This window comes from Mycobacterium sp. KBS0706 (genome assembly GCF_005938675.2).
Lineage (GTDB): Bacteria > Pseudomonadota > Alphaproteobacteria > DSM-16000 > Inquilinaceae > Inquilinus.
Window position 1 is genome coordinate 1 of record NZ_VCCH02000016.1, and the last position, 55,939, is coordinate 55,939.

The following is a 55,939-nucleotide window of genomic DNA, read 5'->3' on the forward strand; positions in this document are numbered from 1 at the left end:
CTTGCGGGAGGGGGGACTCCGTTGTATGGGTGGAGGGAGCGATCCCGAAACCCGCACCGCTGGAAGAGGACAGGCCCTCACCCCGCAGCATGGTACGGGATGACGTATGGCCCTTCCGGGATGATCGCCACGGCCGGGTCGTTCGAGCGCGCCACGCTGGCGGCGATGGCGGCGTCGAGGTCGTCGACCAGCCCCGTGCCGGTGATCCCCCGCTCGGCCGCGCCGAGGCCGGTGGTGTAGAGCTCGACCCGGCCGAGGCGCAGCGACTTCAGCTGCATCTCGGTCTGCCATTCGTCGATCTCGGCCAGCGACTTCGCCGTCAGCGTCGCCAGGAACCGCTCCGGCCCCAGCTCGACCAGCCGGGTCTGGGCGTCGCGGAACTCCGGCGAGCCGAAGCCCTCCGAGCATTCCGAGGCGATGATCAGGGTGCCGCCCGGCGCCAGGATGTCGAGCGGCGTCACCATGCCCTTGATCGTCTGGTAATAGGTCTTGTCCAGCGGGTAGCCGGCCGAGGAGGTCACCACCGTGCTGAACTTGCGCGGCAGGGGCACCCGGGTGGAGCTGCTGACGAAATCGACCGCCGCGGCGTGGCTGGCGATGATCTCGCCGAAGGTGACGCAGACCAGGTCGCGATCCTCGTCCAGCACCGTGTTCAGGCCGTAGACCTCGCCCAGCATGCCGACGATCTGCAGCTGCTCCTCATGCAGCGGGTTGCCGACCAGGTTGCACTGGACCGCCAGCGGATCCTCCATGAAGCGCGCCGAATGGAAGGTGCGGATGGTCTCGTGATGGGCGACGCCGGGGGCGATCACCTTGCGGCCGCCGGACCAGCCGGCCATGAAATGCGGCTCGACCAGCCCGGTGGCGATGCGCAGGTCGGCCTCGACGAACTGCCGGTCGATCTTCACCGGCGTGCCGCGCGTCGCGGTGCGGCCGAAATCGACATGGGCGGCCTCGTCGCGGGCGTCGTGGTTGTCGACCCGGACATGCTCCAGCACCCAGGGGTCGCCGACCAGCTCGGCCAGCTCCTCGCCCAGATTGGGCCGGTGCAGGCCGGTGGCGACCAGGATGCTGATGCGGTCGAGCGGGATGCCGGACGCCACCATGGTCTCGACCATCGGCCGCAGGAACAGCCGGTTCGGCACCGGCCGGGTGATGTCGCAGATCAGGATGCAGGCGCTGCGCCGGCCGCGCGCCAGCTCGGCCAGCGACGGCGCGCCGATCGGCTGGGCCAGGACCTGGCGGATGGCAGCCGCGGGGTCGGCGATCTTCGGCAAGGGCTGCTTGCGCACCACCGTCGCCTGCGCCCCCGCCGGCAGGCGGATCGGCAGATGGCCGCGGCCATAGGAGAGGGTCAGTGTGGTCACGGCGCTGCTCCGCTTCGGCTTCAGGCGGAGGCCGCTGGCGCTCCGCCGAGATAGAGGTCCCGCATCAGATCCGCGTTCCTCAGCTCGGCGATCGGTCCCGAGGCGACGACGCGGCCCTGTTGCATCAGATATCCATGCGTGGCGACGCCCAAGGCAAGCCCCGCATTCTGCTCGACCAGCAGGATCGAGGCCCCGAACCGCTCGCCGATCGCCAGGATGATGGCCTTGATCTCCTTCACCATCAATGGCGACAGGCCCAGCGACGGCTCGTCCAGCAGCAGCACGCGCGGCCGCGCCATCAGGCCGCGGGCGATCGCCAGCATCTGCTGCTGCCCGCCGCTGAGCGACCCACCCTTGTCCCGCCGCTTGGCGGCGAGGATCGGGAAGAATTCCTCCATCAGCTTCACATCGGCGTCGACAGCGGCCTGGTCGCGCCGGGCATAGGCGCCGAGGCGGAGATTCTCCTCCACGCTCATGTCGGCGAAGATCCGCCGCCCCTCCGGCACCAGCACCACGCCGCGCTTGGCCATGGCGTCCGGCGGCTGGCCGGTGACGTCGCGGCCGTCGAAGACGACGCTGCCGCCGCGCGGCTTGACCAGCCCGGCGATCATGCGCAGCAGCGTGGTCTTGCCGGCGCCGTTGGGGCCGAGGATGGTGGCGATCTCACCCGCACCGAGCGCCAGCGAGACGTTGCGGTTGACCGTGGTCGGGCCGTAGCCGGTGGTGACGCCGGAAACCTGCAGCAAGGTCACAGCGCCCCTCCCAGATACACATCGAGCACCTTCGGGTCGGCCAGCACCTCGGCGGTCGGCCCGTCGGCGATCTTGCTGCCGAAATCCAGCACCACCAGGCGGCGGCAGAGGCGCTGCATCAGGCTCATGTCGTGGTCGATGACGCAGACGCTGATGCCGTGGCCGGGCAGCTGCCGCACCAGGTCGACCAGGGCCGTCGTCTCCTTGTCGTTCAGCCCGGCCGCCGGCTCGTCCAGCAGCAGCAGCGCCGGCCGCGTCGCCAGCGCCAAAGCGATGCCGAGCAGGCGCAGGCTGCCGAAGGGCAGCACGCCGGCTGTCTCGTGCCGCAGCGCCTGCAGGCCGACGAAGCCGATCAGGTCGTCCGGCGTCGGCCACGGGAACGGCCCCTCCCCCGCCGACCGGCAATGCTCGGTGGCGATCTGGACGTTCTCGAACACGCTGAGGCCGGGGAAGGCCATGGCCTGCTGGAACGTGTGGGCGATGCCGGCATGCGACACGGCATGGGCCGGCACGCCGGTCATGTCGCGGCCGCGCCAGGTCACGGTGCCGGCGGTCGGCTTGTGCACGCCGGTGATGACGTTGAACAGCGTGGTCTTGCCCGACCCGTTCGGGCCGACGATGCCGAGGATCTCGCCCTCGACGATGGTCAGGTCGACCCCGGCCAGGGCGGCGACGCCGCCGAATTGCTTGCGCAGGCCGCGGATCTCGAGCGCGCCCATGCTCAGCCCTCCCGCCCGGCGCGGGCCGGGCTGCTGGCCGTGGTCCGCTCCGCCGGGTCGCGCTGCGGCACCAGCCGGCGCCACAGGTCGAGCAGCCCGCCGATCACGCCGTTCGGCAGCAGCAGGATCACCGCGATCAGGCAGATGCCGTAGAGGATGCGCGACTGCACCGGGTCGAGCGCGAACAGCTCCGGCAGGAACGCCACCAGGATGCCGCCGGCCAGGGGCCCCAGCAGCAGCCGGGCGCCGCCGATCATCACCATGAGCGCCAGGTAGATGCTGGGGAAGGAGGCGAACTGGCTGGGCGAGATATGGCGCAGGAAATAGGCCAGCAGCACGCCGGAGATGCCGGCGAAGACGCCGCTGACGACGAAGGCGCCGATCTTGTGCCGCCCGACATTGATGCCGAGCGAGGCGGCCAGCTTCTCGTTCTCGCGGATCGCCCGCAGCGTGCGGCCATAGCGGGAATGGACGATCGCCCAGCTGGCCACCGCCGCCAGCGCCACGAAGCCGAGCGTCAGCAGGTAGAATTGCGGCAGCGGGTCGAGGCCCAGGCCGAACAGCGCCACCGGCTGCCCCAGGTCGAGTCCGGTGGCCCAGCCGGTGAAGTCGCCGCCATTGGTCAGCACGATGGTCAGCAGCTGGCCGAAGGCGAAGGTCAGGATCACGAAATGATGGCCGCTGACCCTGAGCGACGGGAAGCCGACCACCGCCGCCAGCAGCGCCGTGGTCGCCGCGGCGCAGGGCAGCGCCGCCCAGAAATCGAGGCCGAGGTCGCGGGCCAGGATGGCGGCGGTGTAGGCGCCGACGCCGACCAGCGCCGCATGGCCCATCGACAGGATGCCGGTCTGGCCGAACAGCACGGAGAGGCCGTACAGCGCCACGATGTTGATGCCGGCGGTGATGGCCAGCGACAGCAGCCGGTTGCTGGGGCCGAGCGCCGGCACCAGCGCCAGCAGCGCGAACAGGACCAGCACCAGCGCCAGTCCCCTGAGGGGCGATCGAGAATCCGTCATGTCACTCGGGGGCCGGAGGTGCCGCCGAACAGGCCGTGCGGCCTGACCAGGAGCACGATGATCATCAGGGCGAAGGAATAGGCGTCGGTCCATTCCGACAGGCCGTAGCCGGCGCTGAAGCCCTCGACCAGACCGAGGATCAGCCCGGCGACGACGGCGCCGGTGAGGTTGCCCAGGCCGCCGATCAGCGCCACGGCGAAGCCCTTCATCACGATGGTGCCGCCGGTGAAGGGGGTGATCGGGAACAGCGCGATCAAGAGGGCGCCGCCGAGGCCGGCCAGGGCGCTGCCGAAGACGAAGACGCCGGTGATGTAGCGCCGCACCGGAATGCCCATCAACGCCGCGGTGTCGCGGTCCTCGACGCTGGCGCGCAGGGCCCGGCCGTAGCGGCTGCGGGTGATCATGAAGAAGGTCAGCGCCACCACCGCGGCGGTCACCGCGATCACCATCACCCGCACCGCGGCGATGCGCACGCCGCCGACGTCCCAGATCGCGTTCAAGGGCCGCGGAATGCTCTTCTGGTTGGCGTTCCAGAACAGGATGACGACGTGCTGCAGCAGCACGATCAGGCCCAGCGACACGATGAAGCCGTTGGTCGGCCGGTCGAGGGTGAAGCGGAACAGCCCGCGCTCCAGCACCAGCCCGAGAAGCGCGACGGTGACAATGCCGGCGACCAGCGCCAGCGGGAAGCCCCAGCCGGCGCCGACCGCCAGCCAGGTGACGATGCTGCCGACCATCAGGAACTCGCCATGGGCGAAGTTGATGATGCCGGTCAGGCCGAAGATCAGCGTGACGCCGACCGCGATCAGCGTGATCACGCTGGCGATCGACAGCCCGTTCAGGATCTGCTGCAGGAGGATGTCCAAGGCGGGTCCCGGTGCGAGAGGGTCGGCCTGCCGGAAGGCGTCGGGTGGGGAGGACCCCTCCGGCAGGCCGATGCCGGCGACGCTGGGAGACGCCGCCGGAACGGGTCACATCGGCGCGTCGGCCGGCGGCTGCTGCATGGCGCAGGAGATCTTGCCCTCGGTGTCGGCGACGCAGACCTCGGTGGCGTGCGTCACCTGGTGATGGGCGTTAAAGCTGAGGTCATCCGAGACCACGCCCTGGTGGTGCAGCACCAGGAGAGCGTCGACCACCTTGTCGGGATCGAAGCTGCCGGCCTTGGTCCAGGCCTCCGCCAGCATGTGGACGTAGTCGTAGTAGAGCAGCGAGACCGAGGAGGTGACGCCCTTCGGCGCGCCGGCCGCGAAATACGCGTCGAAATAGGCCTTGGCCTTGGCGTTGGAGGATTCGCCCCAGCACACCGGCACGCAGCTCATCGCCACCGGCACGTCGGCCGACAGCCCCCGCTCCTTCCAGATGCCGGGGTCGACGCCGAACAGGAAGTAGCTCGGCGCCACCGCCAGCTCCAGCGCCTGCGGCAGCGCCGTCAGCGTCGAGTCGCCGTTGTACCAGAAGTGCACCACATCCGGATTCAGGCTCTTGGCCCGGGTCAGGATCGGCGAGAAGTCGGTGGTGTCGGGCGGGTAGAAGATGATGTCCGGCACCTCCTGCCCTTCCGCCTTCAGCGCCTTGATGTAGTAGGAGGACAGGAACTGCCCGGTGGCGTCGTTGCCGGCGATGATCACCGACTTCTTGATCGGGTGGTCGACCAACGGTTGCAGCAGGCTCAGCACGCCGCGGGCGGTGCTGCCGCTGCGCTGGAACTCGCGCGGCTCGGACTGGAACAGGTAGTGGGCGTCGCCGCCCGGGGCGACCGCCGCGTCGGTCAGGATCGTGTCGAGCGTGCTGTTGCCGGCGAAGTGCAGGATCTTGGCCGGCTGGGTGATCTTGGCCATGGCCAGGGTGAAGTCGTGCGATTCCGACCCGAAGATCGCCTTCACCCCGACGTCGCGCACAAGCTCCTGCGTCGCCGCCACCGCGGTGCCGATGTCGGTGCGGTCGTCGCGGCGCACCAAGTCGATCTTGTACGTCTTGTCGCCGACCTTCACCCCGCCAGCGTCGTTGATCTCCTTCACCGCCAGGCTGACGCTGGCCGGCAGGGTGTGGCCGGCCGAGACGAAGGAGCCGGATTCCGCCGCCACCACCCCGATTTTGACCGTGTCCTCGGCCGCCATGGCGGGCCCGGCCAGCGCACAGGCGGCCAAAGCGAGAAGCAGATGTCCTCTGGAGAATGTCGTCATCGAGCGGAGCCTCCCTGAAGCGGTCTGTTGATTACATGGTTATCATACAACCATACGACCTGATTTGTCCGATCTGTCAAGAGCTGCATCGGAGAGCAGGGAACGATCTATGCAGGTCCGCCGGTGACAGGGCGGAGCGCGTTCAGCCTGCGCCGGCCGATCCGGAGAAGTCCCTTGCCAGAACATGGACGGTTGTATGATAACCCTGCGACCTGATGGAATCAAGGCAACGGACCCGGGCAGAGAGGAAGGCGAGGATGCGCAGCAGGGACTTCGGACGGACCGGCCGCAAGGTCAGCGAGATCGGCTTCGGCGCCTGGGCCATCGGCGCCAGCTGGGGCCATGTCGACGAATCCGACGCGCTGGCGGCGCTGCACCAGACGCTGGATGCCGGGGTCACCTTCCTCGACACCGCCGATGTCTATGGCGACGGCCGGTCGGAGCAGCTGATCGCCCGGGTGCTGAAGGAGCGCGGCGGCGACCGCCCCTTCGTCGCCACCAAGACCGGGCGCCGCCTGCCGAAGCAGGAGGTGGCGGGCTACAGCCTGGAGACGATGTCCGGCTTCATCGACCGCAGCCTGCAGAACCTGCAGGTCGACACGCTGGACCTGGTGCAGCTGCACTGCCCGCCGACCGACCTGTACTACCACCCCGAGGTGTTCGGCTTCCTCGACCGGCTGGTCGAGCGGGGCAAGATCCGCCACTACGGCGTCAGCGTCGAGCGGGTCGAGGAGGCGCTGAAGGCGATCGAGTATCCGGGCGTTCAGAGCATCCAGATCATCTTCAACATCTTCCGCCAGCGCCCGGCGGAGCGGCTGTTCGCCCTGGCGCAGGAGAAGCAGGTCGCGATCATCGCCCGGGTGCCGCTGGCCAGCGGCCTGCTATCCGGCAAGTTCCGCTCCGACACCAGGTTCGAATCCACCGATCACCGCCAGTTCAACCGCAACGGCGAGGCCTTCGACGTCGGCGAGACCTTCTCCGGCGTGCCCTATGAGACGGGGCTGGCGGCGGTGGAGCGGGTGCGACCGCTGGTCGGCGGCGACACCACCATGGCCAGGTTCGCGCTGCGCTGGATCCTGATGTTCGACGCCGTCACGGTCGCCATCCCCGGCGCCCGCAACGGGGCCCAGGCCAAGTCGAACGCCGAGGCCGCCGCCCTGCCCGCTTTGCCGGCAGCGACGATGGCCGAGCTGCGCGCGATCTACGACCAGGACATCAAGCCCTTCGTGCATCAGCGCTGGTGAGGGGAGCCCGGCCATGGCCAGCCCGATCGTCATCGACTCGCACCAGCATTTCTGGGACCCGGACAAGGGCGACTATGGCTGGCTGAGCGGCCCGTTCGCCCCGATCCGCCGGGTGTTCACGCCGACCGACCTGCGGCCGGCGCTGCAGGCCAACGGCGTCTCCGGCACCGTGCTGGTGCAGACCTGGAACGACCTGGGCGAGACCTGGGACTTCATCCGCACCGCGGCGGCGACGGATGTCGTCGCCGGGGTGGTCGGCTGGGTCGACCTGACCGATCCGGAGGTCGGGCAGGTGCTGGCCGAGCTGAAGGCGGCGCCGGAGGGGCGCTGGCTGGTCGGCATCCGCCACCTGATCCATGAGGAGGCGGACCCGAACTGGCTGCTGCGCGACGATGTGCGCCGCGGCCTGCGCGCGGTGGCCGATGCCGGGCTGGTCTACGACCTGGTGCCGAAGCTGCCGCACCTGCCGGCGGTGCTGCGCACGGTGGCGGATTTCCCCGACCTGCGCTTCGTGCTCGACCACATCGCCAAGCCGGACATCAAGGGCGGCGGCTTCGAGCCCTGGGCGGCGCCGATGCGCGGCTTCGCCATCCATCGCGACCACGTCTGGTGCAAGCTGTCGGGCATGGTCACCGAGGCCGACTGGGAGCATTGGTCGCCGGACGACCTGAAGCCGTATGTCGCCGAGGCGTTGCGGATCTTCGGCGTCGACCGCTGCCTATTCGGCACCGACTGGCCGGTCTGCCTGGTCGCCGGCAGCTACGACCGGGTGGTCCGGGCGCTGCGGTTGTGCCTGGAGCACCTGAGCGATGCCGAGCGCGAGCAGATCTTCGGCCGCTCGGCGATCGAGGCCTACCGGCTGCCGAGCCTGTACGACTGAGAGATCGTTTGGAAATGCTACTGGTGCGGCCGTCTGACGGCGGTTTCTGCGCTTCCGGTGCTCACGGACTTAAACGTCCGCTGCGCGCCGGTTCTCGAAACCACCGCCAGCCGACTCACACCAGCGCATTTCGAAACGGTCTCTGCGCCCCCTCCAACCGCTACAGCGTCTTCAGCATCCCGCCATCGACGAAATAGGTCGACCCGACGCTGTAGCTGGCCTTGTCGGAGCACAGGAAGACGAAGAAATGCGCCAGCTCCTGCGGCGTGCCGAAGCGCTTGATCGCCGCGTGCTCATCGGCCACGCCCTGCAGGTAGCCTTCCCAGTCGCCGCCGCTGTCCGCGGTCAGCTGCCTGGCGGTCTTGATCCAGTCCGGCGTCAGGATCAGGCCGGGATTGATGCAGTTCACGCGGATGTTGTCCTTCACCACCTCGGTGGCGAGGGTCTTGGAGAACATCATCAGCGCCGATTTGGTGACGTTGTAGATCGGCTCGTACCACAAGGGCTGCACCGCGCAGATCGAGGCGTTGTGCAGGATCACCCCGCCGCCGCGCCGCTTCATGCCGGGCACCAGGCCGCGGGCCAGCCGCACCGCCGCCATCACATGGAGGTCCCAATAGGCCTGCCACTTCTCGTCCGGCGCCTCAAGGATCGTCTCGTTCGACCCTGTGCCGGCATTGTTGATCAGGATATCGGCGCCGCCGAACTCTTTCTCCGCCGCGGCGACGAGCGCATCCGTGCCGGCGCCGGTGGCGACGTCGCAGGCCACCGCCAGGGTGCGCACGCCGTGCCGGTCCGCCAGCGCCTTGGCCTCGGCCTCCAGCCTTTCGGCCTGGCGGGCCGCCAGCACGATATGGGCGCCCTCGGCCGCCAGCCCGTCAACGACGGCGAGGCCGATGCCGACGCTGGCGCCGGTGATGACGGCGACCTTGCCGCCCAATCCGAGATCCATGCCGGTTCCCCCTGCCCTTCTACTTCGCGATCAGGATCTTGCCGCGGTCCAGTGTGATGGCCACGGCAAGGATGAGGACGGCGCCGAACACCATCTGCTGGGCGAAGATGTTGACGCCGAGGAAGGTCATGCCGATGCGGACGACCGAGACGGTCAGCGCGCCCACCAGGGTGCGGCCGATGCCGCCGATGCCGCCGGTGATGGCGGTGCCGCCGACCAGCACGGCCGAGATCGCCGGCAGCAGCAGCTGGTTGGCGACAGTGGGCGACCCGCTGGCCAGCCGCGCCGACAGCAGGATGCCGGCCAGGGCGGCGAAGGCGCCGGACAGGACGAAGGCCAGGATCTTGTGCCGGTTGACCCGGATGCCGGCCGCCCAGGCCGCCGGCTCCCCCGCCCCGATCGCCAGGCTGTAGCGGCCGAAGCGGCTGTAGCGCTGCAGGTAGACGCCGATCGCCAGGGCCACCATGCCGATGCCGATGATGTTCGGGACCCCGGCGGTGCTGTCGGTGATCCAGTCCAGCATGTCGCGCGTGTCGGCCGCGATGGCGATGTTGCGGGCGTCGGAGATGTAGAGCGCGACGCCGCCGACCACGCCGCCGGTGGCCAGGGTAGCGATGAAGGACGGCACCCGCAGCCGGACATGGACGAAGCCGCTGACCAGCCCGGCGACGGCCCCGGCCGCGAGGGCCACGGCGAAGGCGCCGACGCCGATCCGCGGCAGCAGCAGGGCGACGATGACGGTGGAGAGCGAGCACACCGACGGGATCGACAGGTCGATGCTGCCGAGCAGGATGACGAAGGTGACCCCCGCCGCCAGGGTGAACAGGGTGGTGGTGTCGGCCAGGATGACCAGCAGCGTGTCGGGCGAGCCGAAGCCCGGCGCGGCGATGGCGGTCGCCACCACCAGCCCCAGCAGGAACAGCGCCGGCGCCGCGCCGCGCAGGGCAGCGGGATCGAGCAGGCGGGTCATACCATGTGTCCGATCAGGTCGACCTGGGACGGCTTGCAGCCGGGTTCGGCGGTCAGCCGGGCGGTGATGGCGCCGTCGCGCATCGCCAGCACGGTGTGGCTGAGGCCGATCGTCTCCTCCAGCGTGTCGGCGATCAGGATCACCGAGACGCCCTCGGCACAGAGCGACCGGATCAGACGGAACACCTCCTCCTTGGCGCCGACATCGATGCCGCGGGTCGGGTGGTCGAGGATCAGGATCCGCGACTGCGCCGTCAGCCACTTGGCCAGCACCACCTTCTGCTGGTTGCCGCCCGACAGCGACAGGCAAGGCGCGTCCGGTCCGGCGGCGCGGATCGCCAGACGCTGGGTCCAGTCCTGCGCCAGGGCCCGCTCGCGGGCGCGACTCAGTCCCACCGGGCCTTCCGCCACCTCCAGCCGCGCCAGGGTCATGTTCGAGGCCACCGACAGCATCATCACCAGCCCCTCGACCCGGCGCTCGCTGGGGATGAAGCCGATGCCGTGCCCGACCGCGTCGGCCGGGGAGCCGAAGCGCACCGCCTTGCCGCCGACCTCCAGCGTCCCGGCCGTGGGCTGGACAAAGCCGAAGAAGCTGCGCACCAGCTCCTCCCGCCCCGAGCCGATGACGCCGGCGATGCCCAGCACCTCGCCGCGGCGCAGGGTCAGGTCGATGTCGCGGTACTTGCCCTCGCAGCACAGGCCCCTGGCCTGCAGCACGATCTCGTCCTGCGGCGGGCGCTGCTCCGACTCCCGGTAGTATTCGGCATGGACCTCGCGCCCGACCATGATCCGGTGCAGGGTCGGCACATCGGCCTCCGCCGCCGGCATCTCGGCGACCACGCCGCCATCCTTCATGACGTAGATGCGGTCGCTGATCGCCAGCACCTCGTCCAGCCGGTGCGAGACGAAGACGAAGCTGGCCCGGCTCTTCAGCGCCCGGACGCGGGAGAACAGCAGGTCGATCTCCGCCTGCTCCAGCACCGAGGTCGGCTCGTCCAGCAGGATCACCAGGTCGCCCTCGACCCGGTCCTCCAGCGCCAGCGCCTTGGCCAGCTCGACCATCTGGCGGGCGGCGAAGCTGAGATCCTGCGCCCGCGTCGACGGGTCGATGTCGAGCCCGACCTTCTCCATCTGCCGGCGCGCCGCGGCGTTCAGCCGGCGCCAGTCGATCAGGCCGAGGCGGATGAAGTCCTGCTCCTGCCCCAGGAAGATGTTCTCGGCCACCGAGAGGTTCAGCAGCAGCGACTGCTCCTGGAACACCATGGCGATGCCGCGGGCATTGGCCTGGCGCGGATCGGCCAGGTGCAGCGCCTGGCCGTCGCGGCGCAGTTCGCCGCCCGACGGCTGCTGCACCCCGGCCAGGATCCGCATCAGCGTCGATTTGCCGGCGCCGTTCTCGCCGACCAGACCGACCACCTCGCGCGGCCGGATCTCGACATCGACGCCCTTCAGCGCCTGGACACTGCCGAAGGATTTCTGGAGGGCGATGGCCTGCAGCATGGCGTCACTTCACGATGCGGAGCTGCGACCGGTCGAGCGACAGCGCGACCGCGACGATGATCATCAGGCCCTGGGCGGCCTGCTGCAGATAGGGCGGGATGCCCAGCAGCACCATGCCGTTGGCCAGGACGGCGACGATCAGCACGCCGATCAGCGCGTTCAGCACGCCGCCCTGCCCGCCCATCAGCGAGGTGCCCCCGACCACCACGGCGGTGACCGTGGTGAACAGCCGGCCGGTGCCGATCTCGGCATTCGCCAGGCCCAGCTGCGCCGCCGCCAGCACGCTGGCCAGGCCGTAGAAGGTGCCGGCCAGGGCGAAGGCGATGACCTTGGTGCGCCGGATCGGCACGCCCGACAGCGCCGCCAGGTCCTCGCCGCCACCGATGGCGTAGACGTGGCGGCCGAAGCGGGTCTGGGTCTGGATCACCCAGGCAACGGCCAGCGCCGCCAGCGCGATCCAGACCGACAGCGGCATCCCGGCCAGCCGGGTCAGGGCCAGGGCTCGGATGTCGGGGTCGAGGATCCGGACCGAGCCGCCGCCGAGCAGGATCGTGGCGGTGCCGAGGCCGATGAACCAGCTTCCGATCGTGGCCATGAAGGACGGGATCCTGAGGCCGACATGCAGCGCACCGTTGAACAGCCCCATGGCGGTGCCGGCGGCGATGGCGACCGGCACGGCGGCCAAGCCGATGTCGAAGCCGCCGCCCGAGTCATTCGCCACCAGCAGGGTCAGCACGATCGCCGCCACCGCCATCATGCCCTCGATCGACAGGTCGATGCTGCCGAGCAGGATGATGAAGGTGGCGCCGAGCGTCAGCACCAGCGGGATCGAGGCGGCGGTGGCCACCCGGACGAAGTTGCCGGTGCTGAGGAAGTTCGGGTTGGCCAGGCCAAGCAGCAGGCACAGCGCGACCAGCACGATCAGCGGCGCCGCCAGGCGCAGGCGCCGCTCCAGCTTCGCCCGGCCGACGGCGCCGCGCGGCCGGGCCGCGGCCGCCGCCGGTGCGGTGTGGGACTGCACGGACACGGCGCGCCGGCCGTCAGCCCGGGCGGACCTGGCCGGTGACCCGGCCCCACAGGTCGCCATAGTCGATCTTCGGCTCGGATTCGATGTTCGACTTGTAGAAGGCCTCGACATTCTCCTTCGTCACCACGATGCCCTGGCCGTAGAACTCGCGATGCTCCTTCGGCTCCTTGGCCGGGTCGAACTTGCCGAGCGAGGCGGCATAGGGGATGGCCAGGCCCATGCTGCCCTGCCAGTAGGGGTCGGAGGACACGGTGGCGGCGAACTCGCCGGACTTCACGCCCTCGACCGCCGCCTTGATGCCGTCGATGCCGGTGACTGGCACCTTGCCGGCCAGACCCTCGGCCCGCAGCGCCTCGAGCGCACCGACGCCCATATCGTCATTGGCGGCCCAGATGCCCTTGATCTCGTCGCCGAAGCGGGTCAGCCAGGCGGCGACCACGTCATAGGCCTTGGTCGACTGCCAGTCGGCAACCTGGAAGTCGAGCAGCTTCACGTCGGGATGGGCCGCCACCACCTTGTCCAGCCCGGCCTTGCGGGCGATCGCCACGGTGTTGGAGATGATGCCGCCTAGCGCGACGATGCCGCCCTTGCCGCCGATCGACTTGACCAGCGCCTCGCCGGTCTCGGCGCCGTAGCGCTCGCCGTCGAAGGTGACGAAGGCGGTATAGTACGGGTTGTGGTCCCAGGGGTGCAGGTCGGCCGGCTTGTTCCACTGCGACATGACATAGACCTTGGCGGCGGCGCAGGCCTCGACGATCGGCGTTGCGTCGGCCGAATCATTCGGGTCCAGGTTCAGCACCATGTTGCCGCCGGTCTTGGCCAGGATGGCGCGGATGTCGGCCAGGCCCTTCTCGCTGTCGCCCTCGGTCACCAGCGTGACCAGCTCGAGCCCGACCGACTTGGCGTAGGTCTCGGCGCCCTGCTTCCAGGCGGCGTGATAGGGGTTGGAGAGGGACCGGATCGAGGTCACCAGCGTCGGCTTGTCGGCGGCGAAGCCGCGGCGCACGAAGCCGGCTGGCGCGGCCAGGCCGACGCCGAGCGCGGCAGCCCCCTTCAGCGCGCCGCGCCGGGTCAGGGACATGGAAAACGGAATGCGTCCATCCTTCATGATCGTCTCTCCCTGAAATATTTTTGCGTTGACTAGCTATGCACTAGATGTGACTAGCTATGCATCGACCGCTTCCGCCGTCAATCGGAAAACGTCGTATCTATGGAGCCGCGATGACGCGATCGAAGAAATACGCCTCCTCCACCGACGTGGCCCGGCTGGCGGGGGTGTCGCAATCGGCGGTGTCGCGCACCTACAAGCCGGGCGCCAGCGTGTCGGAGGAGACTCGGGCCAAGGTGCTGGCGGCGGCGCAGGAACTGGACTACCGGCCGAGCCTGATCCCGCAGATCATGCTGACCCAGCGCTCCCACCTGGTCGCGATCGTCATCGGCGGCATGTACAACCCGTTCTACGCGACGGTGCTGGAGCAATTCACCAGCCGGCTGCAGGCCGGCGGCTGGCAGGTGCTGCTGCTGCATGTCGACAGCGGCCATTCCTTCGACGCGGCGCTCCCCCGCCTGGCCAGCTATCGGGTCGATGCGATCGTCAGCGCGCTGGCGGTGCTGGCGCCGGACACGGCGGAGGCGCTGGCCCGGTTCCGGATCCCGGTGATCTCCTTCAACACCCCGGCGCAGAACGACTTCCTGTCCTCGGTGTGCTGCGACAACCGCGGCGCGGCGCGGGCGGCGGCGGATCTGTTCGTCGCCCGCGGCGCCCGGCGCTTCGGCTACATCGCCGGCCCGGCCGACAGCCCGGCCAACCAGGACCGGCTGGGCGGCTTCCGCGACCGGCTGCGCGAGCTGGGCCTGCCCGAGCCGGTCGTGATCGGCGGCCATTTCCGCTACGAGGGCGGCTACGCCTCGGCGCTGCAGATGTGCGCCGGGCCGGACCGGCCGGACGCGATCTTCTGCGCCAACGACCTGGTGGCGATCGGCGCCATCGACGCGCTGCGGCGGGAGCTGCGGCTGAAGGTGCCGGAGGATGTCATGATCGCCGGCTTCGACGACATCCCGGCGGCAGGCTATGCCGGCTACGACCTGACCACCTTCGTCCATGACGGCGCGCGCATGGTCGACGAGTCGCTGAAGATCCTGCGCGCCGCCACCGCCGCCCCACCCGAGGCACATGAGCACCGGATCGTGGTGCCGGCGATGCTGATCGAGCGCGGCACCACGGCGCGGCGCGCCTGAACGGACAGGAGAGGATCATGATCATCGGCGCCCGCTTTCCCGGCCGCTACCTGCAGGGCCCCGGCATCACCGCCCGGCTGGGACAGGAGCTGGCCGGCTTCGGCGACCGGGCGGTCATCGTGCTCGACCGCGGGGTGTACGACCTCTTGGCCGGCCCGCTGCGCGCCGCCTGCACCGGCCACCTGGCGATCGAGCTGATCCGTCATGGCGGCGAATGCTCGAAGGACGAGATCGCGTCGGTGGCCGCTTCCGCCCGTGCCGCCGGCGCCCGGGTCGTGCTCGGCGTCGGCGGCGGCAAGGCGCTGGACGCCGCCAAGGCGGCGGCGCATGAGGCCGGCGCCGCCTGCGTGGTCATGCCGACCATCGCCGCCTCGGACGCGCCCTGCAGCGCTCTGGCCGTGGTCTACAAGCCGGACGGGTCGGTCGACCACGACTACTTCCTGCCGCGCAACCCGGACCTGGTGATCGTCGACACCGGGATCGTGGCCGGAGCCCCTGCCCGTTTTCTGGCCGCCGGCATCGGCGACGCGCTGGCGACCTATTACGAGGCTGAGGCCTGCCGCCGCAGCGGCGCGCTGAACTGCCTGGGCGTCCGCGGCGTGCCGCTGGCCTATGAGATCGCCCGGCTATGCCGCGACACCGTGTTCGAGTTCGGCGTCGCCGCCCTGGCGGAATGTGACGCCAAGGTCCCCGGCCCGGCCTTCGAACGGATCGTCGAGGCCAATATCCTGCTGAGTGGCCTCGGCTTCGAATCCGGCGGCGTCGCCGGCGCCCATGCCATCCATCACGGCCTGTCGGAGCTGGAGGAGGTGCACCACCATTTGCATGGCGAGAAGGTGGCAATCGGCGTGCTGGCCGAGCTGAAGCTGCAGGGCGTGCCGGAAGAAGAGTACCGCCGGGTGCGCGACTTCTGCGCCGCGGTGCGGCTGCCGACCCGGCTGCGCGACATCGGCATCGCCGACGCCACCGAGGCGAAGCTGCGGATCGTGGCCGAGCGCGCCTGCCGCCCCGGCGAGATCATGCACAACGAGGCCATGCCGGTGACCACGGACATGGTGATCCGCGTCCTGCGCGAGCTGGTCTGACAACGACGCTCCCGGCGCCGGACGGATGGGCCGGTGCCGCCCCTCACCCGCCAGCCCTGCGCGCTGCCGACCTCTCCCCAGGGAGAGGCAAAAACTCCCCTCTCCTCGGGGAGAGGGAGGGGCCCGGCGCCGAAGGCGACGGGAGGGTGAGGGGGAGAGCCGGCCCGGCCATCCGCATCAAATCAATCTCAGAGACGACAATCGGAGGCCCCAATGGACGAGATCAACGCAACCTTCCGGCCGGAACTGTTCGCCGGCCGGCGCGTACTGGTGTCCGGCGCGTCCAGCGGCATCGGCCTGGCCGTGGCCCGCGGCTTCCGCGATGTCGGGGCGGAGGTGACTGCCACCGGCAGCTCCGAGGCCAAGCTGGCGGCGGCGCGGGCCGACGGCCGCAACGACGGCATCCGCTTCGCCACGCTGGATGTGCGCGACCCGGCGGCGATCATCGGCTTCGTCGGCGCCCTGCCCGGCCTGGACATCCTGGTCAACGCCGCCGGCATCGCCCGGCCGGAAGCGGAGTTCACCGAGGCCACCTATCTCGAGGTGATCGAGGTCAACCTGACCAGCGTCATGCGCCTGTCCATGGCGGCGCGGCCGCATCTGGCGGCCAGCCGGGGCAGCATCATCAACTTCGCCTCGATGCTGAGCTACCTGGCCGATCCCAGCGTCCCGGCCTATGGCGCCAGCAAGACCGGCGTGGTCGGGCTGACCCGGCACCTGGCCCATGCCTTCGGGCCGGAGGGCATCCGGGTCAACGCCATCTCGCCCGGCTACCACCGCACCGACATGACCAAACCGCTATGGTCGGAGCCGGAAGCGGCGGCGCGGATCGCCGCGCGCTCGGCCCTGAAGCGCTGGGGCGAGGCGGAGGACCTGGTCGGCACCGCCCTGTTCCTCGCCTCCCCCGCCGCCGCCTTCCTGACCGGCGCCGACATCCCGGTCGATGGCGGCTATGTGACCGGCTGAGCCGACCGCCGGGCGGCGGCCGCCCAGCTTTCCGCGATCGCGATCACCGCGGCGTTGACCGGGCCGCTGGTGATCGAGGGGATGACCGAGGCGTCGACCACGAACAGGCCATCGATGCCGTGCACCGCGAGTGAGCCGTCGACCACCGGCCCCAGGCTGCAGGTGCCGACCGGGTGGTGGTGGGTCATCGCCGCCCGGGCCAGGAAGGCGTCGAGATCGGCCTCCGCCTCCATCCCTGGTCCCGGCAGGATCTCGCCGTCGCTCCACTCCGACAGCGGCGCGGCCCGGCCGACGGTGCGGGCCAGGCGCAGCGCCGCGCGAAAGGTGCGGCGGTCGCGCTCGGTCGAGAGATAGGCGGGATCGATGACCGGGGCATCGGCCACCGACGGACCGCCGGGGCGGATCGCGCCGCGGCTGGTCGGGTGGGTGACGCCGCACAGGATGGTGTAGGCGGTGCCGGCCGCCGGCCGGGCGAAGGCCTCGGTCACCACCGGCAGTACGACGCAGGCCAGGACGACGTCCGGCGCCCCCTCCGCCCGGGACGGGTCGTCGCTGTGCAGATACATCAGCGATTCCGAATGCTGCAGCTGCGACGGCGCCACCGGCCGGCGGGCGCGGTAGACATTGCCGGCCGCCAGCAGATGGTCGTGCAGGTTGCACCCGACATCCGGCAGCTCATGCCGGCAGGCGATGGCGGCGTCGCGCAGGGTCTCCGGGTCGCCGATGCCGGACCGCATCAGCAGCAGCGGCGAGGCGACAGCGCCGGCACAGATCACGATCCGGTCCGCGGTCACGATCTCCTCCGCGCCATCCCGGGTGATCCGGACGCCGCGGGCGCGGCCGCCCTGCAGCACCAGCTCATGGACCAGGATCTCGGTCAGCAGCGTCAGGTTCGGGTGGCCGAGCACCGGCGCGAGATAGGCATCGGCGACGCTGAGGCGCCGCCCGTCGCGGATCGTCAGCTGGTTCGGCGCCACCCCGGCCAGCGGCCCGGCATTGTGATCGCCGAGCCGGGGCGCGCCGATCGCCACGCCCGCCGCCATGTAGTCGCGGACCAACGGGTGGATCTGCTCGTCCGGCAGCAGCACGTCGAGCGGCCCGGCATCGCCATGCACGGCCGAGGCGCCGCCGGAGAACCGCTCGCTGCGGCGGAAGGCCGGCAACAGCGCCTCATGGGACCAGCCCGGCCCGCCCGCCGCCGCCCAGGGTGCGAAGTCGTCGGGATGGCCGCGGACATGCGCCATGGCGTGCAGGCAGCTGGAGCCGCCGACGATGCGGCCGCGCGGCCAGTCATGAATGCGGCCGGCGGTGCCCGGCTGGGGCACGGTGCGGTAGGCCCAGTCATAGGCCCGCCCCTGCAGGAAGGGCCATTGCGCGGGCACGGCGATGTCCGGGTCGGACGGCATCGCCCCGGCCTCGATCAGGCCGACGGACAGGGTCGGATCTTCGCTGAGCCGCGCCGCCACCACCGAGCCGGCGGAGCCGGCGCCGATCACCAGCACATCGAAACCGGCCATGCGCGCTCCTGCCCTCAGTAACTGGCCGTCATCCCGTGCGCGCTGCGGCGCGCAGTGCCGCTGCGCAGACACGGGACCTCGGCGCAGTCCTGGACGAGATCCCGGGTCTGCAGCGCATCACTGCGTGCTGCGCCGCGCCCGGGATGACGAGGAAGGGTCTGACCACCGGCCTGCGTGACCTCACGCCACGGCCATCCCTGGCCCCAGGCGGTCGAGGATCTGGCGCTGCACCGCGCCGAGATGGGCGCGCATCGCCTGCTCCGCCGCATCCGGGTCGCGCGCGGCGATGGCGTCGGCGATGGTCTTGTGCTCGGCGTCGCGCTGCCGCAGGCGGTTCGGACAGCTCGGGTTGTCGCTGTTGCCGAAGCGCAGCCTGGCGTCGGTCGCCACCTGGCGGATCAGGGCGTAGAGCTCGGTCGCGAGGCTGTTGCGCGCGCCGGCCGCGACCGCCTTGTGGAAGGCCAGGTCGACCGCCCCGGCCGAGGCGCCGGGCGGCGTGCTGGCAGCGCGCTGGATGCGCATGATCTCGAAGGGCGAGGCGCGCAGCGCGGCGAGCCGGGCCAGCGCCGGCTCCAGCATCATGCGCAGCTCGATGATCTCGACCGGGTTGGTGTCGCGGGCGAGATCGTCGCCCCGCCGCGGCGCTGAGGTCCGCGGCCGCCCGGCCCGCGCCGGCTCCAGCTCCCCCGCCGCGCGCAGCTGGTCGAGCGCCTGCCGCAGCCGGTGGCGCTTGACGTTCAGCCGTTCCGCCAGGGCCCGTTCGGACGGCTTGCCGTGGCCGGCGGCGAGGATGTCGCGCACCGCCGCGACGATCTCGGCGAGGCTGTCGTCGCGGGTCGAGGGATCGGGCGTCTGATCGTCGGCGTTCGGGTGATCGGAAGGCGCCGATCGGTTCATCCTGGTCCCTCTGGCTTGGTTCCTGGCGTCTGTCACTGCGACCACCATAGCAACCATTTACCATGGTTGACAAGAATGGTTGGCGGTGGTCGAGTTGCTCCGGCAAGCGCCGCCCAGACCGGCGCAACCCCGACAGGAGGCTTCCGGTGACCCCCGCCGCAGGCTACGACACGATTATCGTCGGCGCCGGTTCCGCCGGCTGCGTCCTCGCCGCCCGGCTGAGCGAGGATCCGGCACGGCGCGTGCTGCTGCTGGAGGCCGGCGGCTGGGACCGCGACCCCTGGATCCACATCCCGCTGGGCTGGGGCAAGATCCTGCAGAAGCGGCTGCATGACTGGGGCTACTTCAACGAGCCCGAGGCCAATGTCGACGACCGCCGGGTGGAATGCGCCCGCGGCAAGGTGGTCGGCGGCTCCTCCTCCACCAACGCCATGGCCTATGTCCGCGGCAATCGCGGCGACTACGATCGCTGGGCCGCGGCAGGGCTGGACGAGTGGTCCTACGCCCACGCCCTGCCCTATTTCCGGCGGCTCGAATCCTGGGAAGGCGGCGCCGATGCCTGGCGCGGCGGCGATGGCCCGATGCGGGTGCAGAACTGCCGCTACCAGGACCCGCTGCTCGAGGCCTATGCCGCCGCCGGCCAGGCCGCGGGGCATGGCTGGACCGAGGATTACAACGGCGCCCGGCAGGAGGGCTTCGGCCGGCTGCAGATGACGATCCGCGACGGCCGGCGCTGCAGTGCCGCGACCGCCTATCTGCGGCCAGCGCTGCGGCGGCCGAACCTGACCGTCTCGGTCGGGTCGATGGCCACCCGCATCCTGCTCGAGGGCACCCGCGCCGTCGGCATCGAATATGTCAAGGACGGCCTGACCCTGACCGCCCGGGCGGATCGCGAGGTGATCCTGTCCGGCGGCGTCATCAACAGCCCGCAGCTGCTGATGCTGTCCGGCATCGGCGACCCGGAGCAGCTGACGGCGCAGGGCATCGGCACCCGCATCCCGCTCAAGGGCGTCGGCCGCAACCTGCAGGACCATGTCTCGACCATCCTGATGTACCAGCGGCGCGAGCCGGGACCGTTCCACCGGATGATGCGGGCCGACCGGATCGCGCTGGAGCTCGGGAAGGCCTATGCCTTCGGCAAGGGCTTCGCCGCCGACGTGCCGGGCGGCGTGGTCGCCTTCCTGAAGAGCCGGGCGGAGCGGACGCTGCCCGACGTGCAGTTCCTGCTGACCGCGGCACCACTCGGCGCCTGGCCCTATTTCAAGCCGTTCAAACAGCCCTTCACCGATGCCTTCGCCTGCCGCGTCGTGGCGATCCAGCCGGAGAGCCGCGGCACCGTCACCCTGGCCTCCGCCGACCCGATGGCGGCGCCGCTGATCCGCCAGAACTTCCTGGCGACCGACGCCGACTGGGCCAGCCTGCGCGCCGGCATCCGGATGGCGCGGGAGGTGATGGCGCAGGGCCCGATGGCCCGCTTCGTCGCCCGCGAATCCGCACCGGGCTCGGGCAGGACATCGGATGCCGAGATCGACGCCTATATCCGCGCCAGCTCGATCACCGTGCACCACCCACTCGGCACCTGCCGGATGGGCGTGTCGGCCGATGACGGGGCGGTGGTCGACCCGCAGTTGCGGGTGCACGGCGCCGAAGGCCTGCGCGTGGTCGACGCCGCGGTGATGCCCGACCTGACCTGCGGCAACATCAACGCCCCGGTGCTGATGATCGCCGAGCGCGCCGCCGACCTGATCCGCAGCGTGCCGACTCTGGTGCCCGCTTCGATTCCAACCAATGAATCAACCAAACTCCAACCAAACTCCACTCAACCAAACAATATGGTTGATACGGTCGCCCAAGCAGCATACCGTCATGGGTAAGGCCGGACCAACGATCCGAGACAGGGGAGCGACATGACGGACACACGCGCCGCGGCGCCATCGGCGTCCAATCGCGATGCCGCCCTGAAGGCGCTGTATGACGACGTCTTCACCAAGAACATGTTCCCGTTCTGGGCCAGCTCGACCGACGTCGATCACGACGAGATCAAGCAGCTGATGGGCACCCAGAAGGCGCTGCCCTTCCTGTGGAGCTACAAGGACGACATCGCGCCGATCCTGCAGCGCTCCGCCGAGCTGATCCACATGGACGATTCCGAGCGGCGGTCGCTGATCCTGGTCAATCCCGGCCTGTCGCCGCGGCGGGCGACGGTCAGCACCATGTACACCGCCTATCGGCTGAACGACCCGAACGAGGTGATGCCGCCGCACCGGCATTCGCCCAGCGCCATCCGCTTCGGCCTGACCGGCCGCAGCAACTTCACCGGCGTCGAGGGCGAGGACATCACCTTCGGCCCGGGCGACATGGTGCTGACGCCGATCGACGCCTGGCACAATCACGGCAACACGGGTGACGAACCGGCGGTGAACCTGTCGGTCTTGGATCTGCCGCTGGTCGAGACCCTGAACGCGGTCTATTTCGAGCACGACTACGCCGAGTCCGGCGTCGTCAAGAAGGTGCAAAGCGCCCGCTTCCCCGACGACTACTCCGCCCGCGTCTACGGCGCCGGCGGGCTGCGGCCGCGCTTCATCGATCACCATCGCGGTTCCGGCCTGTCGTCGCCGATGTATGTCTATCGCTGGGACGCGATGCGGGAGCAGCTGGAGCGGTTCAAGGACTGGGACGGCGACCCGTATGAGGCGCTGATGATCGAGTATGTCGACCCGCTGACCGGCGGACCGGTGTTCAAGACCATCACCTTCTTCGCCCAGATGCTGCGGCCGGGCGAGCGCACGCGGCCCTTGCGCCAGACCGCCAGCCTGCTGGTGGCGCCGTTCCAGGGCAGCGGCCATTCCATCGTCGACGGCAAGCGCTTCGACTGGAACGAGTTCGACACGCTGGCGGTGCCCGGCGGGTCGTGGTGCGAGCATGTCAACGGGTCGGAGACCGAACCCGCGATCCTGTTCGTGGCCAGCGACGAGCCGGCACAGAAGGCCTTCAGCCTGTTCCGGAAATGGGGCCGCGACGCCAGCGGCGACGTCGTCCGCATGCTCTGACGGCCGCCGGACTCTCTCCTCCGACCGATCCCGAGGCCATCTTGCCGAATTCCGCCAACACCACCCTCGTCTCGCATATCGACTGCCCGGGCGGCGGCCAGGTCTGGGTCGACGGCACGACGCTGTATATCGGCCATATGCGCTGGCCCAGCGGCACCACCATCGTCGACGTCGCCGACCCGCGGAACCCGAAGGTGGTCGCCCGGCTGGAGCTGCCCGAGGGCTGGCACTCGCACAAGGTGCGGGTGAGGGACGGCATCATGGTCGTCAACCACGAGAAGCTGGGCCAGACCGGGCCGAAGGAGTTCGGCGGCGGCATCGCGGTCTACGACGTGTCGCGGCCCAGCACGCCGAAGCTGATCTCGAAATGGATGACCGCCGGCCGCGGCGTCCACCGCTACGATTTCGACGGCCGCTACGCCTATATCTCGCCGACCGCCGAGGGCTATGTCGGCAACATCGTCATGATCCTCGACCTGATCGACCCGGCCCGGCCGGTCGAAGTCGGGCGCTGGTGGATCCCCGGGCAATGGACCGGCGGCGGCGAGGAATACCCCTGGGGCGAGTATGTCTCGCCGCGCTGCCACCACCCGATCCGGGCCGGCGACCGGCTGTATGTCAGCTACTGGCACCATGGGCTGTTCATCCTCGACATCGCCGACATGGCGCGGCCGAAGCTGGTCTCGCAGCTGAACACCAGCCCGTCCTTCCCGCACCCGACCCACACCTGCCTGCCGATCCCCCAGCCGCTGAAGGGCCGCAGGATCATGGTGGTGGCCGACGAGGACGTGGCCAAGCTGCGGCCGTCGCCGCCCGCCTTCACCTGGATCTACGACATCACCGACGAACGGCTGCCGCTGCCGATCGCGACCTTCCAGGTGCCGGGGCTGGACCGGGACGGGGCGCCGCAGCCGCCGATGACCGGCTGCCACCAGCCGTCGGAGCGCTTCACCGGCACCGTCATCCCCTTCGCCTGGTTCGCGCAGGGGCTGCGGCTGGTCGACATCGCCGACCCCTTCGCCCCGCGAGAGATCGGCCATTTCCTGCCCGACCCGCCGGCCGGCGAGGAGCGGGCGTCGTCGAACGACGTCACCATCGACGATCGCGGCCTGATCTACCTGATCGACCGGATCAACGGCGTCGACATCATCGAAACCAGCGCCTTCTGAAGGGGACCCGCCGTGCCTGACACCGCACCGCGCTACGCCATCGGCCGCAAGAACCCGAACCTGCCGTTCCACCCCGCGGTGCGGGCCGGCGACTTCATCTTCGTCTCCGGCCAGGTCGGCAAGGATGCCGAGGGCAACATGGTCGACGGCACGATCGAGGAGGAGACGCGGGCGACGATCGAGGCGATCCAGCGGGTGCTGGCCGAGGACGGCGCCACCCTGGCCGATGTCGTCCGGGTCACGACCTATCTCGAGGATACCCGCGACTTCGGCCGCTACAACAAGGTCTTCGCCGAATACTTCAAGGACGCGGTGTTGGCCCGGACCACGGTCGAGGCCCGCGCCGTGATCAACACCAAGATCGAGATGGACGCCATCGCGTACAGCCCGGCGAAAGGAGAACGGAAATGATCAGACTGCTGGGCCGGCACACCTCCGGCAACGTGCAGAAAGTGCTGTGGCTGCTAGAGGAGCTGGGCGTCGCCTATGAGCGCGAGGATTACGGCCGCCAGTTCGGCAACACGCAGACCGACGAATACCGGGCGCTGAACCCGAACGCCAAGGTGCCGACCCTGGTCGCCGGCGACACGGTGATCTGGGAGTCGCACACCATCCTGCGCTACCTGGTGGCGATGTACGGCCCGGCCCTGACCGGCGCGAACCCGGCAGAAAAGGCCGATGTCGAGCGCTGGATGGACTGGCTGCTGGCCAGCGTCAACAGCCTGTACGTCGCCATCTTCAAGGACGCCAAGAAGCCGCCCGAGGAGCGCGGCGCCGAATTCGCGGCGCAGGCCAAGGAGCTGGCGGAGCTGCTGGCGATCGCCGACCGGCACCTGGCCGGGCGAGACTGGTTCGCGCTGGGCCGGCTGACCGTCGCCGACATCGCGCTGGGCCCGGTCCTGAAGCGCTGCCTGGGCTTCCCGATCGACCGGCCGGCCTTCGCCAATCTCGACCGCTGGCTGGCGGCGCTTGAGGCCCGGCCGGCCTTCCGCAAGGCGACGGCGGGATAGGCGGCGCCGGCCGCCGGATACGGAAGGACGGGATGGGAAGAGCTGGATCATGCCCGTGACGAGACTGAAGGAGCCCCCGGCGACACCGTCGCCCGACACCGCGCAGATCGCGGTCGAGGGTGTGTCGGTGATCTTCGACATCCTCGGCGTGCGGCAGCAGGCGCTGCGCGACATCAGCCTGAGCGTGCCACGGGGATCCTTCGTCTGCCTGATCGGCCCGTCCGGCTGCGGCAAGAGCACGCTGCTGAAGGTGCTGGCCGGGCTGGTGCCGCCGACCGAAGGCCGGGTCCGCGTCGCCGGGCAGGCGCCGGAGGAGGCGGTGCGGCGGCGGATCATCGGCCTGGTGTTCCAGGAGCCGAACCTGCTGCCCTGGAAGAACGCGCTCGACAATGCGGCGCTGCTGCGCGAGGTGGCCGACCGGTCCCTGTCCCGGGCCGAGGTGCTGGATCGGGCCCGGGCGATGCTGCGGCTGGTCGGGCTGGAGGATGCCGAAGCCAAGCGGCCGAACCAGCTGTCCGGCGGCATGCGCCAGCGCGTCGCCATCGCCCGGGCGTTGACGCTGGAGCCCGACATCCTGCTGATGGACGAGCCCTTCGGCGCGCTGGACGCGATCACGCGCGAGGAGATGAGCCGGTCGCTGCTGGAGATCTGGGAGCGCACCGGCAAGACCATCGTCCTGGTCACCCATTCGATCGACGAGGCGGTGCTGCTGTCGCGGCACGTCCATGTCATGGGCGTCGGGCCTGGCCGGATCATCGACAGCCTCGAGATCCCCCTGCCCTATCCGCGCGGCGAGGACAGCTATGCCGATCCGCGCTTCCGGGCGATGGAGAGCCGGCTGCGGTCGCTGTTGATCCAGGGCCACGCTTCGCGGGGCCGGCCATGAGCGGTGCCACCATCCTCGCCAGCCGGAACAGCGCCACATCGGGATGGCTGCCGGCCGTCGTGCTGCTGCTGATCACGATCGCGGTCTGGGAGGCGGCGATCCGGATCTTCGAGGTCTCCGCCTTCATCCTGCCGACGCCGTCGGCGATCGGGGCGACGCTGCTGCGCGAGGCCGGGCCGCTGTGGCAGGCGACGCAGGTGACCGCGATCGAGATCCTGGTCGGCTTCCTGGTCGCGGCCGCGGTCGGCATCGCCCTGGCCATGATCATCGCCCGGTTCCGGCTGCTCGGCCGGGCGCTGTACCCGCTGATCGTGCTGTTCCAGACCGTGCCGAAGGTGGCGCTGGCGCCGATCTTCATCCTGTGGTTCGGCTACGACCTGGCGCCGAAGGTGGGGCTGATCCTGGTGATCGCCTTCTTCCCGGTGACGCTGTCGATGCTGGCCGGGCTGGAGGCGGCGGAGCCCGGCCTCTTGTCCCTGATGCGGTCGGTCGGCGCCAGCCGGACCACGATCCTGCTGCGCATCCAGATCCCCTACGCCCTGCCGCAGCTGATGGCCGGGCTGAAGATCGCCGTCACCTTCAGCGTCATCGGCGCCATCGTCGGCGAGTTCGCCGGCGCCTCGGCGGGCCTGGGCTACATGATCCAGTTCGCCTCGACCCAGCTGGACACGCCGATGGTGTTCGCGGCGCTGCTGGTCGTGTCGGTGGTCGGGGTCGTCTTCTATTACGCGATGGAGTGGCTGGAACGGCTGGTGGTGCCCTGGGCGCCGAAATTCGATCCGGCGCTGCGGTCCGCCTGATCCGAGCAACTCAAAAAGGCCGCGGGAGGCTGAAGATGCTGAGGAGATCGGTCTGTGGAGCCCTGGTGGGGCTGGCGGCGGCGGTCCTGGCGGGCCCAGCCCTGGCCGCCGACCAGGTGAGCGTCCAGCTCGACTGGGTGGTGCGCGGCAACCACGCCATGTTCTTCGTGGCGAAGGAGAAGGGCTATTTCGCCCAGAACGGGATCGAGGTCACCGAGATCCGCAAAGGCACCGGGTCGCCCGACGCCATGCGGCTGGTGGCGAACGGCAATGCCGATTTCGGTTTCGGCGACCTGCCGACCCTGGCCGTGGCGCGGTCGCAGAACGTGCCGGTGGTGGCGCTGGCCGCAGTCAACCAGCGCTCGCCGATCGGCATGATCGCCCTGGCCAAGAGCCGGCAGCTGAAGAGCCCGGCCGACATCAAGGGCCTCAACATCGGCATCCATCCGGCCGGGTCGACCTATATCTTCTACAAGGCGTTCCTGGCCGCGAACGGCATGACCGAGGCCGACATGAAGATGAGCAGCGTGTCGCCGCCCTATGAGAGCTACCTGCTGCTCGGCCGGGTCGACGCGGTGCCGGGCTATATCGACGCCGAGGTGCCGGAGTTGGAGGCCAAGGCCGGGGGCCCGGGCTCGCTGAGCATCCTGCTCGGGGCCGATTACGGCTACGATGTCTACGGCTCAGGCCTGTTCACCTCCGAGGCCATGCTCAAGGACAAGCCGGATGTGGTGAAGCGCTTCGTCGCCGCCTATATCGAGGCCTTCCGCTTCACCGCCGAGCACCCCAAGGAGGCCGCGGCGATCACCGCCAAGGCGGCGCCGGGCTATGCCGGCAAGGAGGATGTGCTGGCGGCGCAGCTGCAGGCCGACATCGACCACACCTTCAGCGACGCCGACACCAAGGCCAACGGCCTGGGCTGGATGACCAAGGAGAAATGGGCGAACACGATCAAGGTCCTGACCGACCAGGGCGCGCTGAAGGGCACGGTCGCGGCCAACGCCGCCTTCACCGACGCTTATCTGAAGCCCTGAGCGGCGGAGAAAGACGATGCCGGAGAAGGCCCTCAAAGTCGCGGTAATCGGCCTCGGCACCATGGGGTCGGGGATCGCGGCGACGCTCGCCCGCGGCGGCATGGATGTCCGGGTGCACGACACCGAGCCGGCCGCGATCGAGCGCGCCCGCACGGCGATCCCGCAGGCGGGATCCGTGCTGGACCGGCTGGGCATCGCCCCGCCCGAGTCCGGCGAAGGGGCGGTCAGCTTCCACGAGGACCTGGCCGGGGCCGTCGCCGGGGCCGGGCTGGTGATCGAGAACGTGCCGGAGAAGGTCGAGACCAAGGCCGCGGTCTACCGCGCGCTGGATCCGCTGCTGCCGGCGGAGACCATCGTCGCTTCCGACACCTCCGGCATCCCGATCACCACGCTGCAGGGCTTCCTCTCGCATCCGGAGCGGCTGGTCGGCATGCATTGGTCGAACCCGCCGCATATCATCCCGATGATCGAGGTGATCGCCGGCCGGCACACCGCGCCGGCGACCGTGGCCTTCATCGGCGACCTGGTCCGATCGTTGAAGCTGCTGCCGGTGGTGGTGAAGAAGGACGTGCCCGGCTTCGTCGAGAACCGCATCCTCTATGCCCTGCTGCGCGAGGCGATCGACCTGGTCGACCAGGGGGTGATCGACGAGGAGGGCATGGACACCTGCGTGTCCTGGGGCATCGGCTACAAGCTGAGCGTGGTCGGGCCGATGCGGCTGCTCGACATGGCCGGGCTGGACATCTACCAGTCGGTGGCCGGCTTCCTGAACGCCGAGCTGTCGGATCGCAAGGATGTCGCGGGCTACGTCACCGACCGCACGCAGGCGGGCAAGCTGGGGATCAAGAGCGGCGAGGGCGTCTTCCCCTACACGCCGGAGCAGATCCGCGAGCTGCAAGCCGAACGCGCCCGGCGCCTGGTCGCAGTGCGGCGGATCCTGGAGGGGCGGGAATGACTCAGCGGCAGGCCAGCCGGTCGCCGTCCGGGGCGCAGCCCACCGCGATCGGGGCGGCGACTGGGCCGGCGTGGCGCGGCAGGTCGATCGGGCTGCGCGTCGCCCAGCTGCGGCCGGCCACGCCGCACCACAGCGCCTCGACCGGCAGCCGGTCCTGCTTGTCGTTGAGCAGATATACCGCACCGCCGGCCGGGTCGAACCACAGCCGGGCGCTGACCGCCCCGCCCGGCCCGGCCTGGCCGAGATCGACCGAGTACCAATGGGCGATGGCGGCGCCGCAGGCGATCCGGCCGTCGCCGCGGTTCTCCGCCCGGAACTCCCGCTCGGTCAGCCCGTCCGGCCCATGCCCGGCAGCGAAGGCCGGCAGGGCCGCGAGCACCAGCACGATCGACGGAAGACTGCGCATCGCCGCATGACCTCGGAAGGATGGGTTGCAACAAAAACAATACCAATTCGCGTCACGGCACAACAAGAATAAAGCATGTATTGATTGCCTTCAGAAAACAACAAACAGGGAGTCGAGCTATGTTGAAGTCCATGCTGATCAAGGCCAGCCTCGGCGCGCTGCTGCTGGCGCTGGCCGCGACCGCGGGCAACGCGGCTGAGGTCAAGAGCATCGCCATCCTGACGCCGGAGCAGGGCACTGATTTCGGCTGGAACCAGCAGGGCGTCACCGCGGCCAAGGCCGCCGGCGCCAAGGCGGGCGTCGAGGTCACCGTGGCCGAGGGCCTCGGCTATGGCGACGTCCGGGCGACGATGCGCGAGCTGGTGGCGGATGGGGCCAGCCTGCTGATCGCCCATGCCAGCGGCTACAACACCTCCGCCCCCGAGATCGCGGCCGAGACCGGCGTGCCGGTGGCGATCGTCGACCGGCCGGACCTGCTGAAGCCCGGCCTGATTGCCGACTACACGCTGAGCGGCCATGAGGGCGCCTATCTGGCCGGGCGGCTGGCGGCGAAGATGACGCGGACCGGCACGGTCGGCATCGTCGTGTCGGGCGAGCCGCCGTCCTGGAACTCGCAATCCGCCGCCTTCGCCCAGGGCGTGAAGGCGGAGAAGCCGGCGGTGAAGATCCGCTACGCCGTGATCGGCCCGGCGGCCTACAGCGACGCGGCGGGCGGCAAGCGGGTGACGGAATCGGTGATCGCCGCCGGCGCCGACATCATCTTCGGCCAGGGCAACGGGTCCAGCTTCGGCATGATCCAGGCGGTCGAGACCAGCAAGGCCACCGACGGCGGAAAGGTCTATTTCATCGACGTGATCGGCGACAAGTCCAGCATCGACAAGGGCAACCTCCTCTCCTCCGTCGTCTGGAACATAACCCCGGTCTATGCGGCGATGATCGCGGACCTCAAGGCCGGCAGCTTCGGCACCAAGCACTACGCCATCGGCCTGGCCGACGATTCCGTGCAGCTCTTGAAGACCAAGGCCATCCCCGACGATGTCTGGACCCAGATCACGGCTTTGCGCGGCGACATCGTCAGCGGCAAGCTGAAGGTCGAGCCGGTGTGGGATGCGGCGGCGGTCCGGGCGCTGATGTCGGACGTCTCGGCGACGGCGCAGTAAGCTGGCCCGAGGAGCCCGCCGGGACATCCCCGGCGGGCCGCGGAACGATGGGACCATGACCGCATCACCGGAGCCCGGCGCGCCGATCCTCGCGCTGCGCGGCATCACCAAGCGCTTCCCCGGCGTCGTCGCCAACGACCAGGTCGACCTCGCGATCCGTCCCGGCGAGGTGCATGTCCTGCTGGGCGAGAACGGGGCGGGCAAGTCGACCCTGATCGCCATGCTATCCGGCCTGCTGCAGCCGGATGACGGCGCCATCCTGGTCGACGGGCGCGCGCAGCCCATCGCCTCGCCGCGCCACGCCCTCGGGCTCGGCATCGGCACGGTGTTCCAGCACGTCATGCTGGCCCCGACCCTGACCGTGGTCGAGAATCTGGCGCTCGGCCTGCGCTGGTGGCGCCGGCCCGACCGCACCCGGCTGGCGGCCGAGTTCGCCGGCACCGCCGAGGGGCTGGGCCTGTCGATCGACCCGCATGCCGTCACCGGCGCGCTGTCGCTGGGCGAGCAGCAGCAGGCGGAGATCGTGCGCGCGCTGCTGCGCGGCAGCCGGGTGCTGATCCTGGACGAGGCGACGGCGATGCTGACGCCGAAGGGGGTGGAGGAGCTGGGCGCGCTGATGCGGCGGCTGGCCGGGCGCGGCATCGCCGTCATCTTCATCACCCACAAGCTGAAGGAGGCCTTCGATTTCGGCGACCGCATCTCGATCCTCCGCCTCGGCCGCAAGGTCGGCGAGATCCCGCCCGAGCGGTTGCGGACGCTCGACGAGCGCGCGGCCACGGCCGAGATCGTGCATCTGATGTTCGGCGCCGCCGCCACCGACGAGCCGAAGGTCGGCGGCCGGACGCGCGCCCCTGGCCCGTCCGCGGCGCCGCTGCTGGTGGTGCGCGACCTCAGCGTGCCCGGCCAGGGCGCGGCGGCGGTGGCCGATGTCGCGCTGCAGGTGGCGCCGGGCGAGATCCTGGGCATCGCCGGGATCGACGGCAACGGCCAGGCGCAGCTGGCCGAGGCGCTGGCCGGGCAGCGGCCGGCGACCGGCGGAACCGTCCTGCTGGATAACCGGCCGATCGACCGGCTGGATGTCGGCGCGCGGCGCCGGCTGGGCCTGCGCTATGTCACCGACGACCGGCTGGGCGAGGGCACGGTCGGCGCCTTCCCCGTCTCGCTGAACCTGCTGCTGAAGCAGATCGGCGAGGCCCCGTTCTGGTCGCGCGGGCTGGAGCGGCCGGAGGAGATCGACCGCCATGCCCGTGCCCTGGTCGCCGCCTTCGATGTGCGCACCCCGGGCATCCGCACGCCGGTCGGCCGCCTGTCCGGCGGCAACATCCAGAAGGTGCTGCTGGCGCGCGAGCTGTCCGGTGCCGCCCGGGTGGTGATCTACAGCAAGCCGACCTACGGGCTTGACCTGCAGACCACGATCGCCGCGCGACGGCGGATCCGCGACGCCGCCGATGCCGGGGTCGCCACCATCCTGATCTCGACCGACCTGGAGGAATTGCTGGAGCTGGCGGACCGGATCGCGGTGATGTCGCGCGGCCGCATCGCCGGCACCGTGGCCAATGACGACGAGGCCCGCCGCCGCGTGGGCGAACTGATGATCGGGGCGTCATCATGACGGCGGATGCGGTGAACGGCACGGCCCCCGCGCAGAAGCCGCCGGCATCGCCCGGCGCGGCCGGCGCCGCCCTGCATTGGGCGCTGGTCACGCTGATCCCGATCCTGGCGGCGCTGCTGCTGTCCGGCGGGGTGCTGCTGGCGCTGGGCACCGATCCTCTCGCCTATTACGGGCTGGTGCTGCAGCGTGGCCTCCTCTCCTGGCTCGGGCTGCAGGCGTCGCTGTCGCGGATGGCGCCGCTCCTGTTCCTCGCCGCCGGGCTGATCGTCGCCTTCCGGGCCGGGATCTGGAATCTCGGCACCGACGGCCAGTTCCTGCTGGCCGCGGTGATCGTCGCCGCGGCCGGGCCGCCGCTGGCCGAGACGCTGCCGGGCTGGATCGCCCTGTCGCTGTGCCTGGTCCTGGCCGCGGCGGTCGGCGCCGCCTGGTCGCTGCTGCCGGCACTGCTGCGCGCCTATCAGGGCGTGAACGAGATCATCACCACCCTGATGATGACCTTCCTCGGCACCTCCTTCGCCAATGTGCTGGTCAAGCTGGCGTTTCGCGACCCGGCGACGACCGTGCCGCAGACCCGGACCCTGGCGGTGGACGACCGGCTGCCGCGGCTGTTCGGCACCACCATCAGCGGCGGGCTGGTGCTCGGCCTGATCGCCGTCGTGCTGGTGCATCTGATGATGACCCGCACGGCCTTAGGCCTGAAGCTGCGGGTGGTGGGCGCCAATGCCCGCGCCGCGGTCCATGCCGGGCTGCCGGTGCCGCGGCTGACCGTCGCCGTCTTCGCCATCTCGGCCGGGCTCGCGGCCATGGCCGGGGCGGTCGACATCATCGGCGTGCAGGGCAATGTCCGCGCCGACTGGAACCCGGCCTATGGCCTGGCGGTGATCCCGCTGGTGTTCCTGGCCCGGTTCAACGGCTTCGCCAGCATCGCCTTCGTCTTCCTGTTCTCGGTGCTGTCGATCGGCGGCGAGAGCGCGGCGCGGCGGCTGGGCGTGCCGCACTACTTCACCCTGGTGGTGATGGCGATCCTGCTGATCGTCCTGGCGCTGGTCGAATATGTCGACCACCGGCGCCGCGAGCGGATGAGGGCCTGAGCATGGACGGGCTCTTGACCCAGGCCTTCCTGACCTCGCTGGTGCTCGGCGCCATCACCGCCGGCGTGCCGCTGCTGCTGGCCGGGCTGGGCGAGCAGATCTCGGAGAAGGCCGGCGTGCTGAATGTCGGCATCGAGGGCATGATGCTGGCCGGCGCCTATCTCGGCTTCCTGGTCGCCTATTCCAGCGGGTCGATCTGGCTCGGCTTCCTCGGCGGCGCTGGCGGCGGGCTGCTGGTGGCCCTGCTGATGGCGCTGCTCTGCGTCCGGCTCGGCCTCAACCAGATCGTCATCGGCATCGCCCTGACCCTGGGCGCCGAAGGCATGACTGCCCTGCTCCACTATTTCCAGTTCGCCCAGAGCTATCCGCGACTGGAGGGGGCGGGCACCCTGCCGATCCCGCTGCTGTCCGCGATTCCGGTGATCGGCCCGGCGCTGTTCGACCGCCACCCGGTGGTCTATCTCGCCGTCGCGCTGGCCTTCGTCCTGGCCTGGGTGTTCCGGCGCACCGCTCTCGGCCTCGACCTGCAGGCGGCCGGGGACAAGCCGGCGGCGCTGGATGCCGCCGGGGTCGACGTGATCGGCATCCGCACCGCCGCGGTGTTGGCGACCGGCGCCCTGGCCGGCATCGGCGGCGCCTTCCTGGCCAATATCGGAGCCGGCCTGTTCATCCCGTTCATGACCAACGGCGCCGGCTTCATCGGCATCGTGCTGGCGATGCTGGCGCGCGGCCGGCCGGTCTGGGTGCTGCTCGGCGCCCTCTTGTTCGGCGCCTGCCTGTCGCTGACCACGGCGCTGCAGGTCGCCGGCGTCGACGTGCCGACCGACGTGATCCAGATGCTGCCCTTCGCCGCGGTGATGGCGGTGCTGGTGCTGTTCGGGCGGCGCGCCAGCCTGCCCGCGGCGCTGGGCCTGCCCTATGTCCGAGGTGCCCGCTGAGACTCTTCCGGAGGAACCCATGACTGACACCAAGGTCTACCTGCTCGACGGCGGCTCGCTCGTCCTCGACGGCTATCACGTCTTCTGGAACCGCGGGCCTGGCGGCGAGATCCGCTTCCCGGTCTATTCGATCCTGGTCGAGCATGCCGAGGGCCGCTTCCTGATCGACAGCGGCTTCGACCACGACCATGTGATGAAGGTGCTGCCCTTCGAGAAGCCGCAGCAGACGAAGGAGCAGACCATCCCCGGCGCGCTCGGCCTCTTGGGGCTGGAGCCGAAGGATGTCGGCACCGTCGTCAACTCGCACTTCCACTTCGACCATGTCGGCGGCAACAAATATTTCCCGCATGCGAAGAAGCTGTGCCACCGGGACGAGATCGCCCAGGCGGCGACGCCGCAGCCCTTCGAGGTACTGGGCTATTCCGACCTTAGCTTCTCGGCCGAAGCCGCCGCCGCGCGCGGCAAGAGCGAGCAGCTGCTGGCCGGCACCACCGACGCCAATTCCCGCTTCGAGACGGTCGCGGGCGATGTCGAGCTGGCCAAGGGCGTGCACCTGCTGTTCACGCCGGGCCACGCCATCGGCCATTACAGCCTGCTGGTCGAGTTCCAGACCCGGCGGCCGATCCTGTTCACGATCGACGCCGCCTACACCCAGAAGAGCCTGGAGACTTTGTGCCAGGCGTCGTTCCACATCGACCCGGTCGCGGGCGTCGCCTCGATGCGCCGCCTGGCCAAGCTGGTGGAGGACCGGCAGGCGGAGCTGATGTTCTCGCACGATCCGCAGAACTTCCCGAACTACCAGACCGGTCCGAAATTCTACGGCTGAGGTCCACGACCATGCCCGACCCGAAAATCCGCGAACCCGTCTTCACCCTGACCTCCGGACCGGTCGACGCCTATCCGGCGGTGCTGCGCGGGCTGTCGCGCACCATCCATTACGACTACGACCCGGTGTTCCAGGCCTTCTACGAGCAGGTGGTCGAGAAGGCCCGGACGGTGATGCGCCTGTCGACCCCGCCGGTGATCCTGCATGGCGAGCCGGTGCTGGGGCTGGAGGCCGCGGCCGCCTCGCTGATCGCCCGCGGCGACGTGGTGCTGAACCTCGCCTCCGGCGTCTATGGCAAGGGCTTCGGCTTCTGGGCCAAGCGGTACTGCGCCGAGCTGGTCGAGATCGAGGTGCCGTACAACGAGGCGATCGATCCGGAATCCGTCGCCCGCATGCTGCAGGGGCGGCCCGACATCCGCATCGTCTCGCTCTGCCACCACGACACGCCGTCCGGCACCATCAATCCGGTGGACGCGATCGGCCGCATCGTGGCGGAGCACGGGGCGTATCTGATCGTCGACGCGGTGTCGTCCTTCGGCGGCATGGACGTGCATCCCGAGGCTTGCCGCGCCGACATCTTCGTCACCGGCCCGAACAAGTGCCTGGGCGGCGCGCCGGGCCTGAGCCTGCTCGGCGTCAGCGACCGCGCCTGGGCCAAGATGAAGGCCAACCCCGACGCGCCCCGCGCCTCGATGCTCAGCATCCTGGACTGGGAGCATGCCTGGAGGCGCGACCGGCCCTTCCCCTTCACCCCCTCGGTCGCCGAGGTCAACGGCCTGGACGCGGCACTGGACCAGTATCTGGCGGAGGGGCCGGAGGCGGTGTGGGCTCGCCACGCGCTGACCGCGCGGGCCTGCCGGGCCGGGCTGCAGGCGATGGGGCTGGCGCTGTGGCCGGCGCGCGAGGGCATCGCCTCGCCCACCACCACGGCGGTCCGGGTGCCCGACGGCGTGGCCGACGAGGCGCTGCGACGGGCGGCGCGCGAGCGCTACGGCGTCGCCTTCTCCTCCGGCCGCGGCGAGACCCTGGGGAAGCTGGTGCGCATCGGCCATATGGGACCGACCGCCCAGCCGCTCTACGCCGTGGTCGCGATCAGCGCGCTCGGCGGAGCGCTGGGCGCACTTGGCCACAAGGTCGATATCGGCCGCGGCGTGGCGGCCGCCATGGAAGCCATCGACGCCGGCTGAATCACCAACCAACAAAGGGGAGCAGGGACATGGCTTCGGATCTTTCGGGCAAGGTCGCGATCGTGACCGGGGCGGCGCAGGGCATCGGCCGGGCGATCGCGGAGCGGCTGGCGGCGGATGGCGCCCGCGTCGTCGTCGCCGACATCAACGCCGACGGCGCCGCAGCCGTGGCCGCGGGGCTGGGGAACGACAGCTTCGCCGTCGCCTGCGACGTCTCGGACCCGGCCGCGGTGGCATCGCTGCACGAGACCGTCGCGGCGCGGGCCGGCGGCGTCGACATCCTGGTCAACAACGCCGCGATCGTGCCCTTCATCGCCTGGGATGAGGTCGACCTGGCGCATTGGAACAAGATCGTCGCGGTCAACCTGACCGGCGTGTTCCTGATGTCGCGGGCGTCGTCGGACCTGATGCGGCGCGACGGCCGCCAGGGCCGCATCATCAACATCTGCTCCAACACGATCTTCGCCGGCACGCCGAACATGGCGGCCTATGTCGCGGCCAAGGGCGGCGTGTTCGGCTTCACCCGGGCGCTGGCGACCGAGCTGGGCAAGCACGGCATCACCGTGAACGCGGTGACACCGGGGCTAACGGCGTCGGACGGCGTCATGGCCAGCCCCCACGCCCAGGCCTTCGGCTTCGTCGAGATGCTGCAGGCCATCCCCGGCCAGGGCCAGCCGCGCGACATCGCCCCGGCAATCGCCTTCCTCGCCTCCGACGAGGCGCGCTGGATCACCGGTCAGACCCTGAATGTCGACGGCGGGATGGTGCGCTGGTGAGAGCCGGGCGGCTCTCACCGTCTCAGGATTGAGCCTGCTGATCCTGTGACAGCAGCCTCTGCGCGATCGCGGAGGCGTGGCCGACATGGTCGAGGCAGGCCTGGGCGGCGGCCGTCCCATCCCCCCGCCCGATCGCCTCGACGATCCGCCGCATCTCGGCCGGGCCCTCGTCGGAGCGACCGGCGGTCGAGATCGTCATTGCCCGCAGATGGGAGATGCGGGCGTTCAGCGAGTTGACGATGGTCCAAGCCACGCTCTTGCCGCTGCCCTGGAACAAGATCTTGTAGAAGTCATGGGTCGCCGCCAGCACAGCGGTCGGCGCCTTCTGGGCATAGGCCTGCTCGATCCGGCCCATCGCCGCCTGCAGCTTGGCCGCGATCTCTTGCGGCGCCGTCTCGGCGCAGGTCTTGGCCGCCAGCGCCTCGAGCATGGCGCGGATCTCGTAGATCTCCTTCGCCTGCTCCGGCGTCGGCCGCACCACGATCGGGCCGCGATAGGGCACGTTCTCGACCAGCCCCTCGGCCTCGAGATGGCGCAGCACCTCGCGCACGATCGACCGGCTGACGCCAAGCTGGTCGCACAGGTCCCGCTCGACCAGCCGGTCGCCCGGCTGGAAGCGCAGCCCCAGGATCGCCTCGCGCAGCTTCTCCAGCGCCAACTCCCGCAGGGTCCGCGCGCTGCGGTCGACCTTCAGCAGCGTGTCCTCGTCGTTCATCGCTTTCTCCCGGCCCGTCCCTCCTAGCCCATCGCGGCATCCGCCACCAGACCGATCCCGGCCCGGATGCCGGAGGAGAATTCTGGCCATTGACTCGATTGTCCGATGGTATACCATCTTACGAGAAGATGACATAGCGCCTGGACGGAGCGCTCGGGACACAGGGGCAAGGAATGACGCTGGTGCTGCGCAAGCTCGTGACCTATGTCGAGGACACCCGGATCGAAGGCGGCCGGACGGCGCCGCGGCCGCTGAAGCTGTTCGCCGCCGCGGCGGTGCTGACCAACCCCTGGGCCGGTCGCGGCTTTGTCGAGGACCTGAAGCCGGAGATCCACGACCAGGCCCCGGTGCTGGGCGAGATGCTCACGGCCGAGATCCTGCGGGTGGCGGGATCCGGCGAGGCGGTCGAGGCCTATGGCAAGGCCGCCATCGTCGGCACGTCGGGCGAGATCGAGCACGCCTCGGCGCTGATCCACACCCTGCGCTTCGGCAACCATTATCGCCGCGCCGTGGGCGCCAAGAGCTACCTGTCCTTCACCAATCTGCGCGGCGGCCCGGCCACCCCGGTCACCATCCCGCTGATGGACAAGAACGACGAGGGCCGGCGCTCGCACTACCTGACCGTGCAATTCTCGATCGTCGATGCGCCGGCGCCGGACGAGATCGTGGTCGCGCTCGGCGCCTCGATCGGCGGCCGGCCGCACCACCGCATCGGCGACCGCTACCAGGACCTGCGCGACCTCGGCGGCACCGATGCCTGAGGCCGCCCTCGCCACCGGGGAGACGCGCTGGCGCAAGGCCGGCACGGGCCGCCCGATCGTCTTCATCCATGGCGTCGGCATGGCATCGGCGGTCTGGGCGCCGCAGATCGAGGCCTTCGCCGCCACCCACACCGCCGTCGCCTACGACATGCTCGGCCATGGCGGCAGCGCCCTGCCGCCGGAGCGGCCGGACCTGAAGGACTACAGCGACCAGCTGCGGTCGCTGATGGACACGCTCGAGCTTTACCACGCCGTCATCGTCGGCCATTCCATGGGTGCGCTGGTGGCGCTGGAATTCGCGCTGAACCACCCGGACCGGACCGCCGGCGTGGCCGCGCTGAACGCCGTGTACCGCCGCACCCCGGCGCAGCGCGAGGCGGTGCTGGACCGCGCCCGCCGGATCGAGGCGGAGGGGCCGGGCGGCGCCGTCGACGGCACCATCGCCCGCTGGTTCGGCGACCCGGTGCCGGCGGCGCTGGCCGAGGTGGCGGGCCAGACGCGCGCCTTCCTGGAATCGGCCGACCCGGTCGGCTACGCCCGCACCTACCGCCTGTTCGCCAGCTCGGACGCGGCCCATGCCGACCGGCTGGGGGGCTTGGCCGTGCCGGCCCTGTTCCTGACCGGCGCAGAGGACCCGAATTCGAGCCCGGAGATGTCCCGCGCCATGGCCGCCGCCGTGCCCCGGGGGCGGGCCGAGATCCTGCCGGGCGAACGCCACATGATGAGCCTCACCGCCCCGGCGCTGGTGAATGCCAAGCTGCGGGCCTTTGTCGAGGAGGTGCCATGACCACCTTCGATCCACGAGAGTTCCGCAAGGCGCTGGGCAGCTTCGTCACCGGCGTCACCGTGGTGACCACGGTCGAGCCCGGCGGCGGGCCGCGCGGCTTCACCGCCAACTCCTTCACCTCGGTGTCGCTCGACCCGCCGCTGGTCCTGATCTGCATCGCCAAGACCGCGGCGAGCTGCCCGGTGTTCGAGGGCAGCGGCCATTTCGCGGTGAACATCCTGGCCGAGCACCAGCAGCAGGTCTCCGGCCTGTTCGCCTCCAAGAGCCCCGACAAATTCGCCGAGACCGCCTGGTCGACCGGGCCGGCCGGCAGCCCGCTGATCGCCGGGGCGACGGCCTGGTTCGACTGCACCACGCATCAGGTCGTCGATGCCGGCGACCATCTGGTGCTGATCGGCCGGGTCGCCGGCTTCGGCCAGTCCCCGGCCACCCCCCTCGCCTATTGCCGCGGCGCCTATCTCGCCTTCGGCCTGTCGCAGGAGGCGCTGGCCGCCGCCGACCGCCGCACCCGGGTCGGCGCGATCCTGGAGCGGGACGGCGCGGTGCTGCTGCTGGAGGGCGGCGACGGCCGGCTCGACCTGCCCGTCGGCGTGGGCCTCGACCCGGCGGCCGACCCGCGCAGCCTGAAGGGTGTGCTGGCCCGGCATGGCCTGGACGCGCGCTTGAGCTTCCTGTTCGCCGTGTTCGAGGACGCCCCACGCGGCACCGTGTCGATCTACTACCGCGGCACCCTGGCCGGCGGCTTGCCGCAAGACCCGGCGCTGCGACTGATCCCGCTCGATGACATCCCCTGGCCGCGCCTGGCCGACGACGCCGTGCGGTCGATGCTGCAGCGCTTCGTCAAGGAGCGCAGCGAGGACAGTTTCGGCATCTATGTCGGCGACGCCGCGGCCGGCACCGTCCGCGCCCTGCAAGCCCAGAACGAGGCTGGATTGCGATGAAATTCTCCCTCTTCGTCCATATGGAGCGGCTGGCCCCGGGCCCGTCCCACACCGAGCTGTTCGACCAGCTGACCGAGCTGGTGCAGCTGGCGCAGCACGGCGGCTTCGAGGCGGCCTGGGTCGGCGAACACCACGGCATGGAGTTCACGATCGCGCCGAACCCCTTCATCAACCTGGCTTATCTGGCGGCGAAGACCGAACGGATCCGCCTCGGCACCGGCACCGTGATCGCACCGTTCTGGCACCCGATCAAGCTGGCCGGCGAGGCGGCGCTGACCGATGTCGCCAGCCGCGGCCGGCTCGATATCGGCATCGCCCGCGGCGCCTATTCCTTCGAATATGAGCGGCTGCTGCCGGGGCTGGACGCCTGGGGCGCCGGGCAGCGCCTGCGCGAGCTGATCCCGGCGGTGCAGCAGCTGTGGCAGGGCGACTATGCCCATCAGGGCGAGTTCTGGTCCTTCCCGGCGACGACCTGCGTGCCCCGCCCGGTGCAGGAGCCGCACCCGCCGATCTGGGTCGCGGCGCGGGACCCGAACTCGCATGAATTCGCGGTCACCAATGGCTGCAACGTCCAGGTCACGCCGCTGGCTTCGGGCGACGCCGAGGTCGCCAGCCTGATGGACCGCTTCAACACCGCCTGCGCCGCCCATCCGGAGCGGCCGCGGCCGCAGATCATGCTGCTGATGCACAGCTTCGTCTGCGCCTCGGAGGCCGAGGTGGCGGAGACGGCGCGCGAGCTGAGCCGGTTCTATTGCACCTTCGGCGCCTGGTTCAAGAACGAGCGGCCGATCCGCCAGGGCTTCCTGGAGCCGCTGAGCGAGGCGGAGATGGCGGCGATGCCGCAATACGCGCCCGAGCTGATGCGCCGGAACCTGGTGATCGGCGAGCCCGACGACGTGATCGCCCGGCTGAAGGCCTATGAGGCGCTGGGCTACGACCAGTACAGCCTGTGGATCGACAGCGGCCTGTCCTTCGAGCGCAAGAAGCGGTCGCTGGAGCTGTTCATCGACAAGGTGATGCCCGCCTTCACCTGAGGCGGAAGCGAGAGGGTCCGATGTCCCTGCCCCGGTACCAGCACTATATCGACGGCGCCTTCGCGGACGGCGCCGCGACCTTCGAGAGCACCGATCCCGCGACCGGCGAGGCCTGGGCGCTGATGCCCGCGGCCGATGCCGCGGATGTCGACCGCGCGGTGCGGGCGGCGCATCGCGCCTTCCTGGAGTCCGACTGGTCGCGGATGACGGCGACGCAGCGCGGCAAGCTGCTGCACCGGCTGGGCGACCTGGTGGCCGAGGAGGCGCCGCACCTCGCCGCGATCGAGACCCGCGACACCGGCAAGATCATCCGCGAGACCCGGGCCCAGATCGGCTATGTCGCCGAGTACTACCGCTATTTCGGCGGCCTGGCCGACAAGATCGAAGGCGCGCATCTGCCGATCGACAAGCCGGACATGGAGGTCACGCTGCGGCGCGAGCCGATCGGCGTCGTCGCCGCGATCGTGCCCTGGAACTCGCAGCTGTTCCTGTCGGCGGTGAAGCTCGGGCCGGCGCTCGCCGCCGGCTGCACAGTGGTGCTGAAGGCGTCGGAGGACGGCCCCGCCCCGCTGCTGGAATTCGCGCGGCTGGTCGATCGGGCCGGCTTCCCCAAGGGCGTGGTCAACATCCTCACCGGCTTCGGCGAGGAGTGCGGCCGGGTGCTGACCAGCCATCCGCTGGTCGCCCGCGTCGCCTTCACCGGCGGCCCGGCGACGGCCCGCCACGTGGTCCGCAACAGCGCCGAGAACCTGGCCCACACGACGCTGGAGCTGGGCGGCAAGTCGCCGGTGCTGGTGTTCGCCGACGCCGATCTCGACAGCGCCGCCAATGCCGTGATCGCCGGCATCTTCGCCGCCAGCGGCCAGAGCTGCGTCGCCGGTTCGCGCCTGCTGGTCGAGCGCGGCATCCGCGACCAGCTGCTCGGGATCCTGGCGCGCAAGGCCGCCGCGATCCGCATCGGCGACCCGCAGGACCCGGCGACCGAGATGGGGCCGCTGGCCACCCGGCGCCAGCGCGACCGCATCGTCGAGGTGGTCGGGCGCAGCCTCACCGCCGGCGCCCGGCTGGTGGCCGGCGGCCGCCCGCGGGACGGGGCCGGCTTCTACTACCCGCCGACCATCCTCGACTGCGACAGCCAGGCGGTGCCCAGCGTGCGCGAGGAGCTGTTCGGCCCGGTGCTGAGCGTCTTGTCCTTCGACGGCGAGGAAGAGGCGGTCGCGGCCGCCAACGACACCGAGTTCGGCCTCGCCTCCGGCGTCTTCACCCGCGACCTGGCCCGCGCCCACCGGCTGGTCCGGCGCATCCGGGCCGGCGTGGTCTGGGTCAACACCTACCGGGCGATCTCGCCGATGGCGCCCTTCGGCGGCTACGGCCTGAGCGGGCTCGGCCGCGAGGGCGGGCAGGAGTCGATGCGCGAATACACCCGCACCAAATCGGTCTGGATCCGGACCTCGGACGATCCGATCCCCGACCCGTTCGTGATGCGCTGAGGACCCATGATCTACGAGCTGCGCACCTATCGGCTGAAGACCGGCACCGTGCCGCGCTACCTGCGGCTGGTCACGGAGGAGGGCATCGCCATCCAGCGCCCGCATCTCGGCACGCTGGTCGGCTATTTCGCCACCGAGATCGGGCCGCTGAACGAGATCGTCCACCTCTGGGCCTTCGACGATCTCGCCGACCGCGAGCGGCGCCGTACGGCGCTGGCGGCGGATGCCCGGTGGCAGGAGTTCCTGCCGAAGATCCAGGCCCTGATCGAGACCATGGACAGCAAGATCCTGAAGGCGGCGCCGTTCTCGCCGCCGCCCATGAGCCGGAGGCGGCCGGACGCGTAACAGGTTCAATCAACAACGGGAGGCATGAATGAAGACGCTGAAAACCCTCGCGGCCGGCATTGTCCTGGGCTTGGCCCTGGGCGCCGCGAACGCGCAGGCGCAGAGCATGGTGTTCACCAGCTGGGGCGGCACCACCCAGGACGCCCAGAAGGCGGCCTGGGCCGAGCCCTTCACCGCCGCCACCGGCATCAAGGTGCAGCAGGACGGGCCGACCGACTACGGCAAGTTCAAGGCCATGGTGGAGAGCGGCAACGTCGCCTGGGATGTGGTCGACGTCGAATACGACTTCGCGGTCAAGGCCGCCCAGGACGGGCTGGTCGAGCCGCTCGACTTCTCGGTGGTCAAGCGCGACGAGATCGACCCGCGCTTCGTCACCGACCACGCCGTCGGCAGCTTCTATTACTCCTTCGTGCTGGGCTACAACCCGGACGTGCTGGGGGACAAGGCGCCGAAGGGCTGGGCCGACCTGTTCGACACCACGGCCTTCCCCGGCAAGCGCACCTTCTACAAGTGGTCGGCGCCGGGCGTGCTGGAGATCGCGCTGCTGGCCGACGGGGTGGCGCCGGACAAGCTGTACCCGCTCGACCTCGACCGTGCCTTCCGCAAGCTCGACACCATCAAGGGCGACATCGTCTGGTGGGGCGGCGGCGCCCAGTCGCAGCAGCTGCTGGCCTCGGGCGAGGCCGCGCTCGGCATGTTCTGGAACGGAAGGCTGCACGCGCTCGAGCAGTCCGGCACCAAGGTCGGCGTGTCCTGGGACCAGAACCTCACGGCCGCCGACATGCTGGTGGTGCCGAAGGGCGCGCCGAACAAGGATGCGGCGATGAAGTTCCTGGCGCAGGCCACCAGCGCCAAGGGGCAGGCGGACATGGCGGCGGAGACGGCCTATGCGCCGGTCAACCTGAAGTCGAAGGACCTGATGGACGCCACCACCGTCGCGACCCTGCCGGACCAGCACGCCGCCGGCCAGATCAATCTCGACATGGCCTATTGGGCCGCCAACCGCGATGCCATCGCCAAGCGCTGGTACGCCTGGCAGACGCAGTGACCGACCGCGGCGCGGCGGGGTCGCCGCGCCGCCCATGAGCCGGGGAGGCAGGGCGATGGTCATGGCCCGATCCGACACCACGATCCCGATCCCACCGCGGATCCGGCGCCCCATGGCCGGGTTCGGCCTGGTGCTGCCCGGGCTCGGCCTGCTGCTGCTGTTCTTCGTGCTGCCGGTGCTGGCGCTGCTGCTGCGCAGCGTGCTGGAGCCGCAGCCGGGCCTCGGCAACTATGCCGAGTTCTTCGGGTCGACCACCTATCTGAAGGTGTTCCTGAACACCTTCACCGTCGCCGGGCTGGTCACCGCGGTCACCCTGGCGCTGGGCTTCCCGGTGGCCTGGTTCCTGGCGATCGCGCCGCGCCGCTGGTCGGCGCTGCTGTTCGGCATCGTCGTGCTGTCGATGTGGACCAACCTGCTGGCCCGCACCTATGCCTGGATGGTGCTGCTGCAGCGCACCGGGCTGATCAACCGGACGCTGATCGAGCTGGGGATCATCTCCGAGCCGCTGGCGCTGACCAACAACCTGGTCGGGGTCACCATCGGCATGACCTACATCATGCTGCCCTTCATGATCCTGCCGTTGCACGCCGCGATCCGGACCATCGACCCGGCGATCTTCCAGGCGGCGGCGCTGTGCGGCGCCAGCCGCGGCCAGTCGCTGCGGCGGGTGTTCCTGCCGCTGGTGGCGCCCGGCATGGCCGCCGGCGCGCTGATGGTCTTCGTCATGTCGCTGGGCTATTTCGTGACGCCGTCGCTGCTGGGCGGCACCTCGAACATGATGCTGGCCGAGCTGATCGCCCAGCTGGTCCAGTCGCTGCTGAACTGGGGCCTGGCTGGCGCCGCGGCGCTGGTGCTGCTCGTCGTCACCCTCGCCCTCTACGCCGTGCAGATCCGCTGGTTCGGCTTCGGCCGGACCGCCGGGTAGGAGGCGCGCGATGCTGCTCAACTACGACCGCCTCGGCGCCCTGCGCTGGCTGCTCGGCGGCATCAGCCTGGCGGTGGCGCTGTTCCTGCTGCTGCCGATCCTCTTGATCGTGGCGCTGTCCTTCGGGTCGTCGCAATGGCTGCAGTTCCCGCCACCTGGCTGGACGCTGCGCTGGTACCGCGAGCTCTTCGCCGATCCGGGCTGGCTCGACGCCGTCCTGGCCAGCCTCAAGGTCGCGTCGATCGTCACGGTGCTGTCGGTGCTGCTGGGCCTGCTGGCCGCCTTCGGGCTGGTGCGCGGCCGGTTCCGCGGCCGCGAGCTGATGCGCGCCCTGTTCCTGACGCCGATGGTGCTGCCGGTGGTGGTGCTGGCGGTCGCGCTCTATGCCCTGTTCCTGCGGCTGCATCTGAACGGCACGCTGGCCGGCTTCGTCATCGCCCATCTGGTGATCGCCCTGCCCTTCGCCGTGCTGTCCATCGGCAACGCGCTGGAGCGTTTCGACAAGGCGATCGAGGACGCGGCGGTGCTGTGCGGCGCCAGCCCGTGGGAGGCACGGCTGCGCGTCACCCTGCCCGGCATCCGCCTCGGACTGTTCGCCGCCGCGATCTTCTCCTTCCTCGCCTCCTGGGACGAGGTGGTGCTGGCGATCTTCATGGCCAGCCCGGATCTCCAGACCCTGCCGGTGCGGGTCTGGGGCGCGTTGCGCCAGGACCTGTCGCCGGTGATCGCCGCCGCCTCGGCGCTGCTGGTCGCCTTTACCGCCGCCCTGATGCTGCTGGCGGCGCTGTTCCGCAGGAGCAAAGAGCCATGACCTCGCCCTTCCTCAGCATCCGCGGCATCCGCAAGGCCTATGGCGATGCGGTGGCGGTCGAGGCGGTCTCGCTCGACATCGCCCGCGGCGAGTTCGTCACCTTCCTCGGCCCCTCCGGCTCGGGCAAGAGCACCACGCTCTACGTCATCGCCGGCCTGCTGGAGCCGAGCGCCGGCGACGTGCTGCTGGACGGCCGCTCGCTGCTGACGGTGCCGTCGCACCGGCGCAACATCGGCATGGTGTTCCAGCGCTACACCCTGTTCCCGCATCTCACGGTGGCGGAGAACGTGGCCTTCCCGCTGCGCGTCCGCCGCCGGCCGGAGGCCGAAATCCAGGCCAAGGTCAAGGCGATGCTGGAGCTGGTGCGGCTGGAGCCGTATCGCGACCGGCTGCCGGCGAAGCTGTCCGGCGGCCAGCAGCAGCGCGTCGCCCTGGCGCGGGCGCTGGCCTACGACCCGCCGGTGCTGCTGATGGACGAGCCGCTGTCGGCGCTGGACAAGACCCTGCGCGAGGAGATCCAGGTCGAGATCCGCCGCATCCACCGCGAGACCGGGGTGACCATCCTCTATGTCACCCACGACCAGGAGGAGGCGCTGCGCCTGTCCGACCGGATCGCCCTGTTCAACCACGGCCGGATCGAGCAGGTCGGCAGCGGCCGCGACCTCTACGATTCCTCGCGCACGCGCTTCGCCGCCGGCTTCATCGGCAACTCCAACTTCCTGCCGGGCCGGATCGCCGCCAGCGGCGGCGGCCGGGCGATCATCGTGTGCCCGGACGGGTCGCGGATCGAGGGCGTGCCGCTGCAGGGGCTGGAGGCCGGCGGCGGCGAGGCGATGCTGATGGTGCGGCCGGAGCGGATGCGGCTGGAACGCTCGGCCGGCGCCCCAGGCCGGGCCGGGCTGCCGGGGGTGGTGGTCGACCGGACCTTCCTCGGCGACACCATGCACTACACGGTGCGGACGCCGTGGAACCAGGAGCTGGCGGTGCGCAGCCCGCTGGCCGAGGCCGGCGACGCGGAGTTCGGCTTCGGCGACGCCGTGCATGTGGCCTGGGACGCGGAGCAGACCAAGCTGTTCCCGGGCGGCTGAGCGGAGTGGATCGAGGCCGGGTCGGGTCATCGGCCTGTCCTCTGCGCATTCGCGCGCGGACGCGCGCAGACCCCTCCCCCACCCCCCCTCCCGCAAGAGGAGGGGGAGTGTGGAAGGCTGCGTTCGCGTGAAGGTTGAAAGTGGTGGATGGGTGAGTGCGACGCGCCGGCAACTCACCCCGTGTCCGGCGGCTTGGGCTTGCGCCGGCCGGCAGCGGCCGGGCCGGGCTTGGGTGAGTCCTCGGGCGGATCGTCCTCGCCGTCCTCGTCCGGCAGGAAGCCCAGATCCTCCATCGCCGCATCGGCCATCTCGAGCCAGCGCTCCGCCTGCACCGGGTAGCCCCAGCGCCGGCACAAGGCCGCCACCACGACCTCCGCCCGGCTGGCCTCGATCAGCTCCGCCACCTCCGGCCGTTCCAGCTGCTCGGCCATCTCGGCGCAGCGCCGGTCGGTTTCGTCGCCGTCCTTGGACACCGCATAGACCGCCGACGTCATCGCCAGCTTCACCCGCAGCGCGTGCCAGTCCTCCTGCGCCGCCTCGCGCTGCGCCGCGGCCTTGCGCTTCTCCTTGGCCTGCTGGGACAGCTTGCCCTTCAGCAGCAGGGTCAGCCGCACGGAACGCGCGATGGTGGCGATCCGCTGGCCATAATCCACGCCGGGCTGCGGCGCCTGCAGCGCCTCCTGCTGCGTCGCCTGGGCGATCGACATCTGGATCTCGACCAGCTCCGACAGCACGCACAGATCCGCCGCCCGTTCCTCCTGGGGATTGGGCGGGGTCTCCGTCGCTGAATCGGCCTGCGTCTTGTTCATGGAACATATCATGAACTAAGACGTCAGATAATACAACTGAACAAGGTGTTTACAGCGGAATGAAGCCGCCCGGGTCCCGCGGGAGGATCCGGGCGGCCCGGCCCGGCTCAGGGCTTCGGATGCATCTCATGGCTCTGGAGCTGGAGCGGCGACGCCCCCGCGGCCGCCTCCGCGATATTCCCGTCCGGCAGCACGATCGCGACGTTCTGCATCATGCCGTTATCCTCGTGGTCGAGGATGTGGCAATGCAGCACGAACTCGCCGATATAGCGCTGATAGCGGGTCCGGATCTTGATCGTATAGAGGCCGCCATCGGCAGGAGGCCTCAGGCCTTTGATCCAGAGCGTGTCCTTCCAGACACCCTTCAGGCCCGGATACTGGGGGTCGGCCACCCCTGGCTGGCCGCCATCGTCATCGAGGGCTCCCAACACGCTCACATCCCGGCCCTTCGGATCGAGGATCGAGACGACCTGGAAGGGATTGACATGGATGTGGAACGGGTGGCTGACGAAATGGGACTGCAGCGTCCACTCGTCCACACCGCCGAGCTTGAGCGGGCGGTCCAGCCGGGTCGGGTCGTAGGGCTCGGCATCGTCCTCGTTCAAGGTGTTGCTCACCTCGAACAAGGTCGGCTTCTGCTCGGGGTTGGGGTTGGGCGGCACGCGGATGAAGAAGGTCAGCTCCTGCTGGCCGGTCACCTCGCTGTCCGCGATGTCCGGATGGGGGACGAATTTGGACAGCTTGAGGCCGGCCTTGAGGTCGGCGACCACCACCGGTGCGATATCGGCGGGCATCTTGGCTTCGGCCTGGGTCACCAGGGCGTTCATGACATAGCTGTTCAGATTCCCGACCGGCGTGCCCGGTGCGACATCCACGAAGCCGAGCAACGACGGGTTGGGGTTATCGCCGTTGACCGACCCCGCCGACGGAGAGGATGAGTCGATCAGGCAGTAGCGGCCCGCCTCCGGGAAGACCACCACCTCATCCCAGCGGTAGCCGGGCTGGAAGACCGTGACGTTCGAGCCCTGCGCCTGCGCCATGGTCAGCCCGTCCGCCGCGACCCGATAACGGGTGATGCCCGAATCGCTGCAGGAGTCCTGGATGAAGGCCTGGGCCTGCGCCTGGCTGAAGGTCGCGGCGAGTTGGGCCGTCGGCTTCATCTTCACGATCCTGAGCGTGATCGTGTCGCGCACGCCGCCATGGATCATCCGCCAGCGCTCAAGCTGACCCTGCCTGGCCTCGAAGGTCGGCAGGACCAGACCGTTGATGGAGGTGTATCGCCCCGATTCGGGCCATTGCCCCGGCGAGAACACGTCGTAATTCTCGATGGTGCCGATATCGCCGGGGTCGCAGCGATACGTCTTGTCATCCGGAGGATTGGTTCGCTTGATCGACCCGTCCGGGTTGCGGCAGGCGTACTGGATCTGCTGGAACACCAGCACCCGGTCCGGCAGGCCGTCCAGCAGCGTGTCGAGATCGCCCTGGGTGGTCTGGGTGGGCTCCCGGTCGCCGCGGATGATCAGCGCCCCGGCCATGCCGCTCGACACCTGCAGCGCGGTCGAGCCGTGGCGATGGGTGTGGTACCAGAACGTCCCCGCCGGATGGTCGCTCGGGATGTTGTATTCGTACTGGAACTTGACGCCGGGGTTGATCGACAGCAGCACGTTGTCGCCATTGCCCGACGGGTTCACCCACAGCCCATGGGTGTGCAGGTTCGTGCCGTTGAGGCAGTGCGGCCCGTTGTGCCCGTCACCGCCCGCGCAGGTCGGGTCCGCCGGCAGCTGGTTGTCCAGGTTGACACGGATCGTGTCGCCCGGCACGGCATCGATCGTCGGCGAGACGTATGGGGTGTCCGGATCGACGTCGGTGCCGTTGTAGCTGCGCAGATACACCTGGTCCTCGAGGCCCGTCGCCGGGTTGTACAGCTGACCGGGCGTGTAGACGATGTTGAGGTTCAGCACCTTCTCATGCGGCAACGCCCGGACCGTCGGCGTCAGGCTCTGCGGTGCGATCCCCTCGCCGAGGACCCGGGGGTTGCTGATCAAGCGCTCCGCGGTCTGCGCCGCGGCCGGGACCGCGCCGAACGCGGCCCAGGCGAGGCCGGCCAGCAGAAGACGTCCAATCGGGATTTTGGTATCGACAGCCATATCTCCCTCCCAAAAATGTTCGCACGATCAAAACCGCAACAATTCCGCCCCCAGGGGGTAGCCGGCCGATCAGGGGCTGACGACCACCGCGACGTGCCGGACTTCCTGCCCGGTCGGAATGCGCGGTGCCCCGCCGGGCTGGGTGATGGTGACCCGGACGGTCACGCGCCCATCCGCGATCACGTCTTCCGGCAACGGCAGCGTGTAGACCCCGGCGTCCTGCCCGGTGCGGATGGCGAAGGGCGAGATCACGCCGATGGTCTGGCCCGATGCGGTCGCCACGATCACCTCCCGGCCCCGGCCGACCGGGCCGAGTTCCACCTCGAGCCAGGCGATCTCGCCCGGCCGAAGCGGACGCGGCAGGGCCAGCGTCAGCTCCTGCGCCACGGCGCTGCCGCCGCCGAGGACCAGGATCGCGAGCAATCCCAGTGCCGCGGCGGCGGAGCGCAGCGCCGCTTTACTGCGCCGCCACAGAGACGGCCTTGAGCACGACGGGCGCTTTCTTGGTCTGTCCATCGGACGGCACCACCCGGATGTTCAGCGTCGCCTCCGTCGCCGCGCCCAGCTCCGTGAAGGCGCGCAGCGTCTTCGGCAGGGGCACGGCAAAGGCCAGGTCCCCATGCCGGTGCATGCCCGGCATCGGTGCGCCGAACAGGGCGAAGGTACCGGCATAATAGGGGCTGTCGGCCGAGACCTCGGTGACGCCCTCGGGCGCGTTGACCAGGATGTCGAACTCGCGCGCTCCGTCCACCCCCGGCGGGCGCGCCACCGTGATCTCCACGATCAGCGGCCGCTCGGCGGCCGCGGCGGCGAGATGGCTGCGGACGGCGGCCAGCGGCACCACCACCTTGCCGATATTGGCCGCGACGGCGCCCTGGATCACCTGCGGCGCGCCGGCCGTGACCGTCGCGCCGGTCTGCGGGATCACATCCTCACCGAACCCCGGCTCGTAGTCGTAGTCGAACACGGCCATGTCGAAATACATCTCGGCCTTGCCGTCGGTGATTGGCTTGCCGCTGCCGTCGATGAAGAACAGGAACGGCTCGGCGAAGAAGGTCGGAGCGTCCGCCGCAGAGGGACGATCGGAAAAGCCCATGGCCTTCTGCTTCCGCGACCAGACGTCCCACAGCCGGTCCATGTTGCCGTGGTGCAGGAAGAAGATCGGGTCGATCGGCGACAGGTTGTTGGCCATGACGCCGTAGGGGCCGAGCTGGAGCGGGCCGACGCCGCCGATATAGTTGTGCACCTTGTTGTGCGGGAACCCTTCGAGGATCGAGAACACCTGCCGGCCGGCCGGCGGGACGTTGTGCGATGTCGTCTTGGCGCTGGTGAAGCTGAGCTGGGCCTGCTCCCGGTTGAACTCCTGCGGATGCAATCCTCCGCGGACCATCGGCGGCGAGACGTCGTAGGCGGTGTCTTTGTCCAGATCCGGGTTGTCGCGGGACAGGTAGCGGGCGCCACAGGTGTTGGTGAAGGCCTGGTTCCCGGCGATGCCCACCAGCTCGGGAGGATCGCCGACCATGGCGCCGCCGATCACGTCGTTCCAAATGCCGTCGAGGGACGTGTACCCCCGCTTCTTCAGCTGATCGAGCTGGCCGGCCGTCAGAGTGCCCCAGTATGTCGTCAGGGCCGGCTGCATCAATGCGCTGAACAGCGCCAGGTTGCCGGTATAGGGCTCGAAGGCCATCCCCGTCGGCGCCAGGGCGCCGTCGAACATCTCGTTCGGGATCCGGGGCAGCTGGGTCCAGTCCCAATAGGGCAGGGCGAAGCTGGCCTCCCCGGTCACGGTGCGGATGGTCTGCTCGAAATAACCGATATAGCCGCGGTGCCAGACATAGAACCACCAGTTGCCGTGCGGGCAGTCCATGAAGTGGACGAAGGCGTTGCGGAACCAGTTGTGCGGGTTGTCCGGCGGCAGCTTCAGCATCGCCTCCACGCCCCTGGCGTAGATGGCCAGCATCTTCTGGCCGGCAGCGCTGGTGACGTTGGGGCGGGTGTATTTCGCGGCGGCCCGAGCCGGCCGGAGCGGAACGGCCGCTGCTGCGGCGGCCGCAGCGGCCGCCACCATGACATCGCGGCGCGACAAGTGGAAATCCGTTCTATCCATGCTGTCCTCCCGATAATCTGCCGATTGAAACATCTCTTCTGCAGCTGATCATCTTCTGCGCAAAAAGTAACCGAATTCGCAGAATATGCTTCCCAAGCAACCGTTTGCCAAAACAAACATCGAACTCTTTTTACTAACAAATTATTTCAATAATATAATACCTCTATACAATGCGTAGATTTTTACTTTGTAATGTTACTATTTTCCGAATCAAAATTGCAGAATTAATGAAGAAGGATTAATTGCATTTCATTAAACATAGGCATCCGATTCCGAACCAAGAAACCCTATAGCAAACGTTACTTCCGATTTGCGGTGATCTGCAATTCCTATTGTATGATTTAAATTTGCAATAATGTCATATCGAATTATCGGAAAACTCGCGCTTCGCAGTGATCCGGTATGAAGAGATCTTTTGAATACAGCGACCAACGATACTGCGGACGGTCTCTTGTGCGGGAGGGCGCGAGCGGCGAGAGCGGGATTGAGTCTAGGCGAGATCGAGCTATCCTGATCGCGTCAAAGCCGGTGAGGTGTTGCCTCTCCCGCTTGCGGGAGCTTTTCAGAATCCCTCCATCCATCCCGTATAGACTTTTTATCCTCCCCCTCCCCTTGCCGGAGGGGTTGGGGGAGGGTTTTCTCTCGGCCCGCCCCGACCCGGATCGTCGCAGAGCGGCACGAATGGCGAGCTCTACTTACCACCCCACGCGCGCGGACGCGCGCAGCCCCCTCCCCCTTGCCCCCTCCCGCAAGGGGAGGGGGAGGATTAAAGGCATAGACCGGGTCAAACGGCTGAGTTCTGAACAGGCCTCGCTCGCGGGAGAGGCAGCGCGCGAGGACGCTCGACATCCTATGAGCCGGGTCCAGAATGGACTGACCCGACCTCAATTCATCCCGCTCTAGGCACGCGGCACGCGGCCGAAATGGCGCTTGTAGTTGCGGTAGAAGGTCGACGGGTTGGAGAAGCCGTGATCCAGGATCACGCTTGCCACCTTCTGCCCGCCGGCCTCGATTTCCCGCCGCGCGGCTTCGAGCCGTGCGGTCATCACCGTCTCGTGCAGCGACGCCCGGCTGTCGTAGAAGATGCTGTAGAGCTTGCGCTTCGAGATCGCGAACTCCCGGGCCAGGAGGTCGGCGCCGAGGGCCGGGTTCTTCACGTTCCGGGCGATGAAGGCCCTGATCCTTTGATACAGCCCATGGTCGCGGTGCAGGCCCATCTCCGCCTCGTCCTGCGCCAGGTAGTCGCGGATCGCGGCCCCGATATAGTCGAAGACCGGGATGTCGCGCCGGCACGGCCCGATCTCCCCGCCTTCCGGCTGCACCAGTTCGGCCAGGCCGACGATGTAATCCGCGAAGGACGCGTTGGTCGTCACCACGACGCCGGACTCCCTGGCCAGGGCCGGCGGCTCGAGCCCCGCCACCTGGAGCAGATCCAGCTCGCAGTTGCCGGCCTCCCCGGACGACAGCGCCAAGCTGAAGCCCTGGGCGCCGCTGATCACGGCCACCGAATTCGGCGACAGCGGCCGCCCGGCCTGCCCGACCGTCAGCAGGCCGTTGCCGCGCAGCACCAGGACGAGGAAATGCGCGCCCGAGACGCCGCACAAGCCACCGCGGCGCGTCAGCACCCCGGGCGTGATGCGCAGATGGGCCGCCCCGCTGCTGCCGACCACGTTGAACCGGATCGCGGCGCGGAACTCCCCGCCATCGGGCACGAAAGTCGCGCCGAGCACGGATTCGCAGACCTGCCGGCCAAAGGCGTCCGCATCAGCATAGAGGATCGATCCGGAAACGGAGTCGTCTGGCCTGGGGGTGACATGGGACGCTTGCCGGCGCATCGGTCGGTCAATGGCAGTGGATGGGACATCGCCCCTGGCAGGCAGCGTCGCCTGCATATCGGGGTCTGGTTGGCCGGCACCGCGGAACGGATCCTTCCACCCGTTCTGGTTGATACTGGCAATCGTTTGCCAGACGATAGTGATTGTCGGATTGTTTGCAAGATGTTTCTTCCCGCCTGCCGAGACATCAGGACGTCCCCGCAATCCACCACATTTGCGACAATCTGTTGACGGATGAGACGAGCGGACGGGAGCGCGGACGGGCCATGCCAGGGCGACGCAAGGAGGGCCGGAGTTCCGGGCCATTGATGAGCGATGTCGCGCGGCTGGCGGGCGTCGCCACATCGACGGTCAGCCGTGCCCTTGCCATTCCCGGCCGGGTCAACGAGGCGACCCAGCGGCGCATTGCCGCAGCCGCCGAGCAGCTCGGCTATATCCCGAACGCCGCGGCACGCAGCCTGCGGGCCGGCAAATCCAGGACCGTCATGGCCGCCCTGCCGGGCCCGAGCATCGTCTTCGGCACCGCCCAGATCATTCCGGCGGTGTTGCAGAGCCTGTCCGCCACCCTGGCGGAGAACGGCTTCGACCTCATCTTCTCCAACCGCGACTCCGCGGCCGCCGAGCGGCACATCCTCGGCCAGGCCTTCGACGGCTCGGTGCGCGGGGTGGTCGTCCTGGGGGCGGCGCCCCTGCCGTCCTACGGCCGCCGGTGCCTCATCGACGCGGAGATCCCGGTCGTGTCGCTGCTGCTGGATCGCAGCGCCGACGGCATCCCGAGCGTGATCACCAACGACCGCGAAGCGATGCAGGAGGGCGCGCTTCACCTGATCGCCCTCGGCCACCGGTCGTTCCTCTATGTCGCCGGCGAGGCCGGCAACTACCACGAGATCGAGCGCTACTCCGGCCTGCTCGACGCCCTGGCGACGGCGGGACTCTCCGAAACGGCCGTGATCCGGCACGGAGGCCGCCTCGGCTTCAACGAGGGCCTGCGCAACGGCGTCGAGGCGGCGCAGGCGTATCTGAAGATGAAGAGACGCCCGAGCGCGGCGATCTGCTGCGCCGACGATGCCGCGATCTCGTTCATCGCCACGGTCCAGTCGCACGGCGTCGCAGTGCCCGGCGACGTCTCCGTCGTCGGCTTCGACGGGGCCGCGATCGGCGCGTTCTGCGATCCGCCCCTGACGACGCTGGCGCAGCCGACCCACGATATCGGCGCCCGCGGCGCGGCGATCATGCTGCAGCTCGCCGACGGGGCCTGTGGCGCCCCGCCACTGAAGACAACGCTGTCGAGCCGGCTGCTCCTGCGGGCCAGCACGGGCGCTGCCGGCGGAGCGCCCGGAAATCCCGGCGCCCCCTACCCGGCCCGGGGCGTCCGGCCGAAGCGGCGCTTGTAGTTGCGGTAGAAGGTCGACGCGTTGGTGAAGCCGTGGTCCCGGATCACGCTGGCCATCTTCTGTCCGCCGGCCTCGATGACCCGATGCGCCGCCTCCAGCCGCGCGGCCATGATCATGTCGTGCAGCGAGGCGCCGCTTTCGCCGATGAGCGCGTAGAGCTTCCGCTTCGAGATGCCGAATTCCCGCGCGATCAGGTCGGCCCCCAGCAGCGGATGCTTCACGTGGCTCTCGATGAAGAGCTGGATCCGGTGGAGCGGCCGCAGCGCCTCGGGCTCCGCCGCATCCGCCTGCTGCACATAGTCCCTGATCGCCCGGCGGATGTAGTCGAAGATCGGCATTCGCGCCGCGAGCGGCTCGTCCGTCCCCACCCCTTTGACGATCAGCCGCACGTGATTGGAGACGTAGCGCGCCAGCATGCCGCTGGCCAGGGCGATGCAGCCGGTCATCCGGCGCAGCTCGGGCAGGCTGGGCGCCGCGATGTGCAGCCAGTCGACCATATGACGCCCGCCGCCGCCGCCGGCCAGCTGCAGCTCGAAACCCCGGTCGCCGTCGATGGCGACGACGGTGCCGGACGCGAGAGCGCAGCGTTGCTGCCCGATGAGCAGCAGGCAATCGCTCCAGGGCACCAGGACGAGATAGTGGTCGCCGAGCCGGGCGGAGCCTCCGGCCGGCCGGCGGATCACGCCGGGGCCGGAGCGGATCTGGACGGCCCTGTGCCTGCCGACGACGCCGAACAGCAGCTTGGCAGGCCCGGACTGGTTTCCCAGCGGCTCCAGCGAGGCATCGAGCAGCGGCTGACACAGCCGGCGGCAGTGCTCGTCCGGTCCAGCGCAAAGGATGGAGCCACAGGCAGAACTCTCTTGCATATCCCAATATCTGCAGCGTTGTTCATGCGGCGCGATCGCTCGGGTCTTGCATTAGGACTTTGTTCTCACGAAGAGCATAGAACCACTCCCGCGCATGCATCGCAGCGTCGATATCAGGAACGATCCCACGACGAGTGCACGCGGCCAACGGCCACCCGGCATCCGGCGAAGGAGCGCCTCAGTCGGCCCGAGTGTCCGATGTTCAATTGCGGATGCGAAGCAGCTTCACACAATCCATCAGACCGGCGCCTCAGACTTATGCCTCGCCCAATGGTCGGATACCTAAACGTGCTGAATTTGAATCACAATATTTTTCTTGAGGTGCAGCAGATCGAAATATTTTTTCATTTTGAATTACAGAAAGACATTGGGTACCGAAAAATGGAACTGGCGGAACGTCGCATCTCCCCGCCCTCTTGCACTGCTCGTCGAGGCATGGTCACGTTGTCAGTGGGAACGTTCCGAGGCAAAAGGATCTGCGCGAACGGCCGAGGGGTGCATGGATCGCTCACAAATGTCTTTCATATACATAAAAATCCAATCGAGACGATCGCGTGAGGATGGACCTTCGTCCAAAGCATGAGATGTCGCGGCCGGCCCTCCGGAGCGCCCGTGGCCGCTACG

General features: G+C 69.5%; 53 protein-coding genes. 32 read left to right on the top strand and 21 right to left on the bottom strand.

All coding sequences use genetic code 11. The annotated features are described in order from the left end of the window. Positions 1-77: 77 nt before the first annotated feature. From larA to FFK22_RS11000, 6 genes are all read right to left on the bottom strand, one after another. Positions 78-1,367, bottom strand: a complete 1,290-nt coding sequence (larA, locus tag FFK22_RS10975; RefSeq protein WP_138888570.1) for a nickel-dependent lactate racemase — start codon at positions 1,365-1,367, stop codon at positions 78-80. 20 nt (positions 1,368-1,387) lie between these two features. After that, positions 1,388-2,119, bottom strand: coding sequence for an ABC transporter ATP-binding protein (locus tag FFK22_RS10980; RefSeq protein ID WP_138888569.1), 732 nt, complete (start codon positions 2,117-2,119; stop codon positions 1,388-1,390). Further along, positions 2,116-2,838: an ABC transporter ATP-binding protein gene (locus FFK22_RS10985; protein ID WP_138888568.1), complete on the bottom strand. Its 723-nt coding sequence runs from the start codon at positions 2,836-2,838 to the stop codon at positions 2,116-2,118. Before FFK22_RS10985 ends, FFK22_RS10980 begins: the two co-directional genes overlap by 4 nt. A 2-nt stretch (positions 2,839-2,840) precedes the next feature. Then, positions 2,841-3,854 carry a branched-chain amino acid ABC transporter permease gene (locus FFK22_RS10990; protein WP_138888567.1) on the bottom strand — a complete coding sequence of 338 codons (1,014 nt, stop codon included), beginning with the start codon at positions 3,852-3,854 and terminating at the stop codon, positions 2,841-2,843. Further along, positions 3,851-4,720, bottom strand: a complete 870-nt coding sequence (locus FFK22_RS10995) for a branched-chain amino acid ABC transporter permease (RefSeq protein WP_138888566.1) — start codon at positions 4,718-4,720, stop codon at positions 3,851-3,853. The genes FFK22_RS10990 and FFK22_RS10995 overlap by 4 nt, the downstream gene beginning before the upstream one ends. Positions 4,721-4,825: 105 nt before the next feature. Then, positions 4,826-6,037: an ABC transporter substrate-binding protein gene (locus FFK22_RS11000; protein WP_138888565.1), complete on the bottom strand. Its 1,212-nt coding sequence runs from the start codon at positions 6,035-6,037 to the stop codon at positions 4,826-4,828. A gap of 257 nt (positions 6,038-6,294) precedes the next feature. On the opposite strand from FFK22_RS11000, the gene FFK22_RS11005 reads away from it, so the two are divergent. Together FFK22_RS11005 and FFK22_RS11010 are read left to right on the top strand one after the other, a co-directional pair. Further along, positions 6,295-7,281, top strand: a complete 987-nt coding sequence (locus FFK22_RS11005) for an aldo/keto reductase (protein ID WP_138888564.1) — start codon at positions 6,295-6,297, stop codon at positions 7,279-7,281. Between the two features lie 13 nt (positions 7,282-7,294). Next, positions 7,295-8,161: an amidohydrolase gene (locus tag FFK22_RS11010; RefSeq protein ID WP_221938520.1), complete on the top strand. Its 867-nt coding sequence runs from the start codon at positions 7,295-7,297 to the stop codon at positions 8,159-8,161. Between the two features lie 160 nt (positions 8,162-8,321). Here the strand turns inward: FFK22_RS11010 and FFK22_RS11015 are convergent, their stop codons facing one another. Genes FFK22_RS11015 through FFK22_RS11035 form a run of 5 tightly spaced genes read right to left on the bottom strand, consistent with a single transcriptional unit; the run spans position 8,322 to position 13,717 of the window. Then, positions 8,322-9,113, bottom strand: coding sequence for an SDR family NAD(P)-dependent oxidoreductase (locus FFK22_RS11015; RefSeq protein ID WP_138888563.1), 792 nt, complete (start codon positions 9,111-9,113; stop codon positions 8,322-8,324). A gap of 19 nt (positions 9,114-9,132) precedes the next feature. Beyond that, on the bottom strand, positions 9,133-10,083 hold the full coding sequence (locus tag FFK22_RS11020; protein WP_138888562.1) for an ABC transporter permease: 951 nt from the start codon (positions 10,081-10,083) through the stop codon (positions 9,133-9,135). Continuing rightward, the gene (locus FFK22_RS11025) at positions 10,080-11,582 is read right to left on the bottom strand and encodes a sugar ABC transporter ATP-binding protein (RefSeq protein WP_138888561.1); all 1,503 of its coding nucleotides are present in this window, start codon (positions 11,580-11,582) and stop codon (positions 10,080-10,082) included. The genes FFK22_RS11020 and FFK22_RS11025 overlap by 4 nt, the downstream gene beginning before the upstream one ends. 4 nt (positions 11,583-11,586) lie before the next feature. Beyond that, positions 11,587-12,603, bottom strand: a complete 1,017-nt coding sequence (locus FFK22_RS11030) for an ABC transporter permease (protein ID WP_221938521.1) — start codon at positions 12,601-12,603, stop codon at positions 11,587-11,589. Between the two features lie 19 nt (positions 12,604-12,622). Then, a complete protein-coding gene (locus FFK22_RS11035; RefSeq protein ID WP_138888559.1) occupies positions 12,623-13,717 on the bottom strand; it encodes a sugar ABC transporter substrate-binding protein in 1,095 nt (364 codons plus the stop codon). A gap of 113 nt (positions 13,718-13,830) precedes the next feature. On the opposite strand from FFK22_RS11035, the gene FFK22_RS11040 reads away from it, so the two are divergent. The 3 genes from FFK22_RS11040 (at position 13,831) to FFK22_RS11050 (ending at position 16,898) form a co-directional block, all read left to right on the top strand. Continuing rightward, on the top strand, positions 13,831-14,847 hold the full coding sequence (locus tag FFK22_RS11040) for a LacI family DNA-binding transcriptional regulator (protein ID WP_138888558.1): 1,017 nt from the start codon (positions 13,831-13,833) through the stop codon (positions 14,845-14,847). A 17-nt stretch (positions 14,848-14,864) separates the two neighbouring features. After that, a complete protein-coding gene (locus FFK22_RS11045; RefSeq protein ID WP_138888557.1) occupies positions 14,865-15,932 on the top strand; it encodes a glycerol dehydrogenase in 1,068 nt (355 codons plus the stop codon). Positions 15,933-16,145: 213 nt separating this feature from the next. Beyond that, a complete protein-coding gene (locus FFK22_RS11050; RefSeq protein ID WP_138888556.1) occupies positions 16,146-16,898 on the top strand; it encodes an SDR family NAD(P)-dependent oxidoreductase in 753 nt (250 codons plus the stop codon). Here the strand turns inward: FFK22_RS11050 and FFK22_RS11055 are convergent. Both FFK22_RS11055 and FFK22_RS11060 read right to left on the bottom strand, forming a co-directional pair. After that, positions 16,883-18,415 carry a GMC family oxidoreductase gene (locus FFK22_RS11055; RefSeq protein ID WP_138888555.1) on the bottom strand — a complete coding sequence of 511 codons (1,533 nt, stop codon included), beginning with the start codon at positions 18,413-18,415 and terminating at the stop codon, positions 16,883-16,885. The two genes, FFK22_RS11050 and FFK22_RS11055, sit on opposite strands and share 16 nt — an antisense overlap. Positions 18,416-18,595: 180 nt before the next feature. Further along, a complete protein-coding gene (locus FFK22_RS11060; RefSeq protein WP_138888554.1) occupies positions 18,596-19,312 on the bottom strand; it encodes an FCD domain-containing protein in 717 nt (238 codons plus the stop codon). A gap of 146 nt (positions 19,313-19,458) precedes the next feature. Between FFK22_RS11060 and FFK22_RS11065 the strand changes: the two genes are divergently transcribed. The 9 genes from FFK22_RS11065 to fhmpcd1 are packed head-to-tail and all read left to right on the top strand — an operon-like array spanning position 19,459 to position 28,216. Continuing rightward, positions 19,459-21,186 carry a GMC family oxidoreductase gene (locus FFK22_RS11065; RefSeq protein WP_221938522.1) on the top strand — a complete coding sequence of 576 codons (1,728 nt, stop codon included), beginning with the start codon at positions 19,459-19,461 and terminating at the stop codon, positions 21,184-21,186. A gap of 33 nt (positions 21,187-21,219) precedes the next feature. Beyond that, the gene (locus FFK22_RS11070) at positions 21,220-22,362 is read left to right on the top strand and encodes a cupin domain-containing protein (RefSeq protein ID WP_138888552.1); all 1,143 of its coding nucleotides are present in this window, start codon (positions 21,220-21,222) and stop codon (positions 22,360-22,362) included. Positions 22,363-22,403: 41 nt separating this feature from the next. Next, the gene (locus FFK22_RS11075) at positions 22,404-23,531 is read left to right on the top strand and encodes an LVIVD repeat-containing protein (RefSeq protein ID WP_186002412.1); all 1,128 of its coding nucleotides are present in this window, start codon (positions 22,404-22,406) and stop codon (positions 23,529-23,531) included. A 12-nt stretch (positions 23,532-23,543) separates the two neighbouring features. Beyond that, a complete protein-coding gene (locus FFK22_RS11080; RefSeq protein ID WP_138888550.1) occupies positions 23,544-23,942 on the top strand; it encodes a RidA family protein in 399 nt (132 codons plus the stop codon). Next, the gene (locus FFK22_RS11085) at positions 23,939-24,541 is read left to right on the top strand and encodes a glutathione S-transferase family protein (RefSeq protein ID WP_138888549.1); all 603 of its coding nucleotides are present in this window, start codon (positions 23,939-23,941) and stop codon (positions 24,539-24,541) included. The genes FFK22_RS11080 and FFK22_RS11085 overlap by 4 nt, the downstream gene beginning before the upstream one ends. A 49-nt stretch (positions 24,542-24,590) precedes the next feature. After that, positions 24,591-25,427 (top strand): ABC transporter ATP-binding protein, encoded by an 837-nt coding sequence (locus tag FFK22_RS11090; RefSeq protein ID WP_138888548.1) that lies wholly within the window; start codon positions 24,591-24,593, stop codon positions 25,425-25,427. Continuing rightward, positions 25,424-26,227 carry an ABC transporter permease gene (locus FFK22_RS11095; protein ID WP_138888547.1) on the top strand — a complete coding sequence of 268 codons (804 nt, stop codon included), beginning with the start codon at positions 25,424-25,426 and terminating at the stop codon, positions 26,225-26,227. The genes FFK22_RS11090 and FFK22_RS11095 overlap by 4 nt, the downstream gene beginning before the upstream one ends. Before the next feature lie 35 nt (positions 26,228-26,262). Next, positions 26,263-27,261 carry an ABC transporter substrate-binding protein gene (locus FFK22_RS11100; RefSeq protein WP_138888546.1) on the top strand — a complete coding sequence of 333 codons (999 nt, stop codon included), beginning with the start codon at positions 26,263-26,265 and terminating at the stop codon, positions 27,259-27,261. A gap of 16 nt (positions 27,262-27,277) precedes the next feature. After that, on the top strand, positions 27,278-28,216 hold the full coding sequence (gene fhmpcd1, locus FFK22_RS11105; protein WP_138888545.1) for a 5-formyl-3-hydroxy-2-methylpyridine 4-carboxylate 5-dehydrogenase: 939 nt from the start codon (positions 27,278-27,280) through the stop codon (positions 28,214-28,216). A 1-nt stretch (position 28,217) separates the two neighbouring features. Here the strand turns inward: fhmpcd1 and FFK22_RS11110 are convergent, their stop codons facing one another. Beyond that, a complete protein-coding gene (locus tag FFK22_RS11110; RefSeq protein ID WP_138888544.1) occupies positions 28,218-28,622 on the bottom strand; it encodes a hypothetical protein in 405 nt (134 codons plus the stop codon). 119 nt (positions 28,623-28,741) lie between these two features. On the opposite strand from FFK22_RS11110, the gene FFK22_RS11115 reads away from it, so the two are divergent. Genes FFK22_RS11115 through FFK22_RS11145 form a run of 7 tightly spaced genes read left to right on the top strand, consistent with a single transcriptional unit; the run spans position 28,742 to position 36,212 of the window. Beyond that, positions 28,742-29,782, top strand: coding sequence for a BMP family protein (locus FFK22_RS11115; protein WP_138888543.1), 1,041 nt, complete (start codon positions 28,742-28,744; stop codon positions 29,780-29,782). 55 nt (positions 29,783-29,837) lie between these two features. Next, positions 29,838-31,394, top strand: coding sequence for an ABC transporter ATP-binding protein (locus FFK22_RS11120; RefSeq protein ID WP_138888542.1), 1,557 nt, complete (start codon positions 29,838-29,840; stop codon positions 31,392-31,394). Next, positions 31,391-32,485 carry an ABC transporter permease gene (locus FFK22_RS11125; RefSeq protein WP_138888541.1) on the top strand — a complete coding sequence of 365 codons (1,095 nt, stop codon included), beginning with the start codon at positions 31,391-31,393 and terminating at the stop codon, positions 32,483-32,485. Before FFK22_RS11120 ends, FFK22_RS11125 begins: the two co-directional genes overlap by 4 nt. A gap of 2 nt (positions 32,486-32,487) precedes the next feature. Further along, complete coding sequence (locus FFK22_RS11130; protein WP_138888540.1) at positions 32,488-33,423, top strand: ABC transporter permease; 936 nt, start codon at positions 32,488-32,490, stop codon at positions 33,421-33,423. A 19-nt stretch (positions 33,424-33,442) separates the two neighbouring features. Further along, positions 33,443-34,249, top strand: a complete 807-nt coding sequence (locus FFK22_RS11135; RefSeq protein ID WP_138888539.1) for an N-acyl homoserine lactonase family protein — start codon at positions 33,443-33,445, stop codon at positions 34,247-34,249. Positions 34,250-34,260: 11 nt separating this feature from the next. Then, complete coding sequence (gene ppaT / locus FFK22_RS11140; protein ID WP_138888538.1) at positions 34,261-35,436, top strand: pyridoxamine--pyruvate transaminase; 1,176 nt, start codon at positions 34,261-34,263, stop codon at positions 35,434-35,436. A 29-nt stretch (positions 35,437-35,465) separates the two neighbouring features. Continuing rightward, positions 35,466-36,212: an SDR family NAD(P)-dependent oxidoreductase gene (locus FFK22_RS11145; protein ID WP_138888537.1), complete on the top strand. Its 747-nt coding sequence runs from the start codon at positions 35,466-35,468 to the stop codon at positions 36,210-36,212. Positions 36,213-36,234: 22 nt separating this feature from the next. On the opposite strand, the gene FFK22_RS11150 is transcribed toward FFK22_RS11145, so the two are convergent. Beyond that, on the bottom strand, positions 36,235-36,927 hold the full coding sequence (locus FFK22_RS11150; protein ID WP_138888536.1) for a GntR family transcriptional regulator: 693 nt from the start codon (positions 36,925-36,927) through the stop codon (positions 36,235-36,237). Positions 36,928-37,100: 173 nt separating this feature from the next. Here FFK22_RS11150 and FFK22_RS11155 point away from each other — a divergent pair, with 173 nt between their 5' ends. From FFK22_RS11155 to FFK22_RS11200, 10 genes are all read left to right on the top strand, one after another. Continuing rightward, positions 37,101-37,688 (top strand): amino acid synthesis family protein, encoded by a 588-nt coding sequence (locus FFK22_RS11155; RefSeq protein ID WP_138888535.1) that lies wholly within the window; start codon positions 37,101-37,103, stop codon positions 37,686-37,688. Continuing rightward, complete coding sequence (locus FFK22_RS11160; RefSeq protein WP_138888534.1) at positions 37,681-38,475, top strand: alpha/beta fold hydrolase; 795 nt, start codon at positions 37,681-37,683, stop codon at positions 38,473-38,475. The genes FFK22_RS11155 and FFK22_RS11160 overlap by 8 nt, the downstream gene beginning before the upstream one ends. Further along, complete coding sequence (locus FFK22_RS11165; RefSeq protein WP_138888533.1) at positions 38,472-39,416, top strand: flavin reductase; 945 nt, start codon at positions 38,472-38,474, stop codon at positions 39,414-39,416. The genes FFK22_RS11160 and FFK22_RS11165 overlap by 4 nt, the downstream gene beginning before the upstream one ends. After that, a complete protein-coding gene (locus FFK22_RS11170) occupies positions 39,413-40,450 on the top strand; it encodes an LLM class flavin-dependent oxidoreductase (RefSeq protein ID WP_138888532.1) in 1,038 nt (345 codons plus the stop codon). Before FFK22_RS11165 ends, FFK22_RS11170 begins: the two co-directional genes overlap by 4 nt. 20 nt (positions 40,451-40,470) lie before the next feature. Then, positions 40,471-41,940, top strand: coding sequence for an aldehyde dehydrogenase (locus tag FFK22_RS11175; RefSeq protein ID WP_138888531.1), 1,470 nt, complete (start codon positions 40,471-40,473; stop codon positions 41,938-41,940). A 6-nt stretch (positions 41,941-41,946) separates the two neighbouring features. Further along, on the top strand, positions 41,947-42,285 hold the full coding sequence (locus FFK22_RS11180; RefSeq protein WP_138888530.1) for an NIPSNAP family protein: 339 nt from the start codon (positions 41,947-41,949) through the stop codon (positions 42,283-42,285). Positions 42,286-42,313: 28 nt separating this feature from the next. Beyond that, positions 42,314-43,333, top strand: a complete 1,020-nt coding sequence (locus tag FFK22_RS11185; RefSeq protein WP_138888529.1) for an ABC transporter substrate-binding protein — start codon at positions 42,314-42,316, stop codon at positions 43,331-43,333. 61 nt (positions 43,334-43,394) lie between these two features. Then, entirely contained in the window at positions 43,395-44,258 is an 864-nt protein-coding gene (locus tag FFK22_RS11190; RefSeq protein WP_221938523.1) for an ABC transporter permease, read from the top strand. Positions 44,259-44,268: 10 nt separating this feature from the next. Beyond that, positions 44,269-45,069: an ABC transporter permease gene (locus FFK22_RS11195; RefSeq protein ID WP_138888527.1), complete on the top strand. Its 801-nt coding sequence runs from the start codon at positions 44,269-44,271 to the stop codon at positions 45,067-45,069. Then, a complete protein-coding gene (locus FFK22_RS11200) occupies positions 45,066-46,157 on the top strand; it encodes an ABC transporter ATP-binding protein (RefSeq protein ID WP_138888526.1) in 1,092 nt (363 codons plus the stop codon). Before FFK22_RS11195 ends, FFK22_RS11200 begins: the two co-directional genes overlap by 4 nt. Positions 46,158-46,330: 173 nt before the next feature. Here FFK22_RS11200 and FFK22_RS11205 read toward each other — a convergent pair whose 3' ends face one another. The 5 genes from FFK22_RS11205 to FFK22_RS42840 form a co-directional block, all read right to left on the bottom strand. Further along, positions 46,331-46,966, bottom strand: a complete 636-nt coding sequence (locus FFK22_RS11205; RefSeq protein WP_138888525.1) for a hypothetical protein — start codon at positions 46,964-46,966, stop codon at positions 46,331-46,333. Positions 46,967-47,073: 107 nt separating this feature from the next. Then, complete coding sequence (locus FFK22_RS11210) at positions 47,074-49,113, bottom strand: multicopper oxidase family protein (RefSeq protein WP_138888524.1); 2,040 nt, start codon at positions 49,111-49,113, stop codon at positions 47,074-47,076. 69 nt (positions 49,114-49,182) lie between these two features. Continuing rightward, the gene (locus FFK22_RS11215; protein ID WP_221938524.1) at positions 49,183-49,536 is read right to left on the bottom strand and encodes a hypothetical protein; all 354 of its coding nucleotides are present in this window, start codon (positions 49,534-49,536) and stop codon (positions 49,183-49,185) included. A gap of 34 nt (positions 49,537-49,570) precedes the next feature. Continuing rightward, positions 49,571-51,220, bottom strand: coding sequence for a tyrosinase family protein (locus FFK22_RS11220; RefSeq protein WP_221938525.1), 1,650 nt, complete (start codon positions 51,218-51,220; stop codon positions 49,571-49,573). 899 nt (positions 51,221-52,119) lie between these two features. Next, the gene (locus FFK22_RS42840; RefSeq protein ID WP_186002413.1) at positions 52,120-52,950 is read right to left on the bottom strand and encodes an AraC family transcriptional regulator; all 831 of its coding nucleotides are present in this window, start codon (positions 52,948-52,950) and stop codon (positions 52,120-52,122) included. 413 nt (positions 52,951-53,363) lie between these two features. On the opposite strand from FFK22_RS42840, the gene FFK22_RS11230 reads away from it, so the two are divergent. Continuing rightward, positions 53,364-54,449: a LacI family DNA-binding transcriptional regulator gene (locus FFK22_RS11230; RefSeq protein ID WP_138888522.1), complete on the top strand. Its 1,086-nt coding sequence runs from the start codon at positions 53,364-53,366 to the stop codon at positions 54,447-54,449. On the opposite strand, the gene FFK22_RS11235 is transcribed toward FFK22_RS11230, so the two are convergent. Next, on the bottom strand, positions 54,410-55,315 hold the full coding sequence (locus FFK22_RS11235) for a helix-turn-helix domain-containing protein (protein ID WP_138888521.1): 906 nt from the start codon (positions 55,313-55,315) through the stop codon (positions 54,410-54,412). The two genes, FFK22_RS11230 and FFK22_RS11235, sit on opposite strands and share 40 nt — an antisense overlap. Between the last annotated feature and the right edge of the window lie 624 nt (positions 55,316-55,939).

What these genes read in the sequence shown, in the direction of transcription:
- FFK22_RS11025 (WP_138888561.1), bottom strand. Translation starts at nt 11,582, where the DNA reads ATGCTGCAGGCCATCGCCCTCCAGAAATCCTTCGGCAGTGTCCAGGCG.
- FFK22_RS11015 (WP_138888563.1), bottom strand. Translation starts at nt 9,113, where the DNA reads ATGGATCTCGGATTGGGCGGCAAGGTCGCCGTCATCACCGGCGCCAGC.
- FFK22_RS11190 (WP_221938523.1), top strand. Translation starts at nt 43,395, where the DNA reads ATGGCCCGATCCGACACCACGATCCCGATCCCACCGCGGATCCGGCGC.
- FFK22_RS11000 (WP_138888565.1), bottom strand. Translation starts at nt 6,037, where the DNA reads ATGACGACATTCTCCAGAGGACATCTGCTTCTCGCTTTGGCCGCCTGT.
- FFK22_RS11100 (WP_138888546.1), top strand. Translation starts at nt 26,263, where the DNA reads ATGCTGAGGAGATCGGTCTGTGGAGCCCTGGTGGGGCTGGCGGCGGCG.
- FFK22_RS11180 (WP_138888530.1), top strand. Translation starts at nt 41,947, where the DNA reads ATGATCTACGAGCTGCGCACCTATCGGCTGAAGACCGGCACCGTGCCG.
- FFK22_RS11095 (WP_138888547.1), top strand. Translation starts at nt 25,424, where the DNA reads ATGAGCGGTGCCACCATCCTCGCCAGCCGGAACAGCGCCACATCGGGA.
- FFK22_RS11145 (WP_138888537.1), top strand. Translation starts at nt 35,466, where the DNA reads ATGGCTTCGGATCTTTCGGGCAAGGTCGCGATCGTGACCGGGGCGGCG.
- FFK22_RS11175 (WP_138888531.1), top strand. Translation starts at nt 40,471, where the DNA reads ATGTCCCTGCCCCGGTACCAGCACTATATCGACGGCGCCTTCGCGGAC.
- FFK22_RS11055 (WP_138888555.1), bottom strand. Translation starts at nt 18,415, where the DNA reads ATGGCCGGTTTCGATGTGCTGGTGATCGGCGCCGGCTCCGCCGGCTCG.
- FFK22_RS11150 (WP_138888536.1), bottom strand. Translation starts at nt 36,927, where the DNA reads ATGAACGACGAGGACACGCTGCTGAAGGTCGACCGCAGCGCGCGGACC.
- FFK22_RS11235 (WP_138888521.1), bottom strand. Translation starts at nt 55,315, where the DNA reads ATGCAAGAGAGTTCTGCCTGTGGCTCCATCCTTTGCGCTGGACCGGAC.
- FFK22_RS11035 (WP_138888559.1), bottom strand. Translation starts at nt 13,717, where the DNA reads ATGAAGGATGGACGCATTCCGTTTTCCATGTCCCTGACCCGGCGCGGC.
- FFK22_RS11195 (WP_138888527.1), top strand. Translation starts at nt 44,269, where the DNA reads ATGCTGCTCAACTACGACCGCCTCGGCGCCCTGCGCTGGCTGCTCGGC.
- FFK22_RS11090 (WP_138888548.1), top strand. Translation starts at nt 24,591, where the DNA reads ATGCCCGTGACGAGACTGAAGGAGCCCCCGGCGACACCGTCGCCCGAC.
- FFK22_RS10990 (WP_138888567.1), bottom strand. Translation starts at nt 3,854, where the DNA reads ATGACGGATTCTCGATCGCCCCTCAGGGGACTGGCGCTGGTGCTGGTC.
- FFK22_RS11060 (WP_138888554.1), bottom strand. Translation starts at nt 19,312, where the DNA reads ATGAACCGATCGGCGCCTTCCGATCACCCGAACGCCGACGATCAGACG.
- FFK22_RS11155 (WP_138888535.1), top strand. Translation starts at nt 37,101, where the DNA reads ATGACGCTGGTGCTGCGCAAGCTCGTGACCTATGTCGAGGACACCCGG.
- ppaT (WP_138888538.1), top strand. Translation starts at nt 34,261, where the DNA reads ATGCCCGACCCGAAAATCCGCGAACCCGTCTTCACCCTGACCTCCGGA.
- FFK22_RS11200 (WP_138888526.1), top strand. Translation starts at nt 45,066, where the DNA reads ATGACCTCGCCCTTCCTCAGCATCCGCGGCATCCGCAAGGCCTATGGC.
- FFK22_RS11210 (WP_138888524.1), bottom strand. Translation starts at nt 49,113, where the DNA reads ATGGCTGTCGATACCAAAATCCCGATTGGACGTCTTCTGCTGGCCGGC.
- FFK22_RS11020 (WP_138888562.1), bottom strand. Translation starts at nt 10,083, where the DNA reads ATGACCCGCCTGCTCGATCCCGCTGCCCTGCGCGGCGCGGCGCCGGCG.
- FFK22_RS11110 (WP_138888544.1), bottom strand. Translation starts at nt 28,622, where the DNA reads ATGCGCAGTCTTCCGTCGATCGTGCTGGTGCTCGCGGCCCTGCCGGCC.
- FFK22_RS11125 (WP_138888541.1), top strand. Translation starts at nt 31,391, where the DNA reads ATGACGGCGGATGCGGTGAACGGCACGGCCCCCGCGCAGAAGCCGCCG.
- FFK22_RS11160 (WP_138888534.1), top strand. Translation starts at nt 37,681, where the DNA reads ATGCCTGAGGCCGCCCTCGCCACCGGGGAGACGCGCTGGCGCAAGGCC.
- FFK22_RS11005 (WP_138888564.1), top strand. Translation starts at nt 6,295, where the DNA reads ATGCGCAGCAGGGACTTCGGACGGACCGGCCGCAAGGTCAGCGAGATC.
- fhmpcd1 (WP_138888545.1), top strand. Translation starts at nt 27,278, where the DNA reads ATGCCGGAGAAGGCCCTCAAAGTCGCGGTAATCGGCCTCGGCACCATG.
- FFK22_RS11070 (WP_138888552.1), top strand. Translation starts at nt 21,220, where the DNA reads ATGACGGACACACGCGCCGCGGCGCCATCGGCGTCCAATCGCGATGCC.
- FFK22_RS10985 (WP_138888568.1), bottom strand. Translation starts at nt 2,838, where the DNA reads ATGGGCGCGCTCGAGATCCGCGGCCTGCGCAAGCAATTCGGCGGCGTC.
- FFK22_RS11205 (WP_138888525.1), bottom strand. Translation starts at nt 46,966, where the DNA reads ATGAACAAGACGCAGGCCGATTCAGCGACGGAGACCCCGCCCAATCCC.
- FFK22_RS11045 (WP_138888557.1), top strand. Translation starts at nt 14,865, where the DNA reads ATGATCATCGGCGCCCGCTTTCCCGGCCGCTACCTGCAGGGCCCCGGC.
- FFK22_RS11135 (WP_138888539.1), top strand. Translation starts at nt 33,443, where the DNA reads ATGACTGACACCAAGGTCTACCTGCTCGACGGCGGCTCGCTCGTCCTC.
- FFK22_RS11050 (WP_138888556.1), top strand. Translation starts at nt 16,146, where the DNA reads ATGGACGAGATCAACGCAACCTTCCGGCCGGAACTGTTCGCCGGCCGG.
- FFK22_RS11010 (WP_221938520.1), top strand. Translation starts at nt 7,295, where the DNA reads ATGGCCAGCCCGATCGTCATCGACTCGCACCAGCATTTCTGGGACCCG.
- FFK22_RS11165 (WP_138888533.1), top strand. Translation starts at nt 38,472, where the DNA reads ATGACCACCTTCGATCCACGAGAGTTCCGCAAGGCGCTGGGCAGCTTC.
- FFK22_RS11115 (WP_138888543.1), top strand. Translation starts at nt 28,742, where the DNA reads ATGTTGAAGTCCATGCTGATCAAGGCCAGCCTCGGCGCGCTGCTGCTG.
- FFK22_RS11220 (WP_221938525.1), bottom strand. Translation starts at nt 51,220, where the DNA reads ATGGATAGAACGGATTTCCACTTGTCGCGCCGCGATGTCATGGTGGCG.
- FFK22_RS11130 (WP_138888540.1), top strand. Translation starts at nt 32,488, where the DNA reads ATGGACGGGCTCTTGACCCAGGCCTTCCTGACCTCGCTGGTGCTCGGC.
- FFK22_RS11120 (WP_138888542.1), top strand. Translation starts at nt 29,838, where the DNA reads ATGACCGCATCACCGGAGCCCGGCGCGCCGATCCTCGCGCTGCGCGGC.
- FFK22_RS11040 (WP_138888558.1), top strand. Translation starts at nt 13,831, where the DNA reads ATGACGCGATCGAAGAAATACGCCTCCTCCACCGACGTGGCCCGGCTG.
- FFK22_RS11085 (WP_138888549.1), top strand. Translation starts at nt 23,939, where the DNA reads ATGATCAGACTGCTGGGCCGGCACACCTCCGGCAACGTGCAGAAAGTG.
- FFK22_RS11230 (WP_138888522.1), top strand. Translation starts at nt 53,364, where the DNA reads ATGAGCGATGTCGCGCGGCTGGCGGGCGTCGCCACATCGACGGTCAGC.
- FFK22_RS11185 (WP_138888529.1), top strand. Translation starts at nt 42,314, where the DNA reads ATGAAGACGCTGAAAACCCTCGCGGCCGGCATTGTCCTGGGCTTGGCC.
- FFK22_RS11170 (WP_138888532.1), top strand. Translation starts at nt 39,413, where the DNA reads ATGAAATTCTCCCTCTTCGTCCATATGGAGCGGCTGGCCCCGGGCCCG.